This window comes from Pedobacter sp. ISL-64 (genome assembly GCF_018613605.1).
Classification (GTDB): domain Bacteria; phylum Bacteroidota; class Bacteroidia; order Sphingobacteriales; family Sphingobacteriaceae; genus Pedobacter.
On sequence record NZ_JAGGPU010000007.1, the window covers coordinates 1 to 57,671 of the forward strand.

The window sequence follows — 57,671 nt, forward strand, 5'->3', positions numbered from 1 at the left end:
AGCTGAGCTAATTTCCCTTTTTGGGTGTATTCAAAGTTTTATAAAAAAGCCTTCCAGTTGTACTGAAAGGCTTGGTGGGAAATGAGGGGTTCGAACCCCCGACCCCCTCGGTGTAAACGAGGTGCTCTGAACCAGCTGAGCTAATTTCCCTTTTATAATTTTGTCAAACTTATTGTCCCATCCTCCGTTTGGGAATGCAAATATAGCGCTATAAAACTGTTCTGCAAATCTTTTTTTCTTTTTTTTCAACTTAACAAAGTTTCGAGGATTTTATGCGATTGTACCACCCCGAACGACGCCGTATGTAAGGTATAGAAAACCAATATCTTATCTAACAGAAATCGTCGTAGTGTATTGCTCATTTTTATTTCAGAAATTTTTTCGAGTGGCGTATTAAAAAGCGAAATAAACCCGATAGCATCTTCTAATAGGAGATAATTGGAGTGGATTGGCAGTCTGGAAGTAAACTCACCCTCCTGCAGATCGAAATAAATCTGATCGTTTCTCCTTTTCTCATTAGGCGAGAAACCTAAAAAACGGGTAAGTTTTAGTAAAAATGATAAATGAAAATTGGGATTGATCTCTTCAATTTCATCAAACCAGGCGATCGAATTAAAAATGTAATCGAATAAACTCTCATCGGCTGATTGCTGCCTGATGCTTTTATACAGCACCTCATTTAAAAAAATAACGATACTGGTTTTAATCATATCGTAAGGGATGCTTTTAAAAACAGGCGTTTGCCGAACTTCAGATACCCTTTGAATATTGGTATTTGCTTTATGATAAACCACCATATCCAACAAATGGAGCGATTGCAGCATGTTCATCTTAATCTTCGCTTTTGGCTTTTTAACACCATTAATGAGGTAAGACTGCATACCGAATTTATCGGTAAGCACCTGCACTACCACACTGCTTTCACTGTAATTGGTGGTCTTTAAAACAATGCCCCTAACTTTGTGCAACATCCGGTTAAAACAATTTTTTCAAAAGTATGTTATTTGTGCAAATTTAATTGTGCAAAAAGTAATCACGTTTTACAAATAAGATTAGTTTTGCCGTTAATATTATTATTAAACTAAGCTGCACATGTGGGTTAAGCTATCGAGATTCATTCTTCAGAACCGTATCGCAATCATCGTATTTTTTTTATTAGGCACAATTTTCATGGCTTATCAGGCCAAAAATGTAAAACTCTCCTACACAGGAAGTAAAATCCTGCCCGTTACCGATAGTGCATTCGTAAAATACAATGCCTTTAAAAAGACCTTTGGCGAAGATGGAAGTGTAATGGTGGTGGGAATACAATCGCCTGATATTTTTAAAAAAGAAGTTTACAACCAATGGGTCCAGCTTTCTAACGACATTCAGAAATTAAAAGGTATTAAGCAGGTTTTATCATCAGGAAGGATTTTTCAACTGGAAAAAGATACTGTAAACCAAAAATTTGTTTTAAAGCCGCTTCCTGGCGGTTTGGTTAAAACTGATGCTGAAATGGATTCGATCAAAAATACCATTTATAGCAATCCTTTTTTCGAAGGACTGGTTTACAACCGTCAGAATGCCACCTTAATGGCCATTACTTTTGATACCAAAATCTTAAATACTGCTGAGCGTAACCCTATTTTAAAAGAAATCGAAGCAAAAGCCAAAGCTTTCCAGGCTGCGACAAAGATACAGGTGCATATTTCGGGCTTACCTTATATCCGTACCGCGGTAAGTAAATTGGTAAGTAACGAGTTCGTATTGTTTTTGGGCTTATCTATCTTGGTTTCTGCGCTAATCTTATTGTTTTTCTTCAAGAAATTTTATGCCGTATTCTTCCCTATTTTAGTGGTTGTGATGGGGGTTATCTGGAGTATTGGTACATTGGTACTATTTGGTTTCGAACTTACTATTTTAACAGGGCTGATTCCGCCGCTTATTGTAATTATTGGTATTCCAAACAGTATTTTATTGTTAAACAAATACCAGAATGAACTTAGAAAAGACGGCGATAAACAGCGTGCCTTAAGCGTAACCATAGAAAGAATTGCCATTACCACCCTAATTGCGAACATTACTGCGGCGATCGGTTTTGGTGTGTTATACTTTACCGGAAGTGAGCTATTGATGCAATTTGGTAGTGTAGCCTCTATAAACGTAATGATTACCTGGTTAATGTGTTTATGTCTAATCCCAATTATCTTCAGTTATTTGCCAGCGCCTAAACTTAAGGCACAAAACCATGTTGAAGAAGGATTTTTGCATAAATTATTAGTCAAAACCGATACACTGGTGCAGCACAAAAGTGGATTGATTTATATCGGAACGATTATCATCTCCATCATTGCCTTTATTGGGGTGATGAAAATAAATGTGAATGGATATGTGGTTGATGACCTGCCTAAAAGCTCAGAAATTTTAACGGATTTAAAGTTCTTTGAGAAAAATTTTGAAGGTATTTTACCATTGGAAGTAAGTGTAGATACCAAGAAAAAGAATGGCGTTTTCAATTTAACCAATCTGAAAAGAATGGAGAAACTGGAGAAGATGATTTCTTCCTATCCGGAGTTTTCGCGTTCCATTTCAGTAAATATGGGCTTAAAGTATGCCACCCAAGCATTTTACAATAACGATTCTACCTTTTTCCGCTTGCCAGATAATTTAGAAAAGAACTTTATCCTGGCCTACATCGCCAATGGTGGCAAAGGAAATGCAAGTTTGTTAACCAACTTTATCAGCAAGGGTAATCAAAGTACAAGGATCAGTTTTCAAATGGCTGATGTTGGCTCAAAACGTTTAGACGCCATTATGGCCGAATTAAAACCGCGGATCGACAGTATTTTGCCTCCATCTAAATTTGATGTAGAACTTACGGGATCGAGCATTATCTTTTCTAAAGGAACGGATTATATGTTAAAGCATTTGGTTGAAAGTATTGCGCTTGCCATTGTGTTAATTTCCATCCTAAGATTAGCACAGTTCAAAAGTTTGGGCATTATGTTTATTTCGCTATTGCCCAACATTGTTCCGCTAATTATTACCGCAGGGATTATGGGTTATTTTGGAATTTCCTTAAAACCTTCAACCATATTAATTTTTACCATAGCTTTTGGTTTAGCTTCCGATCAGACCATTTATTTCTTAACCCGTTACCAGCAGGAATTAAACCTGACCAATTTCAGCGTACCAAAAGTGATTACCGATACCATTACCGAAACAGGTGTAAGCATGACGCACATCGCCTTAATTTTATTTTTCGGCTTCGGAATTTTTACGGCATCCACTTTCGGAGGAACGGTAGTACTTGGCCTGCTTCTATCCATAACCTTATTGGTCGCTTTAATTTTCAATTTAACTTTACTACCAGCGCTGGTATTATGGTTAGATAAAAAGAAAGTAAGAAAACTGGTATCTGATGAAGAATCGGCGAAAAATATTGGTGAGTTTGACCATTAATTGAGTTTGGAGTTTTCAGTTAGCGGTTACAGAATAGATATCATTCATAGCCTTGGGTTTAAACCCAAGGCTATTTTTATAAAATCACCAAGCCCACATTCCAACCTAACCAACCTGTGTATTTCGAATTGTTAAAAGAGAAATCTTTATGTTTTTCCTGCAACAATCCAAACTCACCAATTTTGGTGTTTTGTTTGGTGTAATACACATTAACCGATGGACCACCTTGTACGGCTAACCATTTATTTAAACGGATGTTTATTGGCAGCTCAAATTTATTCAGCAGGTTGAGGTAATCCCAGCTCCCTTGGTAAACATACTGGCTACTTATTTCAGGATTTAGTGAAACGCTTTTAAAAAGACTAATTTCTTTGCCAAAACCTAAGCCGCCGGTATATATTTTTTCAGCTGATTTTTTGTTCGTGCCAAACATTAACATATTGTATAAACGTTTGCTCCCACCTTTATAAGCCACATTAAAATTGGTGCTTTCATTGGTGCTGAAACTAAATTTATGATAACCTTTTAAAGCAATATTGATCAACCCAATTGAATAACCATCATTTTCATTTGAAACATTTAATACCCCAACTTGGGCACCTTTTAGGTTTTTGGCATAATTAATTGCGCCAATTTGCAATCCACTAGCAGTTTGTCCGGTAAAATTGGTGAGCACCGCAAGATTTACGCCACTGCTTTCTTTGTTGATATTGGCAATCCCTCCCACCTGTATTCCACTTGTTCTACCAGCTACTATGTTACCACCAATTCCAATCTGAATACCCTTCGTCTCTTTATTAACCAGATTTAACGCACCTGTTTGCCAACCCTTTAAGGTTCCGCCTATGGTATTAAGACCTAAGGAAAGTTGCATGCCTTTCACATCTTGATTAACATGATTATAAATTCCACCTACTTGGAAACCCTCGAAACTCTTGCCTACGCGGTTATAAGCCAAGGCAATCTGGGCCGCCCGAACATCGCCTATCACATAATTAAACAGTCCAGCAATCTGCGCTCCACGAACATTTCCTCCAACCAGATTAAAGGCCCCAGCAAATTGAAAATACTGCACATTACTCTTGTTAATATTAAAAACAAAACCAATTTCTCCTCCATCTACTCCTGCGCTATAAGCACCAATAACATTAAGCGAAAATTTGTTAACCACCTGACCGCTCAATGAGCCATGGGAATTTAAACTAGGAATAAGCGAAAACTGAAACGGGGCTTTCGAGATAAAACCACCGATATTGATCGACTGGATTTTTTGTTGTGCGGTAACCAAAGTATTGCCCAGCCAGGTATTTTCTACATCGCCCAAATTTCCGCTGATAAACCTTTCGCTTGGATTTTCTTTTCTATTGGTAATGTTCACCTCAGCCAGAAAATGGGTAACGGTAGACTTATAATTTTCTTTACTTACCGTTAGTGATATAGGCTGTGTAATGTTTTTTAACCGCATCGAAAAATAACCGTTCCCATCCGATATTTCTGAAACCAACAGGTTTCGTTCGTAAATACTGGCATCCTGGATTGGTTTATTGGTCTGTTTATCTACCACCTGGCCCGTAATGGTATAAAGTTCGGGATCACCGACCGATTCGTTAACCAGCAAAACCAGTTCGAGCGGTGCATACCTGATAATCACAAAATTACCCGATTGGCGGTATTCGAACCTATGATTTAATATTTTATCAAGCGTTTCGGCAATATTTAAGTTGTTTTCGCGGATACTGATCAGACTATCTACGGGTAATATATTACTATTGTAAGAAAACCTGAATCCGCCTTTCTCCTCTATCATCGCCAGTACTGAACTTAGTTTTTGCTGCTCGATATTGAGTGAGATATTTCTGGATAAATTGGATTGTGCTTTTATTAAGGAACTAAAAAAGAGGAGAAAAACAACAGTTATTCTGAGCGTACGCATTGATTTTTATTTAAGTTTAATTATACCTTGCCCATACTCAACTTTTATTTTAAAAGTTTCGGCAATCACATTCAAGATTTCTTTAAGCGATTCATCTTTAAAAGTTGTGCTAATTGGAAGCGCCTTTAATGCAGGATTTACAATAACGATATTGGATTTAAATTTTTGATTAAGTACGGCAACTAATTCGCTAAGCGGTGTGCCATCACAAACCAATTCATTCGTATAATAGTAATTATACAACTTACCCTGGTTTTCTCCTTTAGAAAAATGCCGCTGATTTTGACTTACTTCTACTTTCTCTCCAGCAGTTAAACGCACACTGTCATTTCGGTTGTTCACCTTAACGATCCCGCTTTCTACAATTACCACAACAGCTGCCCCATCGCTTTTCACATTAAACGCGGTGCCCACAACAGTTACCTGAACATCATTAACACTAATGATAAATGGTTTCGACTTATCGGCGCTTACTTCAAAAAAAGCTTCGCCCTTTAGTTTAACATCGCGGGTTTTATTAAAAAACCCGCCCACGAAAGAAAGTTCAGATTGTTTATTCAAAATTGCAGTAGAACCATCAGGCAACATTTGCGTTAAAGTATTTCCGCCACTATTTACATTTATTTTATTGCCGATTAAATTGTTGTAGAAAAATAAGCCGACACTAAAAAATATAAATACCACAGCTGCCCATCGTAAAATAAATGTATAGTTGATCGTTTTTTTTTCGGTTTCTAAACGAGCATTTAACCGATCTAAAGCCTGATGCTCATCAATTTCGGGATCAATCTGCAGTTTGCTTTTCTCTAGTATCATCCTGAAATCTTCTAGCTGTTTCAGGTGATCAGGATTTGATGCTGCCCACGCTTCAACCTGCTCACTTTCGGGCACAGTAGCCTCTCCAAGCAAGTATTTTGCAAGCAAATCATCGTTAATAGGTGTATAGTTTTTATCCATAAGCTTATTTCAATAAAATAAAAATGAGGATCAGAAAATCTACTACCCTAAGCCGTAAAATCTTTAAGGCCTTGCCCATCTGGTTTTCTACCGTTTTGATAGAAATATTTAGTGCATCGGCAATTTCCTGATATTTCATCTGGTCGAACCGGCTCAACTGAAATACATTTCTGCATTTCTCGGGCAACTCATTTATCGCCGAATGGATATTCTTTTCCAGTTCTGTTGCCATGATCTCTGTATTTAAGTTTCCTGTATCGTTTTTCACAGCATTGGCATAATGAACGTTAAAATTCGATCTCACTTTTTGATGTTTCAAATAATTTAAACTCTCGTTGTGCACCGAACGATAAAGAAATGGTTTTAAAAATCCATCTGTTTTAAGTTGCTCTCTTTTTGTCCAGATGCGTACAAATACATTCTGAACAATTTCTTCGGCATCATCTTTTTCTTTAATTATCGTAAAAGCATAGGCATGCAGGCTTTTGAAATGCTTTAAAAACACTTCGTCGAAAGCCTGTTTATTACCGCTTTTAATTAATCCGATAAGATTGGTATCGTTACTTTCCAAGCCCGTTAATGATGTTTCTATTTTTATATTAACCACAGATGGACACTGATAAACACGGATGCGGGTTAGTCATTTACATAACTCACCGAAAGCGTCTTCGACTACGCTGAGACTGACCAACGTTTTGTTTAAGCCAACATCTTTTTAGACAAAACGCTATCTGTGTCCATCATTTTTATCTGTGGTTATGATTAACTCTATGTTGTTAAAATCGATTTCAATTTACGCCTAATTATAATTTCTTTTAAAAAGCCTGGTATAATTTTATCCAACACCACCAAAAAACGATTTGCAAAACCCGGTATAATTTCTTTTTTACCTTTCAACATACCATCCATTGCTGTTTTGGCAACATAATCGGCTTCTAAGATAGTGGCCTTGGCGAAACCTTTTAACTCATTATTCATCACCAACAACTCGGGTTTCGTATTAATACCGCCAGGACTAAGCAAACTGATGTGCACATTAGTACCGCTCAATTCAAGCTGCAAACAACGGGTAAAATAACCGATAAAAGATTTGGTTGCCCCATAAACCTGTTTTTTTGGAACGATAAAATGTCCGCCTAAACTGCCAACATTTAAAATATAGCTTGCTGTACTTTTATCGATATGGTTTAAAAATAACCGAGTAAGCAATACCGTATTGGTAATGTTGAGATCGATCTGTGTTCTATAAAAATCGACATTTTTATCTTCAAACCAACTCCAATTCCCTAAACCAGCATTATTGATCAAAACATTTACCTCGATCTTATTCGCCCTTAATTTTTCAAAAATTTCGCTTGCGGAGGTATTTTTGGTCAAATCTATTTCGATACAGAACACCCTACTGTTAAAGTTTACACGCAGGTAATTTGCTAAATGTTCCAGTCCACTATTGGGTAGCGAAACCAATACCAAACCTAAACCACGTTTGGCCGATTCGATAGCGAAAGATTTCCCCAAACCCTCGCTTGCACCTGTAATCAATACTGTTAATTGTTTCATGTATATGGATTGTTTTTTAGCCACAGATCTACACGGATGAACACAGATTTGGTTGCCTAGTCTCAAAAATCTTATCTACGTGCATCCTCTTTATCTCCTGAAAATCAGGACAGTTTGTGGTTAATATGTTTAAAATGATTAATGGTCTTGCCAAGACCTATTGCAAAAGGCGTTATCCTATAATTTAGTTCGGCAATGGCTTTATTGCTCGAATATTGCTGATTACATTTTAACCTATCGGCAAACGCTGGCAGAAAAAATGGGGTAAGGTTAAAAAGTTTCGATTTTAAAGCCTCCAGCAAACTGTAAGCTTTAATAATGCTTACCGGGATTTTATACAAACTTCTTTTTTTACCAGTGATCTGCCTTAGTGTGCAGAAAAAACTATTAAAAGAAATATCAACTCCACCCAAAATATAGCGCTCGCCATTCCTGCCATTCTGCATGGCTGCAATATGCCCATCTACCACATCATCTACAAAAGCATAGTTGGCAATTGCTTTTCCATCGCCTGGAATAAAATGCCATGTACCTTTTATATAACCTGTAACCATTTTACTCACCGTATTACTATCTGTTATTGGTCCATCGCCATATACTCTTGATGGGTTTACGATCACCACTTCCAACCCCTTTTTTACAAATTCTTTCACCTCTAATTCAGCAAGGTATTTTGTGCGTTCATAGCTGATCGGGAAGCCGACTGCCCTTGGGTCGTTTTCTGAAACCGGCAGATTTAATGTTGGTCCCCACACCCCGCAAGTTGAGGTATGCACAACTTTTTCTACACCCAATTTTAATGCACAGCTGAGCACATTTCTTGTTCCAATTACATTCACATCGTAAAAATCCTGCTCATTCCGGCACCACATTTTGGCCATGGCTGCCGTATGGTAAACCTGATAACAATCTTTCATTGCGTTTTCTAAACTTTCAGGATCCAAAACATCGCCTTTTACAAACTGGATATTTCGGTGCTGAATAAGAAAGGGATGCTTAACATTTCTGCAAAGTGCCACTACATCGTAGCCCATTTCTGCAAGAGTAAAGCTTAACTTCCGGCCGATAAAACCTGATGCACCCGTAACCAAAACCCTCAGGTATTTATTTGCAACTGTTTCCATATTAAACCCTTTCCATTCTAATGGTGTACAAAGAGTGATTTACAACTACCAGTTTACATATTCCGTTTTCGAAATGGTAGTCGTTATAATTCCCATCGGGAAGATTGATCCGATACTGATGTGCCCCGTTTTTCTGAATGGGAATAAAACACTGAAAGTTGTCAGAATAAATTTCGGGGATATTAACAGGCTCTTTGGCATACAGTAGCATCATATTATAACTGATGAGCTGATTTATTGTACTGGTTTTATCGCCCGTTTTAAGTTGGTAAACATTATTTACCCAACTTGTTTTCTTAGCCTCTTTTGCATTGCCATTTACGACCCGATTTACATTTGAGCTAAGGAGTTTGCCATTTTTAAAATGTGCTACATCCTCTGTTTCCACATCAATTTTAAAAACGAAACGGGTTTGTACCTTCGAAGTTATTTTGAGATAAACATTATCGCCATCGTCTTTCTGCTGGAAATACATCTGGCCGATTACTTCGCCATTACGCTTGATGTTGAATTTACTTTGTTGCGCAAAAGCCGATGAAAATGAACAGATAAGAAAGACCAGCGAAGCAGCGCTTTTTGGATTGATTGGTTTTTTGGAAGAAAATGTTTTATAGGTTTTTGGAGCAAAATATTTCTTGCAGAGCCAAATAATTAATGCAGGAATCATAGTTATCTCTATTTGTTATTTAGAGCTAATACAACTCACAAGAAATTTACCCCTACGTGGATTTTATTTTTTTCATGGCCTTGGGTTTAAACCCAAAGGCTATGAGGGTAAGGTTTATTCAGCTGCAGGCTTTTTATCCTCCTCATCTACCGGAACTTCGACCGTTGGATCGGTAATGATTTCGGCATTGCCATCGTTATCCTTCTTGGCAAATAAAATGGGATACAACAGCCACAGCGCACCAATAATAACAAGCACCCCGGCCAGCATCTGTAAATAGATACTTCCTTTTACCTCATTTGCATCTAAAATTTTATAGGCGATAAAAGAAAGTACGCCAGCTATGAGGATGAAAACGGCTTTTTGCAATTTTAAGAGCTTAATCATGGGTTCTTTCTTTTTAGTGTTACAATATGGATTAAAACAAAAATAAGCCCGATTAGTTCGAGCAAGCCGCAGAAATAAAAAGCATAAAGTACAAAATCCCGGTCTGAAGGATTTATTACCGCAACAATTGGCAAGGCAATTACGGCAACGATCATCAATGTAAGCCCGATATTAAATAATTTCACATTAAAAGTATTTACATCAAAACTACCAAAATTCAGTCAATTCTGTTAACTTTGCAACCTTTAATTTTTTGAGGTACTTGATTGATGTATAGCGAATTTAAACAATTGGAACTTGCCAAAATAGGGCAAGAAATACTGGATTTTTGGAAAAAGGAAAATATCTTTGAAAAAAGTATTTCTTCCCGTCCTAAATCTAATCCGTTTACTTTTTACGAAGGTCCACCGTCTGCCAATGGCATGCCGGGGATTCACCACGTAATGGCGCGTGCAATTAAGGATATTTTTTGCCGTTATAAAACAATTAAGGGTTATCAGGTTAAAAGAAAAGCTGGCTGGGATACACATGGTCTACCTGTTGAGCTTGGAACTGAAAAGGAATTAGGGATTACTAAAGAGGATATTGGTAAAACTATTTCTATTGAAGATTATAACGAAGCCTGTAAAAAAACAGTAATGCGTTACACTGATGTGTGGAACGACTTGACCGAAAAAATGGGCTATTGGGTAGATATGGATGATCCATACATTACCTACAAGTCGAAATACATGGAATCGGTGTGGTGGCTTTTGAAGCAGATTTACGATAAAGGATTAATCTATAAAGGTTATACTATCCAACCTTATTCTCCAAAAGCCGGAACAGGATTGAGTTCGCATGAGGTAAATCAGCCCGGAGCTTACCGAGATGTTACAGACACAACGATTGTTGCTCAATTTAAGGCGATAGCAAATACGTTACCTCCGTTTTTACAAGCATTTGGAGATATTTACCTGATGGCCTGGACTACTACTCCATGGACTTTACCATCAAACACGGCTTTAACGGTTGGACCAAAAATCGACTATGTTTTAATCAAAACATTTAACCAATACACATTCTTGCCAACAAATGTAATTTTGGCAAAAAATCTGGTGGGCAAGCAGTTTAGTAAAATTTTCTTTGAAAGCAATGAAGTTGAAGATTTTACAAATTTTAAAGCTGGTGATAAAAAAATCCCTTATCAAATACTTGCCGAATGCAAAGGAAGTGAGCTGGTTGGCATTAGATATGAACAACTTTTAACTTACGCATTGCCATACCAAAATCCCGAAAATGCGTTTAGAGTAATTTCTGGAGATTTCGTAACTACTGAAGATGGTACCGGTATTGTTCATACTGCCCCTACTTTTGGCGCGGATGATGCTAAAGTAGCTAAAGAAGCCATTCCGGAAGTACCACCAATGTTGGTATTAGACGAGAATGATACCCCCGTTCCATTAGTAGATTTACAGGGTAAATTCACTAAACATGTTGGTCCTTTTGCAGGCAAATATGTAAAGAACGAATATTACAATGCTGGCGAAGCACCTGAAAAATCGGTTGATGTAGAAATTGCTATTTTATTAAAAGAAGAAAATAAAGCTTTTAAAGTAGAAAAATATGTTCACAGTTATCCACACAGCTGGAGAACTGATGAGCCACTTTTATATTATCCTTTAGATTCATGGTTTATTAAAGTTACAGATGTTAAAGACAGAATGTTCGACCTTAATGAAACCATTAACTGGAAACCAAAATCAACTGGCGAGGGTCGTTTTGGAAACTGGCTAAAAAATGCTAACGATTGGAATTTATCACGTTCTAGATATTGGGGAATTCCTTTGCCAATCTGGAGAACTGAAGATAAAAAAGAAGAAGTGTTAATTGGTTCTGTTGAGGAACTTTACAATGCCATTGAAAAATCTATAACAGCTGGTTTACAAAAAGAAAATCCTTTTAAAGGATTCGAAATCGGAAACATGTCTGAAGAGAACTATGATTTGATCGACTTACATAAAAATGTGGTCGACAAAATTATTTTGGTGTCTCCATCAGGCAAACCAATGAGCCGCGAAAGTGATTTAATTGATGTTTGGTTCGACTCTGGTGCTATGCCTTACGCGCAGTGGCATTACCCTTTTGAAAACAAAGAAACAATTGATGGAAATGAAGATTTCCCTGCAGATTTTATTGCCGAAGGTGTAGACCAAACCCGCGGCTGGTTTTATACCCTGCATGCGATCTCGACATTAGTTTTTGATAAAGTAGCGTACAAAAATGTAGTTTCGAACGGACTTGTACTAGACAAAAATGGACAAAAAATGTCTAAACGTTTGGGCAATGCTGCTGATCCATTCCAAACCATTAACGAATATGGTGCTGATGCAACGCGTTGGTACATGATTTCGAATGCAAATCCTTGGGATAACCTAAAATTTGACATTGATGGAATTGCTGAAGTGCGCCGTAAATTCTTCGGGACACTTTACAATACTTATGCTTTCTTTGCCTTATATGCCAATATCGATAAATTCGAGATCGACAAAAATAACTTAAGCAAAGTTGAAGACAGAACGGAATTAGACCGTTGGATCTTATCGTTATTGCAAACCTTAATCAACGAAGTTGATGAAAGTTACAACACTTACGAGCCAACGAAAGCAACCCGTGCTATTCAGGCATTTGTTGATGAGCATTTGAGTAACTGGTACATTAGGTTAAGCCGCCGCCGTTTCTGGAAAGGTGAAATGACTGATGATAAACGTGCGGCTTACGAAACGCTTTACACTTGTTTAGAAACTTTAGCACAGTTAATGAGCCCTGTAGCACCTTTCTTTGCCGATTGGTTGTATAGAAACTTAACCATTAACGATCCAAAAGCAGAACAATCTGTTCACTTAACTTTGTGGAACGAGGCTGACCAAGGTTTAATTGATACTGATTTAAATGAGCGTATGGTTTATGCTCAGGATATTTCCTCGATGGTTTTATCATTACGTAAAAAATCGGGCATTAATGTGCGTCAACCACTTGAGAAAATCTTAATCCCTTCTTTAAATGGCGATTTTGAACAAAAGATTTCTAAAGTTGCCGATTATATCCTTTCTGAAACCAATGTGAAACATATCGAGTTCATTACCGATACGCATGGTATCGTTAAGAAAAAGCTGAAACCAAACTTCAAATCTTTGGGTAAAAAAGTTGGAAAAGATATGAGCCTGGTTAAAGAGGCTTTAGAAAATTCCAATCAAGATGATATCCAACGTTTAGAAAATGATGGCTTCATCATCGTAGTTGGTAATAATGGTGAAGAATTTACCATCAATTTAAATGATGACGTTGAGGTTTTTGCGGAAGATATTCCGGGATGGCAGGTAACCAACCTGGGCAGTTTAACTGTTGCTCTGGATGTTACCATCTCAGAAGAGCTGAAACAAGAAGGTATTTCTCGCGAACTGGTTAACCGTATCCAAAACTTGCGAAAAGAATTAAACTTTGAAGTAACAGATAGGATTAAAGTTTCGTTACAAAATGATAACTTGGTGGCCGGCGCAGTTGCCAAAAACAAGGATTACATTTGCGCGGAAATATTGGCCGATGAATTAGAATTAACAGATACCGTAAATAATGCAAACAAAATCGTTATCGACGATGTTGAGTTAAGCATTTCAGTAACTAAAATATAAATCCATATATTAGAAAATTAGAAAAAGAACATGGAAAACAGCAACAAAACACGCTACTCAGACAGTGAATTACAAGAATTTAAAGAATTAATTCAAGATAAATTACGCATGGCGAAAGAGGAACTTAACTCTTTAACCACTTCTTTGAGTAATCCAAACGCAAACGGAACAGAAGATACTTCAGGTGCGTACAAAACATTAGAAGACGGTTCTGCAACAATGGAAAAAGAGCAGATCAATCAATTGGCTGCACGTCAGAAAAAATTTATCGACAACCTGGAGAATGCTTTGGTGCGCATCGAGAACAAAACTTATGGTATTTGCCGCGAAACCGGAAAATTAATCCAAAAAGAACGTTTACGCGCTGTTCCTCATGCAACTTTAAGCATGGAAGCTAAATTAAAGCAGAGTTAATGAAAGGATATACAAAACCTTTAATTGTTATCTTTTTAGTTTTACTGGCCGATCAGCTGGTGAAAACATGGGTTAAAACGCACATGTACCTTGGTCAGGAGTTCCATATTATTGGCAAATGGTGTATTATCCATTTTACAGAAAATAATGGGATGGCTTTTGGAATGGAATTTGGCGGCGAGTTTGGCAAATTAGCTTTATCACTTTTCCGCATTGCGGCGGTTGCAGGGATTGGTTATGGCTTACATTATTTAATTAAGCATAAATATCATCGTGGTCTGATCCTGAATGTTGCGCTGATTTTTTCAGGTGCTTTAGGAAACATCATCGATTCTGTATTTTACGGAAAAATTTATGGTTATGAAGGCTGGTTCCATGGCCGTGTGGTAGATATGTTCTACTTCCCGATTGCCGAAGGCCACTTCCCTACCTGGGTACCGATTTGGGGAGGCGAAGAGTTTGTTTTCTTCAGACCTGTTTTTAACCTTGCTGACGCAGCTATTTCAGTCGGTGTGATACTGATCCTCATCTTCCAGAAAAACTACTTTAAAGAAGATGTAAAAGACGATGTGAGCATCAACAGTGAGATTGTAGAGGATTAATTTTGCGTCCCGTCCTGCTGAACTTGATTCAGATCTATCTAGGAAGACCCTGATCCCAATATATCGGGACAGGTGACGAAAATACAAAACAGCCCATTTCTTAACTGAGATGGGCTGTTGTTTTTAGAATCGTCATTGCGAGGAGGCTTTTCCAGCCGACGAAGCAATCCTTATTGCAAAATCCAAGTACGAAAGATTGCTTCGTCGTTTCTCCTCGCAATGACGATAATAATAGTGCTTGGAAAGCATGTACAGAAGTAGATATTTAAGTTCGTTCCCGCTATCCTTTCTGCCAATCGATCTTGTGCTTTGCTTCAGTTTCTTCATAAAAAAAGAGGGCAGAATTAACGCATTGGCATTTATACTATCAGGTTTAGTAACTTTGGGCACTTCAAGAAACAAAGGTTAAAACTTATAGCCAATAATAAATGATCAACTTCCTCGATATATCTTATTTACAGTTAGGCAATGAAAGGCAAAAGAAGGCTTATCAGGTGCTAACTGATAATGAAATTATAGAAAAGCTTGCTCCTTACCATCCAATACTTGTGGGCACCATTCCGATCAATATCGATATCGAAAACAGCGATTTGGATATTATCTGCGAAGTTTCTGATAAAAATGAATTTATCGACAAATTAAATGAACTGTTTGGGTCTGAAAAAGATTTCACCATTCATGAAAGCCCCAAATTCGACGCGATTAAAGCGAATCTTATCATCGATGGTTTCGAAATAGAAATATTCGGACAAAACACTCCTACCACACAACAAAACGCTTATCGGCATATGCTCATTGAACAAAAATTACTCTTAGCCAAGGGCGAAAAATTTAGGCAGGACATCATTGATCTCAAAAACCAAGGTTATAAAACGGAGCCAGCATTTGCTAAACTATTGGGGCTTGAGGGAAATCCATACGAAGAATTATTGAAATTGGAGTCTTAGCGTCCCGTTAAAACCAATTCAGGAGGTACCGTCATTCCCAACTTGATTGGGAATCGTAATGCCTTGGTAGGGCTTGTAGATTGCATTAAGATTCCCGCCTGCGCGAGAATGACGGCCGATTATACAAATACCTTATTCTCATCTCGGATTCGTATTTCATCATATCGTACTTAAAATATTATATTTGGTATACAAAAACCAAGTATATCATGAAACTTTACTACGCCTTTTTATTATTAGTTATTATTAGCAGCTCAGCATTTGCTCAAAAAAGCCTTTTTAACGGAAAAAATCTAAACGGTTGGCATGTAGATGTACCTGCAATGGATAAAAAGCCTGACACTATTAATCCATTTATTGTACGCAATGGTATGTTGGTAAGTCTGGGTACACCAGGGGGGCACTTGATTACCGATAAAATTTATAAAAATTACCAGTTAACAGTACAATATCGCTTTGCTGGCAAACCAGGTAATTGTGGTGTTTTAGTTCATGCATCAACACCAAGGGCACTGTATGGTATGTTTCCAAAATCGCTGGAAGTGCAGATGCAACATAAAGATGCTGGCGATTTCTGGTGCATCGAAGAAGATATTACAGTGCCAGATATGGTTACCAGACGTGGGCCTCAAGAAAACTGGGGTGTAAATGGAAATAAACTCCGCCGGATTAAAAATTTAACAGATGGTAGTGAGAAACCGCTTGGCGAATGGAATACCATGGTTATTCAATGTTGGAATAACGAAGTTAAAGTTTGGGTAAATGATACATTGGTAAACTATGGCACCAACTGTACAGTAAATAGCGGCCAGATTGCACTACAAGCCGAAGGCAGTGAAGTAGAATTTAAACAATTGGATTTAAAACCAATTAAAGTGCTGTCTAAATAGCTTTATCTCTATTAATTTTTACTACTTAGTCTAACGTAATCGTCATTTCGAGCAGAGTGCATCGAAGTTGAGAAATCTGTCTAAATAGATCTCTCTATTCCACTACGTTCCAATCGAGATGACGATACTTGTATATAAATCTCAATCATTAGCTGTGATTTATTAACGTAACTATCAAAGAAAATCGCAAAGCTAAAGAAACAATGGATCCAGATTACAAATGCCGACCAGCGCGTTAACTCAATCCTTAAAACACAAACAGATCAGATAGCCTACAAAATAAGCGAGCAGATCATAAATACTAAAGGAAGTACCTAGCATAGTGCTCATCAGTTTATTGTTTTCCCAACCAAACCAGGTAACATAATTCACTTTTTGGAGAAACTCAATAATAAAAGAAAAAATTAAAACGCCTAAAGCTAACTTCCTGTTATTGGTTTTAAGAAAAATCCTAAAGAATGCGTAAATCAAGATAACAACCAATACATCGCCACCAAACGGGCGAATAAATACATCATGAAGGTATTTGCCAATTAAGATTTCAATGATGAGAATCGCAAGAAAAATGAAGAGGAATTTTGAGTTGAACGTTAATTTCATTTTTTTGAATATAAAAAAAGAAGTCAAGTTTTTAAAAACTTGACTTCTTTTTCTTTACTTTCTATAAAGACCTTAAGTCCCCTTTAGGGGATTTAGGGGTTAGATACCTAATAATAATCTGGCTGGATCTTCTAATAATTGTTTCACACGAACCAGGAAACCAACCGACTCACGTCCATCGATAATTCTGTGATCGTAAGATAAAGCAACGTACATCATCGGACGGATTACCACTTCCCCTTTTTCAGCTACCGGACGCTCAACAATGTTGTGCATACCTAAAATAGCCGATTGTGGCGCATTGATAATCGGAGTCGACATCATCGAACCAAATACACCACCGTTAGTGATGGTGAATGTTCCACCAGTCATTTCTTCTAATGTTAATTTGCTATCACGTGCTTTTAAAGCCAATTCTAACACCGATTTTTCAATCTGAGCTAAAGTCATGCTTTCTGCATTACGGATTACCGGAACCACTAAACCTTTTGGTGCAGAAACTGCAATCGAAATATCAGCAAAATCATTGTAAACCAATTCTTCGCCTTCAATACGACCATTAACCGCAGGGAAATCTTTTAATGCCTCGGTAACTGCTTTGGTAAAAAAGCTCATGAAGCCTAAACCAACACCAAATTTTTCTTTAAACTGATCTTTATATTTTCCGCGTAAATCCATAATCGGCTTCATGTTAACTTCGTTAAAAGTAGTCAACATTGCGGTTTCATTTTTAACAGCAACTAAACGTTTTGCAACCGTTCTACGTAGTGGAGACATTTTCTCACGACGTTCGCCACGGCTACCTGCAGGAGCAGCAGCTGCAACAGGAGCACTAGATTTAGGTGCCTCTGGTTTTTTACCCGCCTCAGCCTTAACAGCATCATCTTTAGTAATCCGACCATCAACACCAGTACCTTTTACCGCACCAGCATCAATTCCTTTTTCTGCAAGAATTTTACCAGCAGCAGGAGAAGGAGTTCCTGTAGCATAGCTTTCGCCTGATTTTTCAGCAACTGGAGCAGAAGTTTTTTCTTCAGCAACAACAGCCTTTTCTTCAGCTTTTGGTGCATCAGCTTTTGCTGGGGCTGCACCACCATCTTCAATTTTACAAACTACTGCACCGATGGCTAAAGTATCGCCTTCGGCTGCTATGGTTTTTAAAGTTCCAGCTTGTTCTGCGGTTAATTCGAATGTCGCTTTATCCGATTCTAATTCGGCAATAACTTCATCCATTTCAACAACATCGCCATCGTTTTTTATCCAACGTGATAAAACAACTTCGGTTATCGACTCACCAACAGGTGGAACTTTTATCTCTAAACTCATTTTTGTAATGTTATATTTTTTATTGTTAAATATTGTAAAGTTAAAGGTTGTAATGTTTTGGATGCTAAACCCTCAACCTTCTACCTAATTACCCTCTACCTTACTAATCTATCTGAACTAATTTTTTTGTTGCTTTTTTAGCAATATCCTTTACATCTTCCGTTACCGCAATCTCTAAAGCTTTTGCTAAAATATAAGCCTGTTGATTAGCATGTTGTTTTGCAAAACCTGTTGCAGTACTGCTGCTTTCTCTTCGCGAAATTACATCAATGCCTTTTAATGCTGTTTTGTACAACCTGCGGAACAAATATGGCCATGCGCCCATGTTCTCTGGTTCTTCTTGTACCCAGAAAACTTCTTTAGCATTTTTATATTTCTTCTGGATGGCTTCCATCTGATCAACAGGAGTTGGATACAGCTGCTCTACGCGAACCAAGGCTACATGTTTCAATTTATCAGCCTGTTGTTTCTCCAATAACTCATAGTAAATTTTACCGCTACAGAAAACAATACGTGTTACATCTGCAACTTTAACATTTACATCGTCAATTACTTCTTTAAAACCACCTTCGGTAAATTCTTCTAATTTAGAAACACAAGCAGGATGGCGCAATAAACTTTTAGGTGTAAATACCACCAAAGGTTTACGGAAATCGCGTTTAAACTGACGGCGTAAAACGTGGAAGAAGTTCGCCGGAGTAGTACAGTTTGTTACCTGCATGTTATAGTCGGCGCAAAGCTCCATAAAACGCTCAATACGTGCTGATGAGTGCTCTGGTCCCTGACCTTCGTAACCGTGAGGCAATAACATTACCAAACCATTTTCGCGCTGCCATTTTGTTTCGGCACTTGCAATATACTGATCGACAACAATTTGCGCTCCGTTAAAGAAATCGCCAAATTGTGCTTCCCAGATGGTTAAAGCATTCGGGTTTGCCATGGCATAACCATACTCGAAACCTAAAACGCCATATTCTGATAAGTGTGAGTTGTAAATATCGAAAGCCGCTTGTTGATCTGAAATATTTGCCAATGGTACATATTCTTCCTCACTATCTTCAAGCGTTAATACCGCGTGACGGTGAGAGAATGTTCCCCTCTCTACATCCTGACCGCTTAAACGAACACGTTTACCTTCTGATAACAAAGTACCATAAGCTAACTGCTCGCCCATTGCCCAGTCGAAAACATTGGTTTCGTTAACCATTTTGCCACGTTCAGCAAATAGTTTTTCGATTTTTTTGAAGAACTTTTTATTAGATGGCAAAGCTGTAATACGCTTACCAATTTCTAATAAAGTAGACTTTTTAACCGCAGTAACAGGAGAAGATTCGAAATCTTTAGGTGTAGCCATACGCAAATCTGCCCATGCACCACCAAATTTAACTTCGGCATTACCTGCAACAAATTCTTTAGCTTCGTTTAAGCGTTCCTGCAAAATACCACGGAAATCCTTTTCCATTTCTTTTGCCAAACCGGCTTCCAACTTACCCTCTTTGGTTAACTGATCGATATAGATTTCCCTTGGATTAGGGTGTTTTTCGATTGTTTTGTATAATAATGGCTGGGTGAATTTAGGCTCATCAGACTCATTGTGACCGAAACGACGGTAGCAAAGAATATCGATAAAAACATCGTTTTTATATTTCTGACGATACTCCATTGCCAGGTTAATTGCATAAACCAAAGCCTCAGGATCATCACCATTTACGTGGAAAACCGGAGATAAAGTTACTTTAGCAATATCGGTACAATAAGTACTGGTACGTGCATCTTTATAATTAGTGGTAAAACCAATCTGGTTATTAATTACCAGGTGAATAGTTCCACCGGTTTTATAACCTTCAAGGCCTGCCATCTGAATTACTTCGTAAACAATACCTTGTCCGGCAACTGATGCATCACCATGAATCAAAATTGGCGCTAAACGACTGTTATCGCCACCATATTTGAAATCGATTTTTGAGCGGCTCATGCCTTCTACCACACCATCAACAGTTTCTAAATGCGATGGGTTAGGACATAAACTTAAGTGAACACTTTTACCCGAAACGGTAGTTACATCTGTAGAATAACCTAAGTGGTATTTTACGTCGCCACCAAATGGCGTATCTGGGTTGTAGCTTTTACCTTCAAACTCAGCAAAAATATCTTTATATGTTTTTTGCATGATATTGGCCAACACGTTTAAACGACCGCGGTGTGCCATACCAATTACAAATTCTTCAATACCTAATTCAGCACCTTTTTCGATTACTGAATCTAAAGCTGGGATTAAAGCTTCTGCTCCTTCTAACGAGAAACGTTTTTGGCCCAAAAATTTGGTACCTAAGAAATTTTCGAAACTTACCGCTTCGTTTAATTTCCGGAGAATGCGCTTTTTCTCATCGATTGAGAAATTAGGGGTATTACGTGCACTTTCCATTTTTTGCTGAATCCAGTTCAACACTTCAGGTGTACGCAAAAACTTATATTCTGCACCGATTGAGTGTGCGTATGTTTGTTTTAAAAAGGCTACAATGTCTTTCAATTTTGCAGCACCGATACCAATCTCAACACCAGAGTTAAAAACGGTTTCTAAATCTGCATCCGATAATCCAAAATTTGCAAGATCTAATGTTGGCAAATGTTTACGTCTTTCGCGTACCGGATTGGTGTGCGTAAACAAATGACCACGGCTACGATAGCCATCAATCAAGTTTAAAACATTAACCTCTTTTAAAAATTGTTCAGGAGTTTCTATGGTTGCTGCTGGGGCTTCCGATCCTCTTCCAAAATCGAAACCTTCGAAAAATTTCTGCCAACCGAACTCAACAGACTCAGGATCTTGTTGATAAGATTGATATAAAGACTCTATATATTCGGCGTTTGCGCCATTAAGATAAGATAATTTATCCATTATTAACTGTTTACTATAAGCATTACAAAATTAGAATTTTACCTTATATAAATGGCAAAAATCTCGATTAAAATGAGAATTATTGAATGAGAAAATTATTGAATGAGAGAATAACAAAAATACCACTTGTATTACTCGATAAAATTTCAATTCCATCATTCAATACTCCATCATTCAGTCATTACAACTATGATGCCCAAGTTAAAGAGTAACTGCCTTTTGGGTCGAGGTTTTTGATATTTTTATCAAGATCGAAAACACTTTTTGATTTCTGATCGTTACCTACACCTGCCACATTGGCCCAGTTCCCCCAATTACTTGCTGGATTATAATCAATCAGCTTTTCTTCAAAATATGCTGCGCCAAAAATCCAGCTTACTTCTAAATTATTGATCAGGTATAAGGCAGCGGTTTGTCTGGCGATATTCGAAATGAAGCCGGTCTGATTTAACTCTGTCATCACCGCATCTACCACAGCAAAACCTGTTTGCGCATTCTTCCATTTACTAAAATTATCCTGCTCATTCACAACATCAATCAGTCCCTGGCTGCCAAATCCATCCGGACTAAAAAAAGTATTGCCATATTTTTTGAACATGAAACGGAAATAATCTCTCCAAAGCAGGCCTAATAAAATATGATTGAACATGGCCTTTGTATTGGGCACACCTTCAATCTTTTTAATTTCCCAGTATACTTTCCGTGGCGACAAACTGCCCATGGCCAGCCATGCCGATAGTTTCGAAGCCAGAATTAAATTCTTGGTTGTTGCAGCCTGCTGCATAGCCACAATCACTTTTTGAAGATGGGCTAAACCTTCGGCCTCGCCACCAACAAATTCAAAATCAGCACGCTGATCTTTTTTTTGCGGCAAAAGATTAAAGTCTTTTAACGAAGACAATGTCCCCCAGTCAATCACTTCGGCTACGTTAATCCGATCGGGTGCCGAAAAACAGGGCTTGATAATCGAATCGCGTTCAATTTTCTTTTTAAACTGGTTAAAGGCGTCGGGAATATCCTTAATGGGAAAAGGGAGGTCCTCCTTATTATATAAGGTATGGCCGATAAAATGTTTCAGGTTGATGCGTAATTTCCAAAGTGCATTTTCTACCAAAGTTGAAACATGCGTCTCTTCGCGTGCCACTTCACGGTGATGGTAAACTTCGGTAATCTCATATTCCTGAACGAGTTGAGGAATAATATCTTCAGGGTTGCCTTCGGCTATAAGCAAGTTACCGCCAATCTGTTTTAAAGAATTGCGTAATCCTAAAACACTTTCTAAAATAAATTGTGCTCTAATATTACCTGTTTTTAACGTACCGTATTTTGTTTCGCCAAAAGAACGGCGATCAAGAATGTAAACAGGCAAAATTGAATCAGATTTAGCAATCGCCTCGACCAGCATTTCATTGTCATGCAAGCGAAGATCATTTCTAAACCAGACTAAAATTTTTTTGGACATCTTTTATCGAAAAGGGTGTAAGAACGCGTTTACAAATTTATCTTATTTTTCTTCTTCATCAAACCCCTAAATAATTCTTTACAAATAGGTAACAAAAGAATTAGAACTGAATTAATACCGTTTTAAATGAAGCCATAAAAACCCTTTTGTATCTTTACTGTTTTAAAAAGATGGCTAAGAAGATTCTGATTACCGGGGCTACAGGACTTGTGGGTACTGAGCTGAAAAAACATTTACTAAGCAAAGGTTATGAGGTGAACACACTTTCGAGAAAGAAAGGCAAAAATCCGAATAATTTTGTGTGGGATGTTTACAAAGGAACTATTGATGCTGATTGTTTGAATGGTGTAGATGCCATTATCCATTTAGCGGGAGAACCTGTGGCCGATAAAAAATGGACCAACGAACGCAAAAAACAGATCATCGATAGCCGTGTAAAATCAACAGAATTACTCTTTAAAACCATTAAATCAAAACCCGACAATCAGCTAAAATCGTTTATTTCTGCTTCGGCAGTTGGTTTTTATGGCGATTGTGGTGATGAAATTTTAACCGAAGAAAGTCCAAACGGTTACGGATTTTTAGCCGAATGCTGTAAACTTTGGGAAGATGCTGTAGACCAAGGTAAAAAGCTAAGCCTCAGAATTGTAAAACTCCGTACCGGAATCGTTTTAAGCAATCATGGCGGCGCCTTACCGCAACTCGATAAACCTGTTAAGTTATTTGTAGGAGCAGCTTTAGGTGCAGGTAAACAATGGACTCCCTGGCTGCATATTGATGATATGGTAGAAATGTACATCGAAGCCATCGAAAATCTTAAAATGGAGAATTGTTATAATGCCTGTGCTCCTTTTCCAGTCACCAATAAGGCGCTAACCAAAGCCATCGCTAAACAGCTGCATCGTCCTCTTTGGCCGATCAAGGTTCCGAAAAAGGCATTGGAATTGTTATTGGGAGAGCGGGTAGAAGCTGTTTTAATGAGCAACAATACCTCTGCACAAAAAATTTTAGATGCAGGATTCAAATTTAAATTCACGCATTTGGAAGATGCTTTGAAGGAGCTTTACAGGGTCTAACTAGTTAACTCTGCAAATGGTCGTCATCCTGTCTCGATTTTACATCGGGATCAGGATCTTACCAGTATACTTGTGCTAAAAGATGTAGCTGTCTCATAATATAGATTGTCATCCTGAGCCTGTCGAAGGGCTAGATTAAATAGCCTTTGCAGAGCGTTTCGACAAGCTCAACGTGACAATGCGGATCGAATTTAACTTTTTGATACAGCCTCATGCGTAAAAAATCAATCAATTTATATTTTCCATGACCTCAATATCCATTCTCTGGTTTCGCCGCGATTTACGTTTAGCAGATAATGCTGCTTTATATCATGCCCTTAAAGGTGACTATCCTGTTCTTCCGTTTTTCATTTTTGATCAGTATATATTAGATAAAGTTCCAAAAAACGATGCTCGTGTAACTTTTATTCATCAAACCATTGATGATTTAAAGAAAGACCTTCAGCAGCAAGGATCTGATTTACTGGTAAAATATGGTAAACCCGAAGAAATATGGCCTGAAGTTTTAAAGGAATATGATGTTAAGGGCGTATATACCAATCATGACTACGAACCTTATGCCCGCGAACGTGATGATAACATGGCCGAATTTTTAACCAGTGAGAAAATCGCCTTCAGAACGTATAAGGATCAGGTTATTTTTGAAAAAAACGAAATCCTAAAAGCAGACAAAACACCTTACACTGTTTTTACGCCTTTTTACAAACAATGGCATGCCAAGCTTAACGATTTTTATGTGAAGGCTTATCCTACTAAAAAATACTTCAAAAATTTACTTAAAACTGAGCATTTGCCTGGTGTAACGTTAAAAGAGATGGGCTTTGAAAGAAGCAAACTGGATTTCCCGAAAATCAGCTATAAAAACAAACTCGATGATTATGCAAAAGAACGTGATTTCCCTGCGCTTGATGGCACCACACATATCGGACTGTATTTGCGTTTTGGAACATTAAGCATTCGGAAAGCAGTTAAAGATGCATTGGAAGCGAAATCGAACGTCTGGCTCTCAGAATTGGCATGGCGAGAGTTTTATATGACCATTCTTTGGCATTTCCCCTACTCGGCTTTCGATTCTTTTAAAAAACAATACGATAAAATTAAATGGCGCAACAACGAAGATGAGTTTAAGGCTTGGTGCGAAGGCAATACGGGCTACCCCATTGTAGACGCTGGCATGAGGCAGCTCAACCAAACCGGCTGGATGCACAATCGTGTACGCATGATTGTGGGCAGTTTTTTAACCAAACATTTACTCATCGATTGGCGCTGGGGAGAGGCTTATTTTGCCGAAAAGTTATTGGACTACGAAATGGCAAGCAATGTAGGAGGCTGGCAATGGGCCGCCGGATCAGGAAACGATGCCGCACCATACTTTAGGGTTTTTAATCCTGAACTCCAGACTAAAAAATTCGACCCCAGGTTCGACTATATTAAAAAGTGGGTACCAGAATTTGGGACAAAAAAATATGCCCAACCAATAGTTGAGCATACCTTTGCAAGAGAAAGGGTTTTAAAAGTTTTTAAAGAGGCTTTATCTAATTCGTAACCTTTACAATTTCAATATCGAAATCTAAAGGAGATACCCCGTTAGCTAAATCAGCAGGGATAATCAAACGAAGCTTTCCCCCAGCTGTTACTTTTCCTGGCAATATTAACTGCCACCCTTTATATAAATTACTCAAAACATCAGTAAAAGTTCCATCGGTACTACTTTGTAAAACAGTTCCATCTAAATAGCGCACGGTGTAATTAGCAACTATTGTAGAGTTCACATTAATTACGTCTGTTCCCGTTCCAGGGGTGGTAATACTATATCGCGCTCTGGAAGGATCTTTAATCAGTGTTAAATTATTATTAGTAACGAATTTATTGATCTCAAACTCGTCTATTTCATGTCTTTTCGCTCCAGCATATATCCCTAAATCAATAAGGATATTTTCATTTGATCCAATATTTAAAAAACTTACGCCATTCCTGCCAAAAGCCATGCTAGAAGGCATAATTAAAGTTGCTTTGCCACCTCTTTTCAATTTGGTTAACACTTCTCTAATAGGTGTAAATACATACGATACGTTATTAATGGTAAATCGATCTGTATAACCCAAAAAGGTTCCTGGAATCATTAAATCAGATGTTTGATTTAGCACCTGCCCGGATAAGGTTTTAAAAGTATATGAATAATAAACCGAATCTTGGTTTGCAACACTTGCACCAGAACCTACGTCGGTGAGTTTATAATAATAGCCTTTTGTATCTTTAGTGAAGGTAAGATTATTCTTTTTAAGATAAGCCTGGATAGCGGCATCATCTACACTTTCAATAGACTCATATTCTTTTTTACACGAGCTGAAGATTGTAGTAGCCAGTAAAAGTGCGAATAGGCTAAGTTTAGTAAATTTGTTCATTTATTATTGTACGTCTGTAAGTGTTATAGTAAAATCAAGTATTGAATTTGCCGGGACCAAAGATGATGGTGATTGCGTCCCATAAGCGTAATAAGAAGGTATTATCAATCTGATCTTACCACCTTTTTGTATTTTTTGAATCCCAATTTGCCATCCTACAATAACGTTACCAAGTAGAAACGAGGTTGGGGTTCCTTTGGTACTATCGAAAATAGTTCCGCTTAATAATCTTCCTTCATAATCTGAAGTGATTTTTGTAGATGCTGCATACACCACACTTCCCGTTCCTGGTTCTAATACCTGATAAAATATACCACTGGCATCTTTCGTAGCCGAGATATTATTAGTCTTAACAAAAGCACTTATTGCAGCAGTATCGGCCTTAAATTGTGGAGTAGGGTCGTAATCATCAACCGGCACATTTTTCTTACAGGCTGCTAAGCACCCTGCAAAGCAGATCATGAGTATAAAATATTTAAACTTAACCATCAATCGCAAAAATAAGCTTTTAATACGGATGCTACAATTTTTAACCTATTTTAACAATTTTAAGGAGCTTAAAGGTAAAAGCAAAAAGACTAAAGCGGCATTTTGATTTGAATTTAGTCTTTTATCCCTAGTCTTACGCTTATTGTGTATTAGACAGCTGTATGGTAAAATCTAATACAGAGTTACCAGGGATCGGGCCTACCGAACTGCTTCCATAACCCAAACCCGGTGGAACGATTAATCTTATTTCTCCACCTTTTTGTATTTTAGGGATACCGATTCTCCACCCAGATATTAGTTCGGCAAGATTGAAGGTCTGCTCTTTGCCATCACCATTATCAAATACACTTCCGTCTAATAACCTACCTTCATATTTAATGGTTATTTTAGTATTGTTGGGATAAGTGAACGATCCCGAACCAGGTTTAATGATCTGATAATATAAGCCAGAATCGTCTCTAACTGCGTTAATATTATTTTGTTTGATGAAATCGGTAATTTGTTTTTCAGGGTCTTCATCTTTTTTACAAGAAGAAACCGCAACTATACATAAAAAGAGTACGCTAAGAAATCTAAATTTAATCATAGCACGAAAATATGATTTTAATACTATAACCCTAAATTTAGATCAGTTTAAATATTGGACGCAAGGCTTAGCTATTATCGGTTACAGCGGTGATTGAAGATGCTTCGTGCCTATCGATGACAGATTCCATAAGAGTGATCGTCATTCTCGCGCAAGCGGGAATCTTAAAGCTTATTGCATTAAGATTCCCAATCGAGTTGGGAATGACGACTCCTCTTATCCTATATCACTAAAAATTCCACGTCATTTATACTAATTTTTATGAATAAGTTTAAGGCATGAGTATCCACCCAGGCCCAAACGCTAAACCCTCTACCCTAAACCTACCTTAAAAAATATACTTATTTGCCTCAATAAGCTGTTGGGCAACTCTTTGACGGGCATCTTTAACATTAAATGGTTCTACTTTAGTAAAACGGCGTAAACCAACAAGCATCATACGTTGCTCATCACCTTCGGCAAATGCCCAAAGCGCTTCTTTACCCGCTTTGGCTATACCATCAACCGCTTCTACCAAATAAATCCTTAATAGATCTAATTGACCCGCAATGGCTTCTTCTCCGCGGGTGCTTGCTAATTTTTCTGTTCTCAACAGTGCAGATTCAAGCACATAAACATAACTGGCCATATCTGCAATGTTCATTAAAATTTCCTGCTCTTTGCTTAAGGTCATCATTAATTTTTGAACCGCAGCACCAGCCACCATTAAAGTTGCTTTTTTCAAATTCGAGAGCACTTTTTTCTCTGCAGCAAACAAGGTGGTATCTTCTTCACCAAAATCAGGGATGCTCATTAATTCGGCTGCAACTGCTGTAGCTGGTGTCATTAAATCCAGTTCACCCTTCATGGCGCGTTTCAGCATCATATCAACGGTTAACAAACGGTTAATTTCGTTTGTACCTTCAAAAATCCGGTTGATACGTGCATCACGGTACGCCCTATCCATTGGCGCATCGGCACTAAAGCCCATGCCACCGTAAATCTGCACACCTTCATCCACAGTATAATCTAAAGCTTCAGAACCCCATACTTTTAAAATGGCACACTCTACCGCAAATTGCTCTACAGATTTTAACCTCGCTTTACCAGATTCCATTCCGCCCGCAACCAGTTGATCGTAAGTATCATCAATATTCTGACCTGCACGGTAGTTCGCCGCATCAACAGCGTAAAGTTTGGCGGCGATTTCTGCAATTTTAAAACGGATAGCGCCATATTTAGAAATCGGGCGACCAAACTGGATCCGCTCATTCGAATAATTAATCGCAGTATTTAAAGTTGCTTTTGAAGCACCAATAGCTGCCGCCGATAATTTAATACGGCCAATATTTAAAATGTTAACTGCTATTTTGAAACCGTTTTCTCTATCGCTCAACATGTTCTCAACCGGCACCGGACAATCGTTAAAGAAAACTTGGCGGGTTGAAGATCCTTTAATACCCATTTTATGTTCTTCAGGATTCATGGTTATGCCCCCGAAATCCTTCTCCACAATAAATGCAGTTAAGTTTTTATCATCGTCAATTTTAGCGAAAACGATAAAAATATCAGCAAAACCACCATTTGTAATCCACATTTTCTGTCCTGTGATGATGTAGTGTTTACCATCGTCGCTCAGCGTGGCTTTGGTTTTACCAGAGTTTGCATCCGAACCTGAGTTTGGCTCGGTTAAGCAATAAGCAGCCTTCCATTCACCCGAACCGAGTTTAGGAATATACTTTGCTTTTTGCGCTTCGTTACCATAATATAAGATTGGTAACGTACCAATTCCGGTATGAGCTGAAAGCGCAACAGCGAAAGAGTGTCCTGCACCTACTACATCTGCAACCAGCATAGAAGTGTTAAAGTTTTTGCCGAAACCTCCGTACTCTTCCGGTACCGAAACACCAAGAATACCCAGTTCGCCAGCTTTGGTTAAAAGTGTTGGCATTAACTCAGGATCTTCCTGTTTGTCAATTTTATCTAAATTGGGATAAACCTCAGCCGCCAGAAAATCGCGACAGGTTTGTGCAATCATCTGCTGCTCTTCATCAAATTCTTCAGGGATAAATACTTCCTGATAAGTGGTATCCTTAATTAAGAATTCACCGCCTTTAATTGTCTTTTTTTCAGTTGTTTCCATTGTTTTAGTATCTAGTAGCGAGTATTAGGTATCAAGACAAAGCTTAACACTAGATATCACTAAATTTTAATATTAGGCAGCTATTATCAGGCATCAAAACTGTGTTCAAAAACTTGATATCGCTTTATTATTTTTTCTATTATTTCTTTTATTCAATCTGGGCACTTTATACTCAAACCTTAATGCTTATACTTTGATACTTCTATCCAAAGCATAAACCATTTTTTGAATCTCAGTAGTTTTCTCAATCAAATCGGCTGATAATTCATCATCTAGTAATTCAAGTCGGTTTGAAATAATCAATTGTGTCTCTAACTCAAAAGCTGAACCTTGGCTTATGTTCAAAAAATATTTGAATTGAGCACCACCTCCTCTACCAGAACCCTCAGCTATATTTGAAGAAATTGATACCGAACATCTTTTCATTTGTGAAATCAATCCAAATCTTTCTTCATTCGGCAAGAGTGATGTCGCTTTATAAACTTCAACAGCTAAGTCGATTGATTTTTGCCAAACTTTTAGTTCTTTAAAATTATGCATATGCTTTAGTATTAAATTATGAATACAAATATGTCTGGGATGATTTTATAAACCTGGTTACACTTATTATTCAATCTCGATACTTGATACCCACATCTTGATACTAATTACAACAACTCAAATATCCCTGCGGCACCTTGCCCGGTTCCTACGCACATGGTTACCATTCCGTACTTTTTATTTTGTCTTTTTAGTTCATTCATGATCTGTACGGTAAGTTTTGCTCCTGTACAACCCAGCGGATGCCCTAATGCAATTGCACCACCATTTACATTAATTACATCAGGATTTAAATCTAATGTTCTGATTACGGCTAACGATTGTGAGGCAAAAGCTTCGTTCAGTTCGATTAAATCGATATCCTCTTTTTTCAAACCGGCTTGTTTCAACGCTTTTGGAATTGCCTCAATTGGGCCAATCCCCATAATGCGTGGCGGAACACCCGCAATACCATAACTCACCAACCTGGCAATCGGTTCTGCGTTTAATTCTTTCATTTTCTTTTCAGAAACCACCAAAACAAAGGCTGCACCATCAGATGTTTGCGATGAATTACCCGCGGTTACACTTCCAACCGCATCAAATACAGGCTTCAGTTTCGCCAATTTGTCTAGAGTAGTATCTGCACGTGGACCCTCATCGGTATCAACCACGTAAGAACGTGTTTTCTTTTTAAGATTGGCATCGAGGTAATTTTCGTTTACTGTGATTGGCAGAATACCGTCTTTTAAATGACCGTTTTTTATAGCGTGAATAGCTTTTTCATGAGATTTTAACGAAAAAGCATCTTGATCTTCACGGCTCACATTATATTCTTTAGCTACTGCTTCGGCGGTTAAGCCCATGCCCCAATACCAGTCTGGATTGTTTTTTGCAACTTCTGCATTTGGTACAAGCTTCCAACCTCCAAAAGGCATTCCACTCATAACCTCTACCCCACCAGCAATAATACAATCGGCCATGCCAGCCTTAATTTTGGCAACTGCTGTAGCAATGGTATCTAAACCTGATGCACAATAGCGGTTTACCGTAACACCAGGAACTTTATCAGTATCCAAACCCATTAGCGAAATCATACGGCCAATATTTAAGCCTTGCTCTGCTTCTGGAGTAGCGTTACCCACAATTACATCATCAATCTGTTCGTTATCTAAATTCGGAACCGATGCCACTAAAGCCCTGATTACTTCTGCGGCTAAATCATCAGCTCTTGTAAAACGGAATACGCCACGGGGTGCTTTGCCCACTGCTGTACGATATCCGGCTATAATATATGCTTCCATTTTTATTTAGTATCTAGTAGCGAGTATCAAGACCCAAGACTCAATCCCGCATTATTTTATTTTTTATTTTATCTAAAAACAGCTATTCGACAATCGTATCTTGATACTTGATACTCAAATCTTGATTCCCTATTTCTAATTCCTCAACGGTTTCCCCTTCGTAATAATACTCTGAATCCGCTCTAAAGATTTTCGCTCACCTGCAAGTGATAAAAATGCTTCTCTTTCCAGATCCAATAAATATTGCTCTGTTACTTCTGTCGGAGCCGATAAGTCACCTCCACACATCACATAACCTAATTTTTCGGATATTTTTTTATCGTGTTCAGAAATGAAATGCCCCGCATACATGCTATTTGCACCAGCATAAACAATTCCTAAACCTTGCTTTCCTAATACTTTAATATCGTTCCGTTGCACTGGCTTCGTATAACCGGCATCGGCCAATTCTATTGCTTTAGCTTTTGCATCGGCCAATAAGCGGTTCCGGTTCATCGAGATCGAGAATTTATCCTTTTGCAGATAGCCCAGTTCGTAAGCCTCGTAACCAGAAGTAGAAACTTTCGCCATTCCGATGGTTAAGAAACGATCTTTCAAAGCATTTTGCACAATCTGATCATCTTTATACTCATCAGAAGCACGCAAAGCAAATTCTTTTGTTCCGCCGCCACCAGGGATAACGCCAACACCAAACTCAACCAAACCCATATAAGTTTCGGCAGAAAGCTGAACGTGATCGGCATGTAAACTAAATTCGCAGCCACCACCCAGGGTTAAATTATGTGGGGCAACCACAACCGGAATAGAAGAATAACGGATGCGCATCGAAGTATTCTGGAACATTCTGATCGCCATATTCAATTCATCCCACTCCTGCTCTACCGCCATCATAAAAATCATACCCACATTTGCCCCGGCAGAGAAGTTTGCACCATCATTGCCGATTACTAAACCACGGTAATCTTTCTCGGCCATATCAATCGCTTTGTTTATTCCAGAGATCACATCACCGCCAATGGTATTCATTTTGGTGTGGAATTCTACATTCAGAATGCCGTCGCCCAGATCGATAATCGAAACGCCTGAGTTTTTCCAAAGGGTTTTATTTTCGCGGAGGTTATCCAAGATGATGAACTCATCGGTTCCCGGTAAGGCTTTATAACTTTTAGAAGGAATATCGTAATATTTTTTAACGCCGTTTTCTACTTTATAGAATGAAGTATTTCCGGCATCGAGCATTTCATGTACCCAAGCCGCAGCTTTATTGCCATATTGTTCCATTCCTTCGATGGCTTCTTTTACGCCAACTGCATCCCAAAGTTCGAAGGGGCCAAGCTCCCAACCGAAACCTGCACGCATTGCATCATCGATACGGTACAATTCGTCAGAAATTTCAGGAATTCTATCTGATACATATTCAAATAAACCAAATGAAGAATGACGGAACAACTCGCCTGCCTTATCTTTTCCTTTGGCAAAAATCTTCATACGCTCACGAAGATTTTCAACCGGCTTAGTCATTTCTAAGGTAGCCGATTTTACTTTTTGCTGTGGTTTGTATTCTAAAGTTTTTAAATCAAGCGCCAGGATTTCGGTTTTACCATCGGCAGATTTGGTTTTTTTATAGAAACCCTGTTTGGTTTTATCGCCAAGCCATTTGTTCTCTTCCATTTTTTGCACGTATGCTGGAAGTTTAAACAAATCGTGTGCTTTATCATCCGGACAGTTATCATAAAGTCCTTTTGCTACTTTGATCATGGTATCTAAACCCACCACATCCGAAGTACGGAAAGTAGCCGATTTTGGTCTACCCAAGGCTGGTCCGGTAAATTTATCAACCTCTTCTACTGTCAGATCCAGTTTTTCAACTAAATGCAAAAGTGCCATGATGGAATAAACACCTACACGATTGGCAATAAAAGCTGGGGTATCTTTACATAAAACAGTTGTTTTTCCTAAAAACTTATCGCCATAATGCATCAGAAAATCAACAATTTCAGGTTGCGTATGTGGTGTAGGGATAACCTCCAACAATTTTAAATAGCGGGGCGGATTAAAAAAGTGTGTACCGCAAAAATGCGATTTAAAATCATCGCTCCTTCCTTCAGCCATTAAGTGGATTGGAATGCCAGAAGTATTCGAAGTAATCAATGTGCCTGGTTTACGGAACTGTTCTACCTGCTCGAAAACTTTTTTCTTGATATCAAGATTTTCGACTACAACTTCAATAACCCAATCGTAACCGGCAATTTTCGGCATATCATCGTCGAAATTCCCAGTTTTGATCTTATTTAATGCTTTTTTGCTATAAACTGGCGATGGATTGGTTTTTACGGCCGTTTGCAAAGCTGTATTAACAATCCGGTTTTTTACAACTGGGTTATCCAGTGTTAATCCTTTTGCCTGCTCTTCGGGACTTAGCTCTTTGGGGGCTATATCTAACAACAAAACCTCTACACCAATGTTGGCGAAGTGGCATGCAATACGCGACCCCATAATACCCGAACCTAAAACTGCAACTTTATTAATGCTTCGTTTCATTATCTATTTGCTTTTCATTAGTCTGATAGAATCATTTATGTAGCAACCTACCAAACAGATTTGATTGTTATATTTGTTAATCAACAGTATAGGCTACCGTGATATCATTTAGTTTTATCAATAGGTTAATAAAAGTCTCTTTCTCCTTTTTAGAGAAATGCTCATCGAGATATTCATTAAATTTTCGAACAACACCTTTGGCCAATTGTTTTTTCTCTTTACCGAAATCAGTTAGAAAAACCTTTACCGATCGTTTATCACCTGCGGATGTTTCACGGTAAATAAGGTTGGCCTCTTCCATATTATTTAACATACGGGATAAACTGGTTGCTTTAACCCCAAGTAAGCCAGCCAAATTTGAAACCGCAGTTCCCTCGGCATCATCTATATTTATAAGCATATAACCAATGGCCTGGGTAATCCCAAAACCAGATGCCATTTGATTGTACTTATTAAACATATTTTGCCAGGCAAACTTAACGTGGTAATCTATGGTTTGTTGTTGTTTCATTTTTGCTAATTTATTATGCTTGCATAACAAAGCTAATGAATGTATTTTGTTAATGCAATAGAAAAATTCAAAATATTTGTCAAATTTTTCTTATCATAGTCATACACAAAATGAAAACACTTAATATGTTAAAAGTTAGAGGAATTCTCCTGTTTAGCCTATTTATTTTATGGGCTGCAATTTGTAAGAGTCAGGTATCTTATTTCGGAGCTGCTCTTTTAAACAGTCAAAAATTAGAGATATTTAAAAAAACAACAACCTTGTTTACTTTACAGTATGCGGATTATGCTGAATTGGAAAAATTTGATTGGGCCATCAAAAAAAACTGGACGATTACACCCTATAAAATTATTAAGCCCGAAGAACTTGCCCGCTACGACACAGTAGCAAATTATTCTTTTTTTTATTTCGATGGTTATGCAGAGAAGTTAGACAGTACAACCAATGTAAATGTGGTTTATGCATTAAAATTAATAACGCCATCTAAAAAACCCAAGGTGAAGGAAGAAAGTATACTTGCAACGGTTACACTTTTTGCTGATCGGAACACCAATCTGCTGATTGAAACACAAGATCAGCAGTATGGATCAAAAAGGAGTATAAAAAACAATATTTTATCAAATCTTTATAACAAGTCTAATCTCCTCAATTGGTCGCCAGGATTTTTAACGGGTTATTTAAAACAGATTAATGATGGATTGCTTGCGAGTGAAAACTGTAGTATAGATTACCAATTCTACAATAAGGTGCGTTTACCAGAATTAGCAAAGGAAACGCTGTACGTACCCGAATATATTAAGCAGGTGTTTTCTTCAAGATTAGCACTTTTACCACCATCAGGTATAATTGCTGAACCTTATAACTACAAACTCAAATTTGTATCATACAAAGTGCTCGATAGTTTAATTCTGAACAAAGCCGCTAATATTAAATATGTGGTTTACACACAACGATCTAATGATAAAATAATCAGTGTTTATGATAGCAAAGACGATAAAATCATTTACCAGCGTTTTTATCCGCAATTATCAAATTTTGAAATGAATGATTTAAGTGAGATCAAAAAGGTAATTACATCAATTAAATAGAAAATGGCTCTAAAACAAAAAGTCCTGATGAAAATCAGGACTTTTTGTTAATATGATTAAAACAGACTAGTAAAGGGTAAACTCTACACGACGGTTTTGCTGACGGCCTTTTGCTGTTTTGTTGGTAGCAATTGGCTGACCCATGCCATAACCTGTAGCCTCAATACGTGATGCATTTGCACCTTGAGAAACTAAATAAGCTTTTACAGATTCTGCTCTATCTTTCGATAAACGCAAGTTTAATTCTTTTGAACCTGTATTATCTGTATGACCAGCTAATTTTAAGCTAAAATTTTTCTGAATCAACAATGCAGCAACTCTATTTAAAGAAGCATAAGATTTAGAACGGATGGTAGCTTTACCTAAATCGAACTCTAAGTTTTTAATCGCTTCGTTAACTACTTTACGATCTTCTTCTGTTACGATTACTTTTTCTATAACTTTTTCAGGAGTTTTTAACGGACAACCAGAACCATCAACAACAGTACCAGCTGGTGTATCAGGGCATTTGTCTAATTTATCTGCAACACCATCGCCATCTGTATCTTTCAAGATGTCGTTCATTTCCGAACGTAGTTTTGCATTTTCAGCTTTTTGAGCATCTAAATCAGATTTCAAACCTTCTGCAGTTTGTTTTGCTTTTAAAGCTTCATCGTACGTTAAAGCTACCGGATTATGGAAAGCCAATTGTTTTCCGGTACCTAATGCAAACTCTAAACCAGCATAAGCATAATTGTATTTATCGTTTCCGTTTTTGTAGTAACCATCTAAGTTATCACCATCAACAAAGTTGATTGTCCAACCTAAATCTAAATTAACCGCATCAGAAATTTTAAATTTAGCACCTAATCCCACAGGGATAATTAATTCGTTGATGTTATCGCCACCACCAAATTCTGAAGTTCCCGCTGCAGTAGTAATTGTAGGTTTGTAAGCTGCAATACCAGCTCCGGCAGAAGCATAAAGCTGTAAGGTATTCTCTTTTTTAAACATATCGATATTGAACATGTTTACAACAGCGTTTAAACTTCCAGAATAAGATAACTCTGTATCAAATGCTTTTACTGGAGAGTTGTTTACCAAACCGCTTTCATAAGGCTCGGTATTATCTCCCTTTAATTTACCACGAACTCCATCTAAACGAAGTGAGAAATAAGGTGTAAATTGTTTTTTAATGTAAAGGCCATAACCTAAACTTGATTTGTTATTACTGAAATCATTTTTCCCACCTAATGGTGATAATGGAGTAAGTACACCAGCGTTTACACCGATAGACCATGTTCTGAACGTTGTTGTGGAAGTTGCAGGACTTTCTTGAGCTGAAGCAACCGACCCGATGAGTAAACCAGCGAGTGCAACCGGGAGTGTTTTAAATAGTTGTAGTTTCATAAATTTTCTTTTAACGTTGAATAAGCGTTGGCACTCGTATTGCAATAGCCATACCAAAAATACAAGCATGTAAAAATACTTATCAACTTTTCAACACTAATCGCCAATGCAACACAAGGGCAAAACTAAAAAATAAGTTATAAATAGTAAACGCATGGCTTTTAATCCGCTTCACCTTATTGATCTTCCAAAATCAAAATCTTTAGTTTCGGACTTTAGCACCCCTATTTCCTGTTGACATTTTACGAGTGCGGGTAATTGTCAGTACCCTTCTTGTTAAAATAGATCAATGCCAATTTATCAGGCGGGGTAAGTCGCTCCTGCAAATTATGGGTAAATAGTTTTTACTCCTTTTTTTGATCATCTATTGCCTCATGCCGTAACACATCCTCCAAAATTGTATACTATTTGATATCGCCGGCAAATTTCCATCGGGTATTGAAATTTTCGGGCAATTGCTGGTTGGTTAGCAAGGCCCTTACCATTTCTACAGGCATGTTGTTTTCGTGCAATACACGATTGTGAAACTGAATATTGGTCATTTTACCACTTTGTACCAGCTCTTTGTGCAATGCCCTGAACTGTAATCCACCTAACATGTACCCAATTTGGTATAATGGCCCATAACCTCCTGTAAACGATCTACGCACCTCTGCTTCTGCGTTAGCACGCTCAAAACCAACACGATCTACCAAAAAATCGATACACTGCTGAGGTGTCCATTTGCCTAAATGGTAGTTCATTGAAAAAATGATACGCGCGCAACGGTGCATGCGCCAAAAAAGCATTCCAATTTTATCTTCCGGAGATTTTGCAAAATTCTGGTCCCACAGCAACATCTCCCAATAAAGCGACCAGCCTTCCGTCCAGAAAGGTGTACCAAATACTTTGCGATAAGGCTTGTAGCGGCTTTGTATAAAATACTGAAGGTTGTGCCCGGGAATAAGCTCATGAAAAACTACAGCTCTGGAAAAATGCCTGTTATTGCCACGCAAGGTCATCATTTTGGCATCCTCGGTCATGTCTTCTGTTGGATAAGCAATTAATACGGATTCGCCACCCAGAAAAAACGGTGCAAATAATTGTTCCTTCGGACTTAGCATGCGCATGCGCCAGCCTTCTTTAGCCAGGGCTGGAATGGCGATGAGTTTATTTTTCTCTACAAAGTCTATGGCTTCATTAGCCAGTTCATAAACCAGTTCAGGCTGTTTCCCCAATTCAGGATAATCTGTTTTTACTTTTTCAAGTGCTTTTTTCCATTCGTTACCAAAGCCCATTTGTTGCGAGGCTTTAAGCATTTCGGCATCACACCAGGCAAATTCTCTCATGGCAATGGCCTCAATCTGCTCAGGGGTATAAGCAATCATCTCATCCTTTAAGCTGCTTAATAAAGCTGTTCTTCCTATCGGATTGCCAATAATGCCACTTCCATCGTCTTTGGCATTTGACGGTTTAGCTATTTTACCCAGTGCGGCAGCATAATCCTTCGCGGCATCTACTACATCAGGATAAACTGCTTTGGTGGCTTTGGTGAATTGCGGATCGTAGCCATCATAAAACTTATAAGCTTCGGTAAATACAGCCAGATATTGATTAACGGTTTCCTGCGCCCAAGAAGCCTGTACTGGCGTAACTGCCAAGTCTTTGTTTTCTACTACTTTTGTGGTTTTCTGAATAGCTTCTTTCAGTTGTTCGAATTGTTCTTTGGTAATTTTACCATCTTGTTGCTGGCCAATTCTTCGCTTTGCTTCAAAATCCAACAGTATTTTGGCAAAAGGCAAAGTAAAAATGTTGCTTCTAAATTCGGTGTAGTGCTGTTGCAAACTTGCCGAATCTGATCGGATATCGCGTTTAAGCAAAATATAATCTACCCTTTCATTTACAGTTAGCTTGTTAAAAGGCAATGCCTTTAATTGTTTTTGACATTCAGCATAAAAGCGTTCCATCCGCTTAAAGTATTCTTCCGATCGCTTGAGCGTATATTTACGGTTTAACATGGTCTCGTCTGATTGGTATTGATTAATCAGTGGACTCACCAGACTGGCTTCATTAGTTTGAGCGTGTAACTGTACTGTAACTGCTAGAAATAAAAACAGCGAAAATAGTTTGCGCATAGCGATTGGGGCATGTTTGATTAGCTAACGCAATATAGCTAAACCGCTAAATATTTGCAGGGGGTGCCTGTGTAACTTATTGAAGATATTAGACTAAGCAAGTCCAAATTAAATGTTTAAAAAATAGTTAAGCGCAATGCCTTTAATCCACTTAGCCCCTGTAAATCTTCCAAATCAAGATCTTCAGTTTCAGGTTTCAATACGCCAGTTTCCTGCAGATATTTCACAAAGGGCAGGTAATCGTCAATATCTCTTTTATTGAAATAGATCAGTGCCAGTTTATCGGGCTGCGTAAGGCGCTCCTGCGAATTGCGAATAAGTATCTTATCAATCCTTTTTTTGATCATCTGATACCTGATATTATAAGCGCCTTCTACATCGAACTTCCGCTCGTCGATCCTAAAACTAATGTCTATTGGATGGTTATGGATAAAGATAAGTTGTGTGGTGGCCAACTTAACGGCCAGATCGGGCTGGAGCCGCTGAACCATTTTGGCAATCTCAGCCATTGATGATAGTTGCCATAACCGTAGATTTTTAAGATGGAAGTGATTAAAAATCCGATCAGGTGCGATAGACTGCCCGATATAGATATCGTATTCAACACCATCTGTCCTGAATTTCTCGAAATAACAGGGATAAGAATCTTGCAGTTTTTTGCGTTCACTTTCAAAATAATTGTTAATGGCTGTATTAATCAGCTGCATAGATGTTTCCAGCGCCTGACGGTGTTTATACACTTCGCCATGAGGCGCCGAAATGCGGTCGAGGTATTTACCGATTACCTTTTGGGTATCAGGATGCGATTGGGAGATGAGCTTTAGGTAATCGCTGGTTTCTTCTTTAAGGAAAATATTGAGGTTGTTTTCATCAGTTGTGTTCAACTCGTCCTCCTGCAAAATATCACTCCACTTGTTGCAGTTAAAAATGATCTCCACCAGCAAAGCATCGCTATAAGTTTTGCTCAGCTCTTCCAGCGTTTCACGAAACAGGCTCAGGTGCAGGCTCAGATCGGCCTTACTGGCTACATTGCGTTCAGTAGTAGAATTCCTAATATCTATTGCGCCATAAAAGGGGTAAACGTCTGCAAAACTAATATCCTCATTACGCTGTGGCAAATTCCTTTTCTTATTGTAAAGGTGATGCCAGGCAGCTTCATTAAACTTCCATTGTACAGCAGGTTGGATAGAGGTATATTTTTCTTTGATGATGTTTTCAATCTCAAGATTAAACTCATCGATATAGACCTGTAAGAGTTGAGCAATGGGCGCTAAAACGGGCTCCAATAAAGTAATTTTCTTTTCATCGAAAGTTTCTCCAACCCAGGTGTGCATGCCTAGTACACCTACCAATATCTGGTTGTGAAATACAGGTAGGAGCGCCATCGATTTTACATTTAGTTCCCTAAACCTGTCTAACCAAGGAAACATCTCTTTGCTTTCGGCCCAGATATCGGGCGAGTAAAAGGAATTCGGATTTGCAGCGTAACCTTCGGCAATCTGCCGAAAAGCTTCGGGACTTAAAGTTTCTTCACCCCATACCGAAAACAACAGACCGCTTCCGCCCTTTACATACCCATAAACCATTTTGTTGTTTACCCTTACGAAGGGAAAAAGATCGAACTGGATATTGGCATTTTGCACCAGCACTTTAAGCGATTGTATCACCTCTCCATAAGCGACACCCTCACTGCCTGGCACACTGCTCAATCTTATACTTTTAATATTTTCTACCGCCTGCTTGGCAGTAACATCGGTAATGGTAAGCACCGAAATACCTCTAAGCTCAAAAAGAGTTAGTGGCAGCACCTGCTGTAACTTATCCAATCCAGATTCTTCACTCAAATATAGTTGTAACTCCCGGTAGCTAAGATCGGGCAATGGCTGCTTAGCCTTAACTTCGATAAAACTGGCATTTACACCGATATGGAAGTAACCTGGCAAGCCAGTATCAGCATTGATGCCTGAATGGTATTTTTCTTTTAAAGGCACATGAAATGCATATAATTCGCTAAGAATGAAGGAATAGATAAAATGCAGGCGATCATGCTGATGTTGCTCAAGCGTTTTTGACCCGACAAAACTATTCTGATCTTTTTCTTCATGTTCAAGCAGTTCGTACATCAGCTCCGTCCCATAAAAAGTAATGGGCTGCATTGGTGCACAAAGCCCCCAAGCCTGATGATTTTCTGTTAAAAGTGCTTGCGAAAGACAGGCATACATATGTTCCAGCAGTAATTCGTGCTGATAAATATCTTCGATAGCGATAACCTGTTCATCAATTCCCTGTTTTTTAAATTCTTTTAAGGCATTGCTATAAAGGGTAGATTTTACAGTCCGTTCTTCTTTAATTTTTCGCTGCAGATATTTGATAAAAGGGCCAAAAGAGATAGCCGAATCTACCTGGGGTAAATCTGGGTAATTTCGGGCAAGATTAAATATGCGCTTTTTCATCTCTTTAAACTTTAAACCATACAACTAATTGAATTGCAAAAGATTGGCTAGTGCTAAGATAAAAAATAGATGTGAGAAATTGCTACCAGCCAATGGCCTTATCATCTCCCCTTGGGTCGGCACCGCCCTGATAATTGCCCCATTTAGTTTTTAAGATGGCATCAACCCTGCCGATCGTACCTCTCAGTACAATTTTATAGCCTTTTGCTTTTAATTTTCCGAGGGTTAAACTATCGATGGCATCTTTTTCGATATACACTTCATCTGGTAACCATTGGTGATGAAACTTTTTAGCAGCTACCGCCGACTGCATCGACATATCAAAATCGATTACATTTATAATGGTTTGAAATACGGATGTGATAATGGTTGAGCCACCTGGAGTACCCACCACCATAAACAATTTTCCATCTTTCTCTACAATACTCGGTGTCATAGAGCTTAACATTCGTTTATTGGGTGCAATTGCATTGGCTTCGCCACCAACTAAACCGTACATGTTAGGTGCGCCAGGTTTAACAGAAAAGTCGTCCATTTCGTTATTCAACAGAAACCCGGCTCCTTTTACAGCAACTAACGATCCGTAAGAACCATTTAAGGTAGTGGTAATCGAAACGGCATTTCCATCGCGGTCTACAATAGAGAAATGTGTGGTCTCTTCGTGCTCTGCCCCTTTTATTTCACCGGCCAGAACAGCGCTACTTGGTGTTGCTGCTGCCCAGTTAAAGTTCGACATGCGTTTTTTATTATAATCTGCGCTCAACATTTGCTGTTGTGGAACAGTATAAAAATCAGGGTCGCCTAAATGTGTTGCCCGATCGGCATACACTCTTTTTTCGGCTTCTACAATTACCTGAACTGTAGAGTCTGCATTATGCCCCCACTTTTTTAATGGAAAATTTTCTACACTTTGCAGCAATTGAATCAGGGCAATACCTCCACTTGAAGTTGGCGGCATGGTAATAATTTTATAGCCTCTATAGTTGCCTGTTATGGGTTTACGCCAGGTAGCGTGATAATTTTTTAAATCTTCTTTTGTAATAAGTCCATGGCCTCGTTGCATTTCAGCCACAAGCGAGTCGGCCACAGCGCCTTCATAAAAACCTGCCCTACCTTTTTCCTGGATCAGCTTTAGCGTATTGCCAAGCTCTTTTTGAACCAGAAGATCATTTTCCTGCCAGGTACTTTCTAAATTTACGAAGGCCGTTCCATCAGGATTAAAATCCATAAACTTTCTATGCAAACCATTCAATTCGCTTGCCTGCCGCTTAGTCATTTTAAAACCATCTTGTGCCAAATTTATTGCTGGTTGCAACACCTGTGCCCAAGAAAGCTTTCCATATTTTTTGTGTGCCTCTACCATACCATCTACAGACCCTGGTACGCCAGCGGCTAAATGCCCGTATAAACTTTTATCTACAATTGGATTGCCGGCCGAATCGAGATACATATCTCTACTGGCCCCCGCAGCTGCTTTTTCTCTAAAATCTAAGGCATTTATTTCGCCGTTTGCACCGCGGTACACCATAAAACCGCCTCCACCAATATTCCCCGCGTTTGGATAAACCACAGCAAGTGCAAACTGAACAGCAACAGCTGCATCAACCGCATTCCCGCCCTTTTTTAAAATATCTATACCTACCTGCGATGCTTCCGGATGGGCAGAAACTACCATGCCATTTTTATATTCACCGCTGTTGTTTTTACCCAATTGTCCGGTTACGCAACCAGCCAATAACAGCACAACACTTAGGTATATTAACGATTTTTTAAAGTTATTGAGTGGCTTTATAGTTTTCTGCATTTTTATATATTTTTTCTATTACTTCGTTGTTTTTCTTGGTAATCACTTTTCTTTTCAAACTTAACTTTCGGATAGGAAATACTTGTTTCTAAGGGTTATAAATACTTACTAATCTGCGCATATAATTTTTCTTTATCACTTGGCCTTAAAGCATCAGCAACAACTAATTTACCATTTTTAATAATTAAATAACGCGGTATTCCATAGCTCCCATCTTTTCCCAGTTTATCACTCAAATCTTTTCTCAAGGCTTGATTAGCACGAACATGATTGCCAGAAAGTTTAAAGTATTTTATCATCTCTTTCCATTGCTGTGCTGCATCATCTTTATCTATGGAGATAAAAAGCATCTCAACCTGTTTTGCTTTGATAAATTTCTCCAGGTCTTTACTATATTCAAATTCTTGTTTACATGGCCCACACCAGGTTGCCCAAATATCAACAAATACCGTTTTGTCTTTAAATTGGCCAATTAAACTATCCAGGTTGTTAAATTTATCGTAGTTAGCCAATATTTTTTGCCCGGGTTCAAAATCGTTTTTCACCTTATTATGGTAGGCTATAATTTCATTGACCGTTGGTTGCAAATATGGCGTAAAATCACTTTTAGGATAACTGGCTTTAAATGAATTGAACAAATCAACCAATACTTTCTGATACCTGGCCTGTAACATTTCCTCATATAGAAAAGTTGCCAGCAAAAACTCTTTCATTTTGCCTGTATAATTATCTCCGAAGGTTTTATATATACTTTTAAGCCAAATGTCCTCATCTCTTTTAGGCAATTGAGTTCCTTTTTTTAGCGGGATGTAATAATTGAGGTAAGTACTTACGTAATATTTGGCATGGTAGTAAAAATCTGGGTAAAAAGCATCCTGAAGATTGTTCATGGAATACTTTTTATAGGCATCTGCCCACATTTTATCCAAATCGTTATTTATTTTTTGCTTTGCACTAAAAACGACCATGGGGATAGCGGCTTGCAAAATGATCTGTTCGGTTGAAAAGTATCTTTTTATTTCGTTATAAAAGTTTGCCGAAATCTTTTGTTTCAAAAATAGATCTGTGTAAGGTTTTAGTGCTTCATTCTGATCATTTTCGAGCAATTGATACAAACCAGCTGTAGTGCTATCTTTCTTATAATAATCTCTGGCTCTGTATTGATAAAACTCGGCATTCCTCTTGTTAAAAAGCAACATCCCCTCCTTATTTTTATCGCTCTGCACCAAAATGCCATTATCGAAAACTAAATGCGTAGTACCTGGCTCTATTAATACTGTATTATTGTTAATTCTTAACCAAGCAAGTTTATTAATCTTTAAAGAATAGTTTACTGTACTATCATCGCCAAATTTAATCTCTTTTTTGGCGGGATAAAACCATGTATCATCCACGGGAATTTGGATAATTACCGTATTATTTTTAGCATTTAAACTTTTGATATTAAGTTTTGCTTCTTGCGCAAAAGAATTTATTGCACTTGTAATTAGTAAAATAAATAAAATTATCCTTTTCATAGTTTCGGCTGTTATTAAGGCTATTTTTTTCACCAATCCTTATTTTGAAATCTTTCTATGGTTTATAACCTTCTGCATCTTTATATATTTTTTCGATTACTTCGCTGTTTTTTTCGGTAATCACTTTTCTTTTAAAACTTAATTTTGGGGTTAGCTCTCCGCCATCAATACTCCACTCTTTAGGTAACAGTGCAAATCTTTTTACCTGTTCCCATTTACCAAAACCCACATTTGCAGCTTCGATAACTTCGTTATATTTAGTGAGCACCTGTTCATTTTTAATAATTTCTTCGTTCGAGGTAAAAGTAATACCTTTTCTGCCTGTCCAGGTTTTTAAGGTTTCGAAATTCGGAACGATCAGTGCAGAAGGGAATTTTCTATTTTCGCCCAAAACCATAATCTGTTCGATAAAAATCGACTCTTTATATTTATTCTCCAGCATTTGTGGGGCAACGTATTTACCGCCTGCTGTTTTAAACATTTCTTTTTTACGGTCTGTAATTTTTAAAAAGCGACCATTAACCAGTTCTCCAATATCTCCGGTATGGAACCATCCCTCTTTATCCACCGCCTCATCGGTTAAATCAGGTCGGTTGTAATAACCTTTCATTACCTGGTGCCCTCTGGTTAAAACTTCACCATCCTGCGCTATTTTAATTTCCACCCCTTTAATTACTTCACCAACGGTACCGAACATGGTTCCGCCGAAATGATTAACGGTAATTACCGGTGAGGTTTCTGTTAGTCCATATCCTTCAAAAACAGGCATACCTGCAGCCCAGAAAATTCTGGCCAAACGCGGATTTAGCGCCGCTCCGCCCGATACAATCACTACAATTTCGCCGCCCAGTGCTTCCTGCCACTTTTTAAAAACCAGTTTACGGGCAATCCCCAGTTTGAAGTTATACCAGGCCCCCGCATCAATTGTATACTTTTCGGCCAAAGCTACCGACCAGAAGAAAATACCTTTTTTAATTCCTGTTAATGCTTTCCCCTTCTCCATTATCTTATCGTACACTTTTTCGAGAAGCCTTGGAACGGTAGAGAATACATTGGGTTTTACATGCTGTATATCGGCTACAATGGTTTCCATACTTTCGGCATAATAAACTCCTGTATAATTAAACAGATATAAATAAATGATCATCCGCTCGAAAATATGCGAAAGCGGCAAAAAGCTTAACCCTTTTTTAACGCCTTCGGGGATCACCACAGCCGAGTTAACAAAATTTGCTACCAGGTTATCATGCGTTAGCATTACGCCTTTTGGCGTACCTGTAGTGCCAGATGTATAAATTAGGGTCAATATATCTTCGGGTGCAACTTTGGCCCGATATTCTTCTAAATCAATATCTGTACTCGCTTTCCCCAATTCAATTAACGTATTCCAGTTTTCAGCTTCAGTAATTTCGTTAAAACTATAAATCTTGATAGCCGGGTTTATTGCATCGGCACAAGGCTTAATTTTTTTATATAAATCTTCATCGGCTACAAAAACAATGGTGATTTCTGCATCTTTTAAAATAAACTGGATGTCGTGCTCCGCTAAGGTTGGATATAAGGGAATCTGATAGGCCCCGATCTGGTTGGCTGCAAAATCGGCAATATTCCATTCAGGCCGGTTATGCGACATTACAGCAACCCTGCCTCCTTTGCCTATCCCTTGTTTAATTAATCCTCGGCTTAAGTTATCTACAGCAGTACAAAAATCGGTTGTACTATAATTTATCCATTTTCCATTAATTTTTCCGCTGATGAATTCTTGCTTAGGATTTTCGAGGCTATATTTCAAAAGATCAAAAACCCGTTTAATTTCTGCCGCCATATGAATTGTTTATTATTTGGTTAAGTTAAAAAATCAAACATAAAGATTAACATCTATATGCCTTTTTAATAAAAATAATACCTCGTAGTTAATAAAACGCTGTATTTACTTTTCGTAAAAAATATTTAAATAAACTTAGTGATTACAAAATTACTATGCAAGCATTGTTTTTTATCCTTATGGATTTTTACCAAAAAAACAGAAACGGCATTAAAGTTGTTAGGCTGATAATTATTTACAAAACATTTAAATTATGAAAAAGTTATTTACAATTTTAGGATGCATTGCATTGTTTGCCCTTACTACAACAAACGTTAAAGCTCAAAACTATAAAACCGGACTAGGTTTAGGTATTGACTTTGGTGATGGTGCGACATTGGTTGGTCCTTCAATCAGGCATCACTTTAGCCCTAAAGCTGCACTACAAGGTGAAGTGTTATTTGGTGGAAACTCTACTATTATCCAGGGATTTCTTCAATACAATTCATCTATCCCTGGTGCAAAAGGTTTAGACTGGTATTTAGGTGGTGGTCCGTCGATCCAATTGTATGATGGTGGTTCTAGTTTTTACCTGGTTCCGATGGTTGGTTTAGATTATAAATTCTCTGGCGCACCTTTGGCATTAGCTTTAGACTGGAGACCAAGACTTTACATTGGCGACAACGATAGCGATTTTAACGCTGGAAGATTTGGTCTAGGCTTTAGATATACCTTCTAGGCGAGTGCATGGCGATGAAAGACTAAAGCTAAAAGTCCAAAGACTAAAGCAAAAGTATAAAGGCATAAAAAATCCCGTAAGAAATTAATCTTACGGGATTTTTTTATTATTCGAGTGATGGACTCAAGACTGATGACTTAAGACTCTAGACTTAAATTCCTGTCCATTTTTTTAACACTGCTTTTTGAGCTGGTGTTGCATTTTCGTTTACAGTTGCCTTTAAGCGTACATTTGGATTTTCTTTCAAGCTTAAAGAAATTTCTTTTTCAAGCCCATCGCGGATTACCTTAACCGTTAGCTGATCGCCAATTTTTTTATCGGTAATGATGGGTAAAATATCTAAAGAAAATTTCGGTTCTTTTAATTTCACATTTTTCAGTACATCACTTAATGATGAACCATCAATCAGTACAATTACATCGTTAACATTTAAACCACTTACCCAAGCTGCTGAGTTTCTGGTAACCGAAGTTACTTCTAAACCTTTGGTAGCCAATTGAACTGCTGTACCACTAACCGGTTTACCAGGAGTCGCATTTTCTGTAGAAACATCAACACCTGCATATGCGAAATATTTTATATAGTCTACATCATCTACACCGTTTACATACTTGGTCCAAAAGTTAGTAAAGCTAGTTCCTGATATCTTTTCAACCATTGCTTTAAATTCTGCATCGGTATAACCACGTTTTAAGGTTTTGCACTGCAAATACATGGCTTTCATTACATCATCTAAACTTTTAGCACCTTTGGTGGCATTGATGATTTCGAGATCCATCAAAATACCGATCACTTCTCCTTTATTGTAGTAAGAGATGGAATTGTTTTTTGAATTCTCATTCGGGCGGTAGCCAATAATCCATGCATCATAACTAGATGAAGCAGCGGACTGATATTTAGCTCCAGGGGTATTTAATACTGTACCAACACCGCTAGCCAGATCTTTCAAAAATTCGTTTACATCAGTAAAACCTGCTCTATGCAAGTATTTATTTTCGTAATACGATGTAAATCCTTCAGCTACCCAAAGGTTGGTCGTGTAATTTTCGTTGTCATAATCAAAAGGGCCTAATGCTACCGGACGTAGGCGCTTAACATTCCAAAGATGATGATACTCGTGTGCAACCAGGCCCAAAAAGCCTTTATAACCTTCGGCAGTATTGTAAGCGTTTCTTGTAGCGCCTAAAGTGGTAGAGTTTAAGTGCTCTAAACCTCCCCCACCTTTTAAGAAATTATGAACAATGAAGAGGTAATATTTATTAGGGTTTTCGCCATAAACTGCAGTTTCTTTTTCTACAATTTTAGCCATATCTACTTTTAGTTTCTCTTTATCGTAATTACCACCGCCGTACATGGCTACTTCGTGGCGAACACCAGCAGCTGTGAATTCGAAAATATCCTGATTACCCACTTCAATAGGGCTATCGTAAAGAATATCAAAATCGGTAGCTTTATAGGTGAATTGCGCTCCAGCAACAGGTGTTAAACCAGTAGAAACTTTACTCCAGGTATTAAAGGGAATAATTTTTACAGTGCTTAGCGATTTGATCATGCCATCAGGGTGCATAAAAATCCCTGTTGGGGACAAGAATGCATGAGATTCGTCGATAAAAGGTGTACGCACCGAGATTTCGAATGCATAAACACGGTAGTTGATCTGGATATTGGCAGCCTTTGCTGAGAAAATTCTCCAGGTGTTTTTCCTTACTTTTTCAACTTTTACGGCTTTACCTGCTGCAGTAGCCTTAAATTCTTCTACACTTTTTTCAAACTCGCGAACCAAATAAGAGCCAGGTGTCCAAACAGGCATTTTTACATCTACATAATCTTTTGCCAAGCCAGAAATATTCATCTGAACTTCAGCATAGTGTGCCTGTGGTTCTTTAAAAGAAACCTCAAAGCCTATTTTTACCTGCGCCTTCGCTGCCATAATACACGTTAGTAGTAAAACTAAACTTAAAATTGATTTTTTGTTAAACATATTGATATTGACTGTGTTTTGTTGCAAATTTAGATTTATTGACGGGGTTTTGGAACAAAATAGCTAAATGTGGTGTAAAATAGTTGTTTCGGTTCAACTTGCGTTTGGCGTTTGGCAATTTGCGGAAAATACAGGGAGCTTAAGTACCCAAGTGGCACCAAGCATGTTTTTGTTGATTTTTGAAGGGATAATAATTGACTAAGACCTATTATTTACACCCAAACTGTAGACTTCAGACTGCAGGCTTCGGACTAAAATCGGTAACATCCTTAATACAACAAATTTAGGACTAAACTATTTGAATATTTTTACGCTCTAATTCTAGAATATTAATCTTATTTTAATGTTCGGAATACGCACGACACAAAAAGAAACATGAAGAAAAGGTATATTATCTATGCTGTTTTAGCTATAGGCTTGGCTTATTTGGTCTATTACAGAATTAACGCAAATAAAAAACTCGAAGGGAAAGGCGGAGCATCTGCCGGAGCTGGAAAAGGTAAACTTGGTGGCAAAGGGGGCGCTTCTGCACCATTGATAGTTGACGGAATCATCGTAAAACCGGTATCGTTTGATAATGATCTGGAGGTAACTGGCGCTATTGATGCAAACGAATCTGTTGTATTAAAAAGTGAAGTATCAGGATTGGTTACCGGCATCTATTTTCAAGAAGGTACAACGGTATCGAAAGGAAGTGTACTGGTTAAAGTAAACGACAGAGATATACAGGCCCAATTGCAGGATGCACTAACCAAACAAAAACTTTCCGGAACAAACGAAAACCGGGCAAAACAGCTTTTGGCCAAAGGTGCAATCAGTCAGGAAGAATATGATACAGCACTAGCCGATTTAAAATCGCTACAGGCGCAGGCACAATTAATCAGGGCACAACTGACTAAAACGACTATCCGCGCACCTTTTACTGGCAGAGTGGGTTTACGTAGTATTTCTGCAGGAACATATTTAACACCAGCAACCGTAATTGCCAATTTGGTGAGCACCAATCCGGTTAAAATTACATTTTCTGTTCCTGAAAAATATGCTGGGCAGATTAAACTGAATTCGGAGATTACCTTTACCACTGATGGTTCTTCTAAAGAAAACAAAGGAAAGGTTTATGCCATTGAACCCGGAATTAACGCTGCAACCAGAACATTGCAGATCAGGGCTCTGGCTCCAAATGCCGATAATCTTTTATTACCCGGCTCATTCGCCAAAATTAAACTGGCTTTAAACACCCTTCAAAATGCTATTCTTATCCCTAACGAAGCAGTTATTCCTGTTTTAAAAGGTAAGATTGTTTATATCCAAAAGGATGGAAAAGCACAAGAGGTTAAAGTAGAAGCTGGTACACGTACTGATGAAAATATTGTAATTACCTCGGGATTAAAAGTTGGCGATACGGTTTTGACAACCGGATCGATGGCATTAAAGAAAGATGCCCCGGTAAAAGTTCATTTGGTTAAACAATTATGAGTATCTCAACCACGGGTATCAAAAAAGTAGCCTTTATTGCCGTCGCGAATATGGTTTTTGGCCTGGTTAGCTGCAAGCAAACCCCTAAAGAGCGTGCAGTGATGCAGGTATATGTATCCTATGCTAAGGCAGATTCGACTACAGTAATGAAGATTTTAGATCCTTTGCAAAAAGAAATTTCAAAAATCAGCAATATCCATAAAATATCAACTTCATCCCAAAAAGGTGCTGGCAACATTATCGTTGAATTTAACATAGATAAAAATATAGATAGTGCAGCTATTGAGGTACAAAACAGGCTAACTGTGGCTAACACCGGTTTACCAAAAGAAGCCAAAATATATTGTTTTAGAATGAACAACGAGCATAAAAAAAATAAATACAATCAATAATGAGTATTTCAACCACGAGTATAAAAAGGCCGGTTTTGGCCATTGTGATGAACTTATTGATTGTCCTTTTCGGGATAATCGGCTATACCTTTTTAGGTGTACGCGAGTATCCATCTATCGACCCAACGGTGGTTTCGGTGAGAACTTCCTATCCTGGTGCCAACTCAGATATTATCGAATCGCAAATTACCGAACCTTTAGAAAAATCGATCAATTCAATTGATGGCATCCGAAATATTTCTTCATCAAGCAACCAGGGAACAAGCAATATCACCATTGAGTTTAACCTCGATAAAAACATAGAAGAGGCCGCAAATGATGTGCGCGACAAAGTATCGCAGGCTGCCCGTACCTTACCAAAAGATATTGACGGTTTACCGGTAGTAAGTAAGGCCGATGCAAATTCTGACCCGATTTTATCAATGACCATCCAGAGCGATAAACGCAATACACTGGAGTTAAGTGATTTCGCTGAAAACGTAATCGCTGATCGTATCCAAACCATTCCGGGGGTAAGTAGCGTACAGATCCAGGGGCAACGGAAATATGCCATGCGTATTTGGATGGACCCAAATAAACTAAGTGCTTACGGTTTAACTTCACAAGATATTGTTACCGCCTTAGATAATGAAAACGTAGAGCTTCCATCAGGAAAAATCACCGGGGCTACTACCGAGCTAACGGTTAAAACCTTAGGAAAACTGACCAACGAAAGCGAGTTTAACAACTTAATCCTGAAAACAGATAGCAACCAGGTAATCAAATTAAAAGACGTAGGTTATGCAATTTTAGGGCCTGAAAACGAAGAAACCATTTTACGCGAATCGGGCAGACCGATGGTGGCCATCGCCATTATCCCTCAGCCAGGAGCCAATTACCTCGATATCAGTAAAGAGTTTTACAAACGTTTTGATAAGCTAAAAGCTGATATCCCTCAAGACATTAAGCTAAAAGTTGCATTAGACAATACACTATTTATCAAACGATCGGTAACCGAAGTTGCCGAGACGATTGGTTTATCATTGGTACTGGTAATCTTGATCATTTACCTTTTCTTTAGAGATTGGGCCATTGCCTTCAGGCCATTGATTGATATTCCGGTATCGTTGATTTTCACTTTCTTTATCATGTACGCCTTCGGATTTTCAATCAACGTATTGAGTTTGCTGGCCATTGTACTTGCTACGGGATTGGTGGTAGATGATGGTATTGTGGTTACCGAAAATATCTTTAAAAAAGTAGAAGAAGGGATGTCGCCTTTCGAGGCAGCCATTAAAGGATCAAATGAAATCTTTTTTGCTGTAATTTCTATTTCCATTACCCTTGCAGCCGTATTCTTACCGGTAATTTTCTTGCAGGGGTTTGTTGGCCGCTTATTTAGAGAGTTCGGGGTGGTAATCGGTGCAGCAGTATTGGTCTCGGCCTTTGTATCGCTTACTTTAACACCAATGTTAAATGCCTACCTGATGAAAAAAGGTGGACATAAACCATCCAGGTTTTACAATTGGACCGAACCCTATTTTGTAAAATTAAATGATGCCTACGAATCGAACCTGAATAAATTTTTGGATAAAAGATGGCTATCCGTTCCGATCATTTTGGTTTGTATGGGCTTAATTTTCTTATTCTGGAAGATTTTGCCAAAAGAAACCGCTCCATATGATGATAGAAGTGCGATAAACATTAATGCGACTACTCCAGAGGGTGCATCTTTTACCTATACCGATCAGTTTATTATGAAACTGAACCAATTGGTTCTGGATTCTGTTCCCGAAAAAAATGTGAACATTACCATTACCTCGCCAGGTTTTGGTGGCTCAGGCTCGGTAAACTCTGGTTTTGTAAGGATGGGTTTAACTGATCCTGAAGATCGTAAGCGTTCGCAAAAAGACATTGCCGATATGCTTACCCGCATTACAAAGAAATATACCGAAGGTAAAACCATTGTAAACCAACAACCAACTATCTCCGTTGGCCGTCGTGGGGGCTTACCGATCAGTTATATTATCCAGGCACAAAATTTCGAAAAACTAAGGGAGAAAATTCCTTTGTTTATGGATGCGGTATCGAAAGATCCAACATTCACGGTTTCTGACGTGAACCTGAAATTTAATAAGCCTGAAATCAACTTAACAATCGACAGGGATAAGGCCAAAAACTTAGGTGTTTCTATATCTGCCATTGCCCAAACCTTAAATTTAGGCTTAAGCGGTCAAAGGTTTTCGTATTTCTTCATGAATGGGAAACAATACCAGGTAATTGGCCAGTTCGATCGCGGAGATCGGAAAGATCCATTAGATTTAAGCTCGGTTTACGTACGTAATGATAAGGGCGAATTGGTTCAGCTAGACAATGTGGTTACTGCTAAAGAAGAAAGTAGTCCACCACAACTGTACAGGAACAACCGTTTTATCGCAGCAACTGTTTCGGCAGGGTTAGCACCTGGGAAAAGTATTGGTGAAGGTATTGATGCAATGGACGCCATTTCTAAAAAAGTATTGGATGAAACTTTCTCTACTGATTTAAGTGGAGAATCGCGGGATTTTAAAGAAAGTTCTTCAAATACCTTCTTTGCATTCGGTTTGGCACTGCTACTCGTTTATTTAATTCTTTCGGCACAGTTTGAGAGCTTCAAAGATCCGATTATTATCATTTTAACCGTACCTATGGCAGTTGCGGGTGCATTTTTATCGCTATGGTTATGTGGCCAAAGCTGGAATATCTTTAGCCAGATCGGTACCATTATGCTTATTGGCCTGGTAACTAAAAATGGTATTTTAATTGTTGAGTTTGCCAACCAGTTAAAAGAAAAAGGCATTCCAATCCCCGAAGCCATACGGGAGGCTGCTGTTTCGCGTTTGCGTCCAATTTTAATGACCAGTTTGGCAATTGCCATTGGTGCACTACCTATTGCATTGGCTTTAGGAGCTGCTGCAAAAAGTAGAATGAGTATGGGAACCGTAATTGTTGGTGGTACCTTATTCTCTTTGGTTTTAACCTTATTTGTAATCCCTGCTATTTACTCTTACTGGGCTAAACCATACAAACCGAATAAAGAATTGAAAGAGGCCCATCGTTTTGAACAAGAAGCTTTACATATAGAAGAATAAGATGAGCAAGAAATTAAAAATATTTACCCTACTGCTAAGCTTATCCCTTTCGGGCGTTGCACAAGAACAGCTGAGCCTGCAGGAAGCCATTACCATTGCTTTACAGAATAATTACGATATTAAAATCAATAAAAACCAGGTCGATATGGCAAAGAACAATGCCAATATCGGTAATGCTGGTATGTTGCCCAATTTAACTGGAAATTATACCAATGGTGGAAGTATCCAGAACACCAGACAAACCCCTGCAACTGGTCCTGATCGGGTAATTACAGGAGCAAAAAGTACCAATAACAGTTATGGAGCCGATTTAAACTGGACCATTTTTGATGGTTTTAGTATGTTCGCCAATTACGATCGCTTAAAAGAACTGCAAAAACAAGGCGAATTAAACGCACGCCTAACCATTTTAACTACTGTAGCGGATGTAATTACGGCCTATTATGATATTGTAAGACAGCAGCAATTGGTTATAGCAGCTGATAGTGCTATGGATGTTTCGGTATTACGCACCAATATTGCCAAAACAAAACTGCAGCTTGGCCGCGGTTCTAAACTGGATGTATTAACCGCACAGGTTGATTATAATACCGATACTTCAAATTACCTACAGACCAAAAATGCCTTACAGGTAGCTAAAGTTCGATTAAACCAACTGATGGTTAGAGATATAGGCACTTCGTTTTCTGTTGTTAATAACATTGATGTAGACAAAGGCATCCTCTTTAGCAAGATGGCCGAAATGGCCGAGCAGCAGAACCCGAATGTACAAAACGCCTTCATCAATCAGCGGATAGCTTCCTTGACCTTAAAATCAGTACGTGGGGCAAGATATCCATCTATCAGTTTAAACTCTGGATACAGCAGGGCAAACAGCACCAGCCCTACGGGCTTTAACCAAAAGTTTGCTGCAAACGGACTTACTTATGGTGTTACGGCAAGCCTTAACTTATTTAACGGTTTTTTACAGCGCCAGCAAGAACGCAATGCAAAGATCGAAATCGACAATTCTACCCTGAATTTAAATAAAACCAAACTTGATGTAAACGCGCAGTTGCTTACCGCTTATCAAAATTATAGCACTTACCTTGATCTGATTAAATTAGAGCAACGAAATGTAGATATTGCAAAAGAAAACCTAGATATTACTTTAGCAAAATACCGTTTAGGTAGCATAGCCCCTTTAGAGTTAAGAGAAGCACAACGAAATGCGATAGATGCACAGAACCGTTTCATCGAAATGCAATATCAGGCCAAAATTGCCGAAACAACACTGAAAGAAATCAGTGGAAATATAAACTTATCTAATTAATTTTTATATTTAGTCCCATGATACTTGTTGCAGATAGTGGCTCATCAAAAACCGATTGGATGGGCTATCACAATGGCGAAACCATTAAATTTAGTACTCCTGGAATAAACCCTTATTTCTTAAGTGAGCAAGAAATTACCAAGCTGATTTCTAAAAATGAACCTTTATTACAATGTGCTGATGAGGTGAAAGAAATCTACTTTTTTGGAGCGGGTTGTTCTTCACCAGACAAACATGAAGTAGTCTCAAATGGCCTATCAGCCTTTTTTGGTAATGCTTTTATTTCAGTAGATCACGATCTTCTGGGTTCGGTATATGCTACCTGCGGAAATGCCGAAGGCTTAAACTGTATTTTAGGCACCGGATCGAATATTTGTTATTTCGATGGAAAGAAAATCCACGATGGCCACCATGGCTTAGGTTATGTACTTGGCGATGAAGGTTCTGGTACTTTCTTTGGGAAAAAAGTGCTTTTAAGCTATATGTACAATAAAATGCCATCCAACTTAGCGGCAGAATTTAAAAAATCTTTCCCAGCAGAAAAGGAGCAAATTATTACCAACGTATATCAAAAACCTTTCCCTAATATCTATTTGGCAGGGTTTAGCCGTTTCATGGCCAACCACAAAGACCATCCATTTATTCAGGATATTTTAAGAACTGGTTTTCAGGAATTTGTAGATACGAATGTTAAAGATTATCCAAAACATAAAAACGTTCCATGCCATTTTGTAGGCTCCATAGCTTATTATTATCAGGAAACATTAATTTCGGTGTTATTAGAAAATGGCATTGAGCCTGGGAAAATACTACAGAAGCCCATTGAAGAGTTATTTAATTTTATCTTAAATAAAGAAGGCATCGTACAACAAGCGAGTTAAAATCGAAGTCTAATTTTTAGCTCCTATAAACTTATTGTTAAAATATCCTTAAGATTGTAAACATAACAACATAAACTTTTGTTATATTTTTTAACGGCATATAAATGCTAACACATATGAAGAGAATACTGGTAGTAGACGATGATATTGAGGTTTTAGAAACCATACAATTAATACTGGAAATCGGAGGATTTAAAGTTTCGGCACTAAATAATGGTGAAGAAATTTTTAACAGAATCGAAAAATTTAGTCCTGATTTAATCTTACTGGATATTTCTCTCGGGCATATCGATGGACGTGTGCTCTGCGAGCAGTTAAAATCAATTGAAAGCACCTCTAAAATTCCAATTTTATTGATTTCTGGTTTATACGATCCAAAAGATTTTACAACCTTAAACTACGGTCAGGACGATTTCTTATCAAAACCATTCCAAATGGATGTATTGCTTAAAAAGATCACTAAAATTCTTTCACTGGAAGAAGATAAACCAAGTTTTCTTTTAAATTAAGTTAATCCAACATTTAAAATATTAGCCAAGAGGATTTTTAAATCTTCTTGGCTTTTTTATTTTTATAAAAATCTATCTTAAAACAACATCATCTTACCAAGCGAAGCGTGATTAAAATCTTTGCTTGGTAAAATATTAGCGGTGGTCTGTGAGGATACAGACCACGGAATTGGAATAGGCACTATGAGTGGAAACCCCTCCTACTGGCACAGCACGACCCGATCTAAACCCGATGGCACGAATGCCTCCCGATTAAGCACTGCTCTTTATTATGCTATAGTGTGCTTGCTTGTTTCACAGGTTTTCATCGGGGCAGCAGGTACAGCGGGACTAACACCAATTGAAATACTGGCTTTGCTTTCCGAATCATTATTTAACTGTGTAACAGTAAAAACAACTAGTAGCCAGTAAAACACAGACTATGGAATCAGAAATCGCTTCGCAATGACGACTCGTGCGGCTGTCATTTTGGCAAACAAATTCTTTTGGAACAACCCTTGTTATGCAGGATATAGATTAAACAATTTATTTACATATGAGCATACAAGAAAAAGGAAATATCTCCATACACACCGAGAATATTTTCCCGATAATTAAGAAGTTTTTATACTCTGATAACGAAATTTTTCTTCGTGAGTTGGTTTCTAACGCAGTAGATGCAGTCCA

At 38.1% G+C, this 57,671-nt stretch carries 45 protein-coding genes and 1 tRNA gene (1 of these 46 running past the window's edge); 17 read left to right on the forward strand and 29 right to left on the reverse strand.

What is annotated here, in order from left to right; genetic code table 11:
* Positions 1 to 72: 72 nt before the first annotated feature.
* Positions 73 to 150: transfer RNA gene (locus tag J7E57_RS11390), tRNA-Val, on the reverse strand.
* Positions 151 to 245: 95 nt separating this feature from the next.
* The gene (gene recO / locus J7E57_RS11395; protein WP_215130504.1) at positions 246 to 971 is read right to left on the reverse strand and encodes a DNA repair protein RecO; all 726 of its coding nucleotides are present in this window, start codon (positions 969 to 971) and stop codon (positions 246 to 248) included.
* A 121-nt stretch (positions 972 to 1,092) separates the two neighbouring features.
* On the opposite strand from recO, the gene J7E57_RS11400 reads away from it, so the two are divergent.
* A complete protein-coding gene (locus tag J7E57_RS11400; RefSeq protein WP_251029891.1) occupies positions 1,093 to 3,444 on the forward strand; it encodes an efflux RND transporter permease subunit in 2,352 nt (783 codons plus the stop codon).
* 76 nt (positions 3,445 to 3,520) lie between these two features.
* Here J7E57_RS11400 and J7E57_RS11405 read toward each other — a convergent pair whose 3' ends face one another.
* From J7E57_RS11405 to J7E57_RS11440, 8 genes are all read right to left on the reverse strand, one after another.
* Positions 3,521 to 5,377 carry an STN and carboxypeptidase regulatory-like domain-containing protein gene (locus J7E57_RS11405; RefSeq protein ID WP_215130506.1) on the reverse strand — a complete coding sequence of 619 codons (1,857 nt, stop codon included), beginning with the start codon at positions 5,375 to 5,377 and terminating at the stop codon, positions 3,521 to 3,523.
* Between the two features lie 6 nt (positions 5,378 to 5,383).
* On the reverse strand, positions 5,384 to 6,334 hold the full coding sequence (locus tag J7E57_RS11410) for a FecR domain-containing protein (protein WP_215130508.1): 951 nt from the start codon (positions 6,332 to 6,334) through the stop codon (positions 5,384 to 5,386).
* A 4-nt stretch (positions 6,335 to 6,338) separates the two neighbouring features.
* A complete protein-coding gene (locus tag J7E57_RS11415; protein ID WP_317196543.1) occupies positions 6,339 to 6,941 on the reverse strand; it encodes an RNA polymerase sigma-70 factor in 603 nt (200 codons plus the stop codon).
* A gap of 161 nt (positions 6,942 to 7,102) precedes the next feature.
* Positions 7,103 to 7,894, reverse strand: coding sequence for an SDR family NAD(P)-dependent oxidoreductase (locus tag J7E57_RS11420; RefSeq protein WP_215130510.1), 792 nt, complete (start codon positions 7,892 to 7,894; stop codon positions 7,103 to 7,105).
* A gap of 104 nt (positions 7,895 to 7,998) precedes the next feature.
* Positions 7,999 to 9,018, reverse strand: a complete 1,020-nt coding sequence (locus tag J7E57_RS11425) for an SDR family NAD(P)-dependent oxidoreductase (RefSeq protein ID WP_215130512.1) — start codon at positions 9,016 to 9,018, stop codon at positions 7,999 to 8,001.
* 1 nt (position 9,019) lies between these two features.
* The gene (locus J7E57_RS11430) at positions 9,020 to 9,685 is read right to left on the reverse strand and encodes a DUF6134 family protein (RefSeq protein WP_215130514.1); all 666 of its coding nucleotides are present in this window, start codon (positions 9,683 to 9,685) and stop codon (positions 9,020 to 9,022) included.
* A 114-nt stretch (positions 9,686 to 9,799) separates the two neighbouring features.
* A complete protein-coding gene (locus J7E57_RS11435; RefSeq protein WP_051691668.1) occupies positions 9,800 to 10,072 on the reverse strand; it encodes a hypothetical protein in 273 nt (90 codons plus the stop codon).
* Positions 10,069 to 10,257, reverse strand: a complete 189-nt coding sequence (locus tag J7E57_RS11440) for a hypothetical protein (RefSeq protein WP_131031924.1) — start codon at positions 10,255 to 10,257, stop codon at positions 10,069 to 10,071. The genes J7E57_RS11435 and J7E57_RS11440 overlap by 4 nt, the downstream gene beginning before the upstream one ends.
* A gap of 84 nt (positions 10,258 to 10,341) precedes the next feature.
* On the opposite strand from J7E57_RS11440, the gene ileS reads away from it, so the two are divergent.
* The 5 genes from ileS to J7E57_RS11465 all read left to right on the forward strand — a co-directional run bounded on the left by ileS (position 10,342) and on the right by J7E57_RS11465 (position 16,596).
* Positions 10,342 to 13,743 carry an isoleucine--tRNA ligase gene (gene ileS / locus J7E57_RS11445; RefSeq protein ID WP_215130516.1) on the forward strand — a complete coding sequence of 1,134 codons (3,402 nt, stop codon included), beginning with the start codon at positions 10,342 to 10,344 and terminating at the stop codon, positions 13,741 to 13,743.
* A gap of 30 nt (positions 13,744 to 13,773) precedes the next feature.
* The gene (locus J7E57_RS11450) at positions 13,774 to 14,157 is read left to right on the forward strand and encodes a TraR/DksA family transcriptional regulator (protein ID WP_025144123.1); all 384 of its coding nucleotides are present in this window, start codon (positions 13,774 to 13,776) and stop codon (positions 14,155 to 14,157) included.
* Positions 14,157 to 14,759 (forward strand): lipoprotein signal peptidase, encoded by a 603-nt coding sequence (locus J7E57_RS11455; RefSeq protein ID WP_215130517.1) that lies wholly within the window; start codon positions 14,157 to 14,159, stop codon positions 14,757 to 14,759. Before J7E57_RS11450 ends, J7E57_RS11455 begins: the two co-directional genes overlap by 1 nt.
* A 428-nt stretch (positions 14,760 to 15,187) precedes the next feature.
* Positions 15,188 to 15,706 (forward strand): DUF4269 domain-containing protein, encoded by a 519-nt coding sequence (locus J7E57_RS11460; RefSeq protein ID WP_251029892.1) that lies wholly within the window; start codon positions 15,188 to 15,190, stop codon positions 15,704 to 15,706.
* Between the two features lie 209 nt (positions 15,707 to 15,915).
* Complete coding sequence (locus J7E57_RS11465) at positions 15,916 to 16,596, forward strand: DUF1080 domain-containing protein (RefSeq protein ID WP_215130519.1); 681 nt, start codon at positions 15,916 to 15,918, stop codon at positions 16,594 to 16,596.
* A gap of 240 nt (positions 16,597 to 16,836) precedes the next feature.
* Here the strand turns inward: J7E57_RS11465 and J7E57_RS11470 are convergent, their stop codons facing one another.
* The 4 genes from J7E57_RS11470 to J7E57_RS11485 form a co-directional block, all read right to left on the reverse strand.
* Positions 16,837 to 17,196, reverse strand: coding sequence for a DUF2809 domain-containing protein (locus tag J7E57_RS11470; protein WP_215130521.1), 360 nt, complete (start codon positions 17,194 to 17,196; stop codon positions 16,837 to 16,839).
* Positions 17,197 to 17,295: 99 nt separating this feature from the next.
* Positions 17,296 to 18,522 carry a 2-oxoglutarate dehydrogenase complex dihydrolipoyllysine-residue succinyltransferase gene (gene odhB / locus J7E57_RS11475; RefSeq protein WP_215130523.1) on the reverse strand — a complete coding sequence of 409 codons (1,227 nt, stop codon included), beginning with the start codon at positions 18,520 to 18,522 and terminating at the stop codon, positions 17,296 to 17,298.
* Positions 18,523 to 18,625: 103 nt separating this feature from the next.
* A complete protein-coding gene (locus J7E57_RS11480) occupies positions 18,626 to 21,421 on the reverse strand; it encodes a 2-oxoglutarate dehydrogenase E1 component (RefSeq protein ID WP_215130525.1) in 2,796 nt (931 codons plus the stop codon).
* 187 nt (positions 21,422 to 21,608) lie between these two features.
* The gene (locus J7E57_RS11485; RefSeq protein WP_215130527.1) at positions 21,609 to 22,883 is read right to left on the reverse strand and encodes a DASH family cryptochrome; all 1,275 of its coding nucleotides are present in this window, start codon (positions 22,881 to 22,883) and stop codon (positions 21,609 to 21,611) included.
* Between the two features lie 170 nt (positions 22,884 to 23,053).
* On the opposite strand from J7E57_RS11485, the gene J7E57_RS11490 reads away from it, so the two are divergent.
* Together J7E57_RS11490 and J7E57_RS11495 are read left to right on the forward strand one after the other, a co-directional pair.
* Complete coding sequence (locus J7E57_RS11490; RefSeq protein ID WP_215130529.1) at positions 23,054 to 23,959, forward strand: TIGR01777 family oxidoreductase; 906 nt, start codon at positions 23,054 to 23,056, stop codon at positions 23,957 to 23,959.
* 244 nt (positions 23,960 to 24,203) lie between these two features.
* Positions 24,204 to 25,505, forward strand: coding sequence for a cryptochrome/photolyase family protein (locus J7E57_RS11495; RefSeq protein ID WP_215130531.1), 1,302 nt, complete (start codon positions 24,204 to 24,206; stop codon positions 25,503 to 25,505).
* Here the strand turns inward: J7E57_RS11495 and J7E57_RS11500 are convergent.
* The 8 genes from J7E57_RS11500 to J7E57_RS11535 form a co-directional block, all read right to left on the reverse strand.
* Complete coding sequence (locus J7E57_RS11500) at positions 25,495 to 26,364, reverse strand: FKBP-type peptidyl-prolyl cis-trans isomerase (protein ID WP_215130533.1); 870 nt, start codon at positions 26,362 to 26,364, stop codon at positions 25,495 to 25,497. The two genes, J7E57_RS11495 and J7E57_RS11500, sit on opposite strands and share 11 nt — an antisense overlap.
* A 3-nt stretch (positions 26,365 to 26,367) precedes the next feature.
* Positions 26,368 to 26,853: an FKBP-type peptidyl-prolyl cis-trans isomerase gene (locus J7E57_RS11505; RefSeq protein WP_215130535.1), complete on the reverse strand. Its 486-nt coding sequence runs from the start codon at positions 26,851 to 26,853 to the stop codon at positions 26,368 to 26,370.
* A gap of 139 nt (positions 26,854 to 26,992) precedes the next feature.
* The gene (locus J7E57_RS11510) at positions 26,993 to 27,439 is read right to left on the reverse strand and encodes an FKBP-type peptidyl-prolyl cis-trans isomerase (RefSeq protein WP_215130536.1); all 447 of its coding nucleotides are present in this window, start codon (positions 27,437 to 27,439) and stop codon (positions 26,993 to 26,995) included.
* 328 nt (positions 27,440 to 27,767) lie between these two features.
* The gene (locus J7E57_RS11515; protein ID WP_215130538.1) at positions 27,768 to 29,561 is read right to left on the reverse strand and encodes an acyl-CoA dehydrogenase family protein; all 1,794 of its coding nucleotides are present in this window, start codon (positions 29,559 to 29,561) and stop codon (positions 27,768 to 27,770) included.
* A gap of 186 nt (positions 29,562 to 29,747) precedes the next feature.
* Positions 29,748 to 30,101: a four helix bundle protein gene (locus J7E57_RS11520; protein WP_215130540.1), complete on the reverse strand. Its 354-nt coding sequence runs from the start codon at positions 30,099 to 30,101 to the stop codon at positions 29,748 to 29,750.
* A gap of 107 nt (positions 30,102 to 30,208) precedes the next feature.
* Complete coding sequence (locus J7E57_RS11525; RefSeq protein WP_086547852.1) at positions 30,209 to 31,384, reverse strand: acetyl-CoA C-acyltransferase; 1,176 nt, start codon at positions 31,382 to 31,384, stop codon at positions 30,209 to 30,211.
* Between the two features lie 135 nt (positions 31,385 to 31,519).
* Complete coding sequence (locus J7E57_RS11530; RefSeq protein WP_215130542.1) at positions 31,520 to 33,925, reverse strand: 3-hydroxyacyl-CoA dehydrogenase/enoyl-CoA hydratase family protein; 2,406 nt, start codon at positions 33,923 to 33,925, stop codon at positions 31,520 to 31,522.
* Positions 33,926 to 34,001: 76 nt separating this feature from the next.
* Entirely contained in the window at positions 34,002 to 34,436 is a 435-nt protein-coding gene (locus J7E57_RS11535; protein WP_029277114.1) for a MarR family winged helix-turn-helix transcriptional regulator, read from the reverse strand.
* A 110-nt stretch (positions 34,437 to 34,546) separates the two neighbouring features.
* Between J7E57_RS11535 and J7E57_RS11540 the strand changes: the two genes are divergently transcribed.
* Complete coding sequence (locus J7E57_RS11540) at positions 34,547 to 35,524, forward strand: hypothetical protein (protein WP_215130544.1); 978 nt, start codon at positions 34,547 to 34,549, stop codon at positions 35,522 to 35,524.
* Positions 35,525 to 35,590: 66 nt separating this feature from the next.
* Here J7E57_RS11540 and J7E57_RS11545 read toward each other — a convergent pair whose 3' ends face one another.
* From J7E57_RS11545 to J7E57_RS11570, 6 genes are all read right to left on the reverse strand, one after another.
* Complete coding sequence (locus tag J7E57_RS11545) at positions 35,591 to 36,913, reverse strand: OmpA family protein (protein WP_215130546.1); 1,323 nt, start codon at positions 36,911 to 36,913, stop codon at positions 35,591 to 35,593.
* Positions 36,914 to 37,317: 404 nt separating this feature from the next.
* A complete protein-coding gene (locus J7E57_RS11550) occupies positions 37,318 to 39,027 on the reverse strand; it encodes a DUF885 family protein (protein WP_215130548.1) in 1,710 nt (569 codons plus the stop codon).
* 116 nt (positions 39,028 to 39,143) lie between these two features.
* Positions 39,144 to 41,480 (reverse strand): GAF domain-containing protein, encoded by a 2,337-nt coding sequence (locus J7E57_RS11555; RefSeq protein ID WP_215130550.1) that lies wholly within the window; start codon positions 41,478 to 41,480, stop codon positions 39,144 to 39,146.
* Between the two features lie 82 nt (positions 41,481 to 41,562).
* Positions 41,563 to 43,284, reverse strand: coding sequence for a gamma-glutamyltransferase (gene ggt / locus J7E57_RS11560; protein ID WP_215130552.1), 1,722 nt, complete (start codon positions 43,282 to 43,284; stop codon positions 41,563 to 41,565).
* Positions 43,285 to 43,379: 95 nt separating this feature from the next.
* Complete coding sequence (locus tag J7E57_RS11565; protein ID WP_215130554.1) at positions 43,380 to 44,801, reverse strand: TlpA family protein disulfide reductase; 1,422 nt, start codon at positions 44,799 to 44,801, stop codon at positions 43,380 to 43,382.
* Positions 44,802 to 44,856: 55 nt separating this feature from the next.
* Positions 44,857 to 46,626, reverse strand: a complete 1,770-nt coding sequence (locus J7E57_RS11570; RefSeq protein ID WP_215130556.1) for an AMP-dependent synthetase/ligase — start codon at positions 46,624 to 46,626, stop codon at positions 44,857 to 44,859.
* A gap of 253 nt (positions 46,627 to 46,879) precedes the next feature.
* On the opposite strand from J7E57_RS11570, the gene J7E57_RS11575 reads away from it, so the two are divergent.
* Positions 46,880 to 47,344 (forward strand): hypothetical protein, encoded by a 465-nt coding sequence (locus J7E57_RS11575; protein WP_215130558.1) that lies wholly within the window; start codon positions 46,880 to 46,882, stop codon positions 47,342 to 47,344.
* A gap of 151 nt (positions 47,345 to 47,495) precedes the next feature.
* On the opposite strand, the gene J7E57_RS11580 is transcribed toward J7E57_RS11575, so the two are convergent.
* Positions 47,496 to 49,274: a M61 family metallopeptidase gene (locus J7E57_RS11580; protein WP_251029893.1), complete on the reverse strand. Its 1,779-nt coding sequence runs from the start codon at positions 49,272 to 49,274 to the stop codon at positions 47,496 to 47,498.
* A gap of 426 nt (positions 49,275 to 49,700) precedes the next feature.
* Between J7E57_RS11580 and J7E57_RS11585 the strand changes: the two genes are divergently transcribed.
* The 7 genes from J7E57_RS11585 to htpG form a co-directional block, all read left to right on the forward strand.
* Entirely contained in the window at positions 49,701 to 50,801 is a 1,101-nt protein-coding gene (locus J7E57_RS11585) for an efflux RND transporter periplasmic adaptor subunit (RefSeq protein ID WP_215130561.1), read from the forward strand.
* Positions 50,798 to 51,193 (forward strand): efflux RND transporter permease subunit, encoded by a 396-nt coding sequence (locus J7E57_RS11590; RefSeq protein WP_215130563.1) that lies wholly within the window; start codon positions 50,798 to 50,800, stop codon positions 51,191 to 51,193. Before J7E57_RS11585 ends, J7E57_RS11590 begins: the two co-directional genes overlap by 4 nt.
* Positions 51,193 to 54,303 (forward strand): efflux RND transporter permease subunit, encoded by a 3,111-nt coding sequence (locus J7E57_RS11595; RefSeq protein ID WP_215130565.1) that lies wholly within the window; start codon positions 51,193 to 51,195, stop codon positions 54,301 to 54,303. Before J7E57_RS11590 ends, J7E57_RS11595 begins: the two co-directional genes overlap by 1 nt.
* A gap of 1 nt (position 54,304) precedes the next feature.
* Positions 54,305 to 55,615 (forward strand): TolC family protein, encoded by a 1,311-nt coding sequence (locus tag J7E57_RS11600; RefSeq protein WP_215130567.1) that lies wholly within the window; start codon positions 54,305 to 54,307, stop codon positions 55,613 to 55,615.
* 17 nt (positions 55,616 to 55,632) lie between these two features.
* Complete coding sequence (locus J7E57_RS11605) at positions 55,633 to 56,496, forward strand: N-acetylglucosamine kinase (protein ID WP_251029894.1); 864 nt, start codon at positions 55,633 to 55,635, stop codon at positions 56,494 to 56,496.
* Positions 56,497 to 56,612: 116 nt separating this feature from the next.
* On the forward strand, positions 56,613 to 57,005 hold the full coding sequence (locus tag J7E57_RS11610; RefSeq protein WP_116248685.1) for a PleD family two-component system response regulator: 393 nt from the start codon (positions 56,613 to 56,615) through the stop codon (positions 57,003 to 57,005).
* Positions 57,006 to 57,540: 535 nt separating this feature from the next.
* Positions 57,541 to 57,671 carry the beginning of a molecular chaperone HtpG gene (gene htpG / locus J7E57_RS11615; RefSeq protein WP_215130570.1) on the forward strand. 1,756 nt of this gene lie beyond the right edge of the window, so only the first 131 of its 1,887 coding nucleotides appear in the window; its start codon is at positions 57,541 to 57,543; the stop codon falls past the right edge of the window.

Excerpts from the sequence above, each read along its gene's own strand:
- recO (WP_215130504.1), bottom strand. The coding sequence starts at position 971 with ATGTTGCACAAAGTTAGGGGCATTGTTTTAAAGACCACCAATTACAGT.
- J7E57_RS11400 (WP_251029891.1), top strand. The coding sequence starts at position 1,093 with ATGTGGGTTAAGCTATCGAGATTCATTCTTCAGAACCGTATCGCAATC.
- J7E57_RS11405 (WP_215130506.1), bottom strand. The coding sequence starts at position 5,377 with ATGCGTACGCTCAGAATAACTGTTGTTTTTCTCCTCTTTTTTAGTTCC.
- J7E57_RS11410 (WP_215130508.1), bottom strand. The coding sequence starts at position 6,334 with ATGGATAAAAACTATACACCTATTAACGATGATTTGCTTGCAAAATAC.
- J7E57_RS11420 (WP_215130510.1), bottom strand. The coding sequence starts at position 7,894 with ATGAAACAATTAACAGTATTGATTACAGGTGCAAGCGAGGGTTTGGGG.
- J7E57_RS11425 (WP_215130512.1), bottom strand. The coding sequence starts at position 9,018 with ATGGAAACAGTTGCAAATAAATACCTGAGGGTTTTGGTTACGGGTGCA.
- J7E57_RS11430 (WP_215130514.1), bottom strand. The coding sequence starts at position 9,685 with ATGATTCCTGCATTAATTATTTGGCTCTGCAAGAAATATTTTGCTCCA.
- J7E57_RS11435 (WP_051691668.1), bottom strand. The coding sequence starts at position 10,072 with ATGATTAAGCTCTTAAAATTGCAAAAAGCCGTTTTCATCCTCATAGCT.
- ileS (WP_215130516.1), top strand. The coding sequence starts at position 10,342 with ATGTATAGCGAATTTAAACAATTGGAACTTGCCAAAATAGGGCAAGAA.
- J7E57_RS11450 (WP_025144123.1), top strand. The coding sequence starts at position 13,774 with ATGGAAAACAGCAACAAAACACGCTACTCAGACAGTGAATTACAAGAA.
- J7E57_RS11455 (WP_215130517.1), top strand. The coding sequence starts at position 14,157 with ATGAAAGGATATACAAAACCTTTAATTGTTATCTTTTTAGTTTTACTG.
- J7E57_RS11460 (WP_251029892.1), top strand. The coding sequence starts at position 15,188 with ATGATCAACTTCCTCGATATATCTTATTTACAGTTAGGCAATGAAAGG.
- J7E57_RS11465 (WP_215130519.1), top strand. The coding sequence starts at position 15,916 with ATGAAACTTTACTACGCCTTTTTATTATTAGTTATTATTAGCAGCTCA.
- J7E57_RS11470 (WP_215130521.1), bottom strand. The coding sequence starts at position 17,196 with ATGAAATTAACGTTCAACTCAAAATTCCTCTTCATTTTTCTTGCGATT.
- odhB (WP_215130523.1), bottom strand. The coding sequence starts at position 18,522 with ATGAGTTTAGAGATAAAAGTTCCACCTGTTGGTGAGTCGATAACCGAA.
- J7E57_RS11480 (WP_215130525.1), bottom strand. The coding sequence starts at position 21,421 with ATGGATAAATTATCTTATCTTAATGGCGCAAACGCCGAATATATAGAG.
- J7E57_RS11485 (WP_215130527.1), bottom strand. The coding sequence starts at position 22,883 with ATGTCCAAAAAAATTTTAGTCTGGTTTAGAAATGATCTTCGCTTGCAT.
- J7E57_RS11490 (WP_215130529.1), top strand. The coding sequence starts at position 23,054 with ATGGCTAAGAAGATTCTGATTACCGGGGCTACAGGACTTGTGGGTACT.
- J7E57_RS11495 (WP_215130531.1), top strand. The coding sequence starts at position 24,204 with ATGACCTCAATATCCATTCTCTGGTTTCGCCGCGATTTACGTTTAGCA.
- J7E57_RS11500 (WP_215130533.1), bottom strand. The coding sequence starts at position 26,364 with ATGAACAAATTTACTAAACTTAGCCTATTCGCACTTTTACTGGCTACT.
- J7E57_RS11505 (WP_215130535.1), bottom strand. The coding sequence starts at position 26,853 with ATGGTTAAGTTTAAATATTTTATACTCATGATCTGCTTTGCAGGGTGC.
- J7E57_RS11510 (WP_215130536.1), bottom strand. The coding sequence starts at position 27,439 with ATGATTAAATTTAGATTTCTTAGCGTACTCTTTTTATGTATAGTTGCG.
- J7E57_RS11515 (WP_215130538.1), bottom strand. The coding sequence starts at position 29,561 with ATGGAAACAACTGAAAAAAAGACAATTAAAGGCGGTGAATTCTTAATT.
- J7E57_RS11520 (WP_215130540.1), bottom strand. The coding sequence starts at position 30,101 with ATGCATAATTTTAAAGAACTAAAAGTTTGGCAAAAATCAATCGACTTA.
- J7E57_RS11525 (WP_086547852.1), bottom strand. The coding sequence starts at position 31,384 with ATGGAAGCATATATTATAGCCGGATATCGTACAGCAGTGGGCAAAGCA.
- J7E57_RS11530 (WP_215130542.1), bottom strand. The coding sequence starts at position 33,925 with ATGAAACGAAGCATTAATAAAGTTGCAGTTTTAGGTTCGGGTATTATG.
- J7E57_RS11535 (WP_029277114.1), bottom strand. The coding sequence starts at position 34,436 with ATGAAACAACAACAAACCATAGATTACCACGTTAAGTTTGCCTGGCAA.
- J7E57_RS11540 (WP_215130544.1), top strand. The coding sequence starts at position 34,547 with ATGAAAACACTTAATATGTTAAAAGTTAGAGGAATTCTCCTGTTTAGC.
- J7E57_RS11545 (WP_215130546.1), bottom strand. The coding sequence starts at position 36,913 with ATGAAACTACAACTATTTAAAACACTCCCGGTTGCACTCGCTGGTTTA.
- J7E57_RS11550 (WP_215130548.1), bottom strand. The coding sequence starts at position 39,027 with ATGCGCAAACTATTTTCGCTGTTTTTATTTCTAGCAGTTACAGTACAG.
- J7E57_RS11555 (WP_215130550.1), bottom strand. The coding sequence starts at position 41,480 with ATGAAAAAGCGCATATTTAATCTTGCCCGAAATTACCCAGATTTACCC.
- ggt (WP_215130552.1), bottom strand. The coding sequence starts at position 43,284 with ATGCAGAAAACTATAAAGCCACTCAATAACTTTAAAAAATCGTTAATA.
- J7E57_RS11565 (WP_215130554.1), bottom strand. The coding sequence starts at position 44,801 with ATGAAAAGGATAATTTTATTTATTTTACTAATTACAAGTGCAATAAAT.
- J7E57_RS11570 (WP_215130556.1), bottom strand. The coding sequence starts at position 46,626 with ATGGCGGCAGAAATTAAACGGGTTTTTGATCTTTTGAAATATAGCCTC.
- J7E57_RS11575 (WP_215130558.1), top strand. The coding sequence starts at position 46,880 with ATGAAAAAGTTATTTACAATTTTAGGATGCATTGCATTGTTTGCCCTT.
- J7E57_RS11580 (WP_251029893.1), bottom strand. The coding sequence starts at position 49,274 with ATGGCAGCGAAGGCGCAGGTAAAAATAGGCTTTGAGGTTTCTTTTAAA.
- J7E57_RS11585 (WP_215130561.1), top strand. The coding sequence starts at position 49,701 with ATGAAGAAAAGGTATATTATCTATGCTGTTTTAGCTATAGGCTTGGCT.
- J7E57_RS11590 (WP_215130563.1), top strand. The coding sequence starts at position 50,798 with ATGAGTATCTCAACCACGGGTATCAAAAAAGTAGCCTTTATTGCCGTC.
- J7E57_RS11595 (WP_215130565.1), top strand. The coding sequence starts at position 51,193 with ATGAGTATTTCAACCACGAGTATAAAAAGGCCGGTTTTGGCCATTGTG.
- J7E57_RS11600 (WP_215130567.1), top strand. The coding sequence starts at position 54,305 with ATGAGCAAGAAATTAAAAATATTTACCCTACTGCTAAGCTTATCCCTT.
- J7E57_RS11605 (WP_251029894.1), top strand. The coding sequence starts at position 55,633 with ATGATACTTGTTGCAGATAGTGGCTCATCAAAAACCGATTGGATGGGC.
- J7E57_RS11610 (WP_116248685.1), top strand. The coding sequence starts at position 56,613 with ATGAAGAGAATACTGGTAGTAGACGATGATATTGAGGTTTTAGAAACC.